The organism is Paramagnetospirillum sp., from assembly GCF_058402745.1.
In genome coordinates, this window is sequence record NZ_JBZVFI010000017.1 from 217,858 (window position 1) to 273,829 (window position 55,972).

55 protein-coding genes (2 of these 55 running past the window's edge) are annotated in these 55,972 nt (G+C 68.2%); 31 read left to right on the forward strand and 24 right to left on the reverse strand.

Features of this window, described 5'->3' with window-relative positions; genetic code table 11:
• Nucleotides 1-243 carry the start of an ABC transporter permease gene (locus tag ACV4UZ_RS15295; RefSeq protein ID WP_491601651.1) on the reverse strand. Its footprint begins 570 nt before the window's first position, so 243 of the gene's 813 nt are visible here — the first part of the coding sequence; its start codon is at nt 241-243; its stop codon lies off the left edge, out of view.
• Between the two features lie 126 nt (nt 244-369).
• On the opposite strand from ACV4UZ_RS15295, the gene ACV4UZ_RS15300 reads away from it, so the two are divergent.
• On the forward strand, nt 370-789 hold the full coding sequence (locus ACV4UZ_RS15300) for a regulatory protein RecX (RefSeq protein ID WP_491601652.1): 420 nt from the start codon (nt 370-372) through the stop codon (nt 787-789).
• Here the strand turns inward: ACV4UZ_RS15300 and ACV4UZ_RS15305 are convergent.
• Nucleotides 781-2,037, reverse strand: a complete 1,257-nt coding sequence (locus tag ACV4UZ_RS15305; RefSeq protein WP_491601653.1) for a mechanosensitive ion channel family protein — start codon at nt 2,035-2,037, stop codon at nt 781-783. The two genes, ACV4UZ_RS15300 and ACV4UZ_RS15305, sit on opposite strands and share 9 nt — an antisense overlap.
• A 29-nt stretch (nt 2,038-2,066) precedes the next feature.
• Between ACV4UZ_RS15305 and arsC the strand changes: the two genes are divergently transcribed.
• A complete protein-coding gene (gene arsC / locus ACV4UZ_RS15310; RefSeq protein WP_491601654.1) occupies nt 2,067-2,414 on the forward strand; it encodes an arsenate reductase (glutaredoxin) in 348 nt (115 codons plus the stop codon).
• A gap of 325 nt (nt 2,415-2,739) precedes the next feature.
• On the opposite strand, the gene ACV4UZ_RS15315 is transcribed toward arsC, so the two are convergent.
• On the reverse strand, nt 2,740-4,830 hold the full coding sequence (locus ACV4UZ_RS15315) for a bacteriohemerythrin (protein ID WP_491601655.1): 2,091 nt from the start codon (nt 4,828-4,830) through the stop codon (nt 2,740-2,742).
• 167 nt (nt 4,831-4,997) lie between these two features.
• Here ACV4UZ_RS15315 and magA point away from each other — a divergent pair, with 167 nt between their 5' ends.
• The 4 genes from magA (at nt 4,998) to ACV4UZ_RS15335 (ending at nt 8,386) form a co-directional block, all read left to right on the forward strand.
• Entirely contained in the window at nt 4,998-6,302 is a 1,305-nt protein-coding gene (magA, locus tag ACV4UZ_RS15320; RefSeq protein WP_491601656.1) for an iron transporter MagA, read from the forward strand.
• Nucleotides 6,277-6,882 carry a ribonuclease HII gene (gene rnhB / locus ACV4UZ_RS15325; protein ID WP_491601657.1) on the forward strand — a complete coding sequence of 202 codons (606 nt, stop codon included), beginning with the start codon at nt 6,277-6,279 and terminating at the stop codon, nt 6,880-6,882. Before magA ends, rnhB begins: the two co-directional genes overlap by 26 nt.
• Nucleotides 6,883-6,995: 113 nt before the next feature.
• Nucleotides 6,996-8,072 (forward strand): site-specific DNA-methyltransferase, encoded by a 1,077-nt coding sequence (locus ACV4UZ_RS15330; protein WP_491601658.1) that lies wholly within the window; start codon nt 6,996-6,998, stop codon nt 8,070-8,072.
• Nucleotides 8,069-8,386: a hypothetical protein gene (locus ACV4UZ_RS15335; RefSeq protein WP_491601659.1), complete on the forward strand. Its 318-nt coding sequence runs from the start codon at nt 8,069-8,071 to the stop codon at nt 8,384-8,386. The genes ACV4UZ_RS15330 and ACV4UZ_RS15335 overlap by 4 nt, the downstream gene beginning before the upstream one ends.
• 114 nt (nt 8,387-8,500) lie before the next feature.
• Here ACV4UZ_RS15335 and ACV4UZ_RS15340 read toward each other — a convergent pair whose 3' ends face one another.
• A complete protein-coding gene (locus ACV4UZ_RS15340; RefSeq protein WP_491601660.1) occupies nt 8,501-9,124 on the reverse strand; it encodes a hypothetical protein in 624 nt (207 codons plus the stop codon).
• 2 nt (nt 9,125-9,126) lie between these two features.
• Entirely contained in the window at nt 9,127-10,197 is a 1,071-nt protein-coding gene (mutY, locus tag ACV4UZ_RS15345; RefSeq protein ID WP_491601661.1) for an A/G-specific adenine glycosylase, read from the reverse strand.
• Nucleotides 10,198-10,242: 45 nt separating this feature from the next.
• On the opposite strand from mutY, the gene ACV4UZ_RS15350 reads away from it, so the two are divergent.
• The 4 genes from ACV4UZ_RS15350 (at nt 10,243) to smc (ending at nt 15,303) form a co-directional block, all read left to right on the forward strand.
• A complete protein-coding gene (locus ACV4UZ_RS15350) occupies nt 10,243-10,746 on the forward strand; it encodes a DUF721 domain-containing protein (RefSeq protein ID WP_491601662.1) in 504 nt (167 codons plus the stop codon).
• Nucleotides 10,747-10,809: 63 nt separating this feature from the next.
• Nucleotides 10,810-10,992, forward strand: coding sequence for a hypothetical protein (locus ACV4UZ_RS15355; RefSeq protein WP_491601663.1), 183 nt, complete (start codon nt 10,810-10,812; stop codon nt 10,990-10,992).
• Between the two features lie 83 nt (nt 10,993-11,075).
• Entirely contained in the window at nt 11,076-11,678 is a 603-nt protein-coding gene (locus ACV4UZ_RS15360) for a DsbA family protein (RefSeq protein ID WP_491601664.1), read from the forward strand.
• 163 nt (nt 11,679-11,841) lie between these two features.
• Nucleotides 11,842-15,303: a chromosome segregation protein SMC gene (smc, locus tag ACV4UZ_RS15365; protein ID WP_491601665.1), complete on the forward strand. Its 3,462-nt coding sequence runs from the start codon at nt 11,842-11,844 to the stop codon at nt 15,301-15,303.
• 3 nt (nt 15,304-15,306) lie between these two features.
• Here smc and ACV4UZ_RS15370 read toward each other — a convergent pair whose 3' ends face one another.
• Nucleotides 15,307-16,002, reverse strand: a complete 696-nt coding sequence (locus ACV4UZ_RS15370) for a substrate-binding periplasmic protein (RefSeq protein ID WP_491601666.1) — start codon at nt 16,000-16,002, stop codon at nt 15,307-15,309.
• Nucleotides 16,003-16,352: 350 nt separating this feature from the next.
• On the opposite strand from ACV4UZ_RS15370, the gene ACV4UZ_RS15375 reads away from it, so the two are divergent.
• From ACV4UZ_RS15375 to ACV4UZ_RS15395, 5 genes are all read left to right on the forward strand, one after another.
• Complete coding sequence (locus ACV4UZ_RS15375) at nt 16,353-16,721, forward strand: AtpZ/AtpI family protein (protein WP_491601667.1); 369 nt, start codon at nt 16,353-16,355, stop codon at nt 16,719-16,721.
• Nucleotides 16,722-16,734: 13 nt separating this feature from the next.
• Nucleotides 16,735-17,478 carry a F0F1 ATP synthase subunit A gene (locus tag ACV4UZ_RS15380; RefSeq protein WP_491601668.1) on the forward strand — a complete coding sequence of 248 codons (744 nt, stop codon included), beginning with the start codon at nt 16,735-16,737 and terminating at the stop codon, nt 17,476-17,478.
• 80 nt (nt 17,479-17,558) lie between these two features.
• Nucleotides 17,559-17,783: a F0F1 ATP synthase subunit C gene (locus ACV4UZ_RS15385; RefSeq protein WP_008614862.1), complete on the forward strand. Its 225-nt coding sequence runs from the start codon at nt 17,559-17,561 to the stop codon at nt 17,781-17,783.
• A gap of 123 nt (nt 17,784-17,906) precedes the next feature.
• Nucleotides 17,907-18,401: a F0F1 ATP synthase subunit B family protein gene (locus ACV4UZ_RS15390; protein ID WP_491601669.1), complete on the forward strand. Its 495-nt coding sequence runs from the start codon at nt 17,907-17,909 to the stop codon at nt 18,399-18,401.
• The gene (locus tag ACV4UZ_RS15395; RefSeq protein ID WP_491601670.1) at nt 18,398-18,931 is read left to right on the forward strand and encodes a F0F1 ATP synthase subunit B family protein; all 534 of its coding nucleotides are present in this window, start codon (nt 18,398-18,400) and stop codon (nt 18,929-18,931) included. Before ACV4UZ_RS15390 ends, ACV4UZ_RS15395 begins: the two co-directional genes overlap by 4 nt.
• Nucleotides 18,932-19,064: 133 nt before the next feature.
• On the opposite strand, the gene ACV4UZ_RS15400 is transcribed toward ACV4UZ_RS15395, so the two are convergent.
• From ACV4UZ_RS15400 to ACV4UZ_RS15415, 4 genes are all read right to left on the reverse strand, one after another.
• Complete coding sequence (locus ACV4UZ_RS15400) at nt 19,065-19,766, reverse strand: pirin family protein (protein WP_491601671.1); 702 nt, start codon at nt 19,764-19,766, stop codon at nt 19,065-19,067.
• A gap of 105 nt (nt 19,767-19,871) precedes the next feature.
• Nucleotides 19,872-20,459, reverse strand: coding sequence for an exopolysaccharide biosynthesis protein (locus ACV4UZ_RS15405; protein WP_491601672.1), 588 nt, complete (start codon nt 20,457-20,459; stop codon nt 19,872-19,874).
• A complete protein-coding gene (locus tag ACV4UZ_RS15410; RefSeq protein WP_491601673.1) occupies nt 20,456-21,463 on the reverse strand; it encodes a TerC family protein in 1,008 nt (335 codons plus the stop codon). The genes ACV4UZ_RS15405 and ACV4UZ_RS15410 overlap by 4 nt, the downstream gene beginning before the upstream one ends.
• Before the next feature lie 76 nt (nt 21,464-21,539).
• On the reverse strand, nt 21,540-21,839 hold the full coding sequence (locus tag ACV4UZ_RS15415) for a DUF1476 domain-containing protein (protein WP_491601674.1): 300 nt from the start codon (nt 21,837-21,839) through the stop codon (nt 21,540-21,542).
• A 209-nt stretch (nt 21,840-22,048) separates the two neighbouring features.
• On the opposite strand from ACV4UZ_RS15415, the gene ACV4UZ_RS15420 reads away from it, so the two are divergent.
• The 3 genes from ACV4UZ_RS15420 (at nt 22,049) to ACV4UZ_RS15430 (ending at nt 25,782) form a co-directional block, all read left to right on the forward strand.
• The gene (locus tag ACV4UZ_RS15420; RefSeq protein ID WP_491601675.1) at nt 22,049-23,077 is read left to right on the forward strand and encodes an HlyD family secretion protein; all 1,029 of its coding nucleotides are present in this window, start codon (nt 22,049-22,051) and stop codon (nt 23,075-23,077) included.
• Nucleotides 23,077-24,663: a DHA2 family efflux MFS transporter permease subunit gene (locus ACV4UZ_RS15425; RefSeq protein WP_491601676.1), complete on the forward strand. Its 1,587-nt coding sequence runs from the start codon at nt 23,077-23,079 to the stop codon at nt 24,661-24,663. The genes ACV4UZ_RS15420 and ACV4UZ_RS15425 overlap by 1 nt, the downstream gene beginning before the upstream one ends.
• Before the next feature lie 132 nt (nt 24,664-24,795).
• Nucleotides 24,796-25,782, forward strand: a complete 987-nt coding sequence (locus tag ACV4UZ_RS15430) for a sensor domain-containing diguanylate cyclase (RefSeq protein ID WP_491601677.1) — start codon at nt 24,796-24,798, stop codon at nt 25,780-25,782.
• Nucleotides 25,783-25,860: 78 nt separating this feature from the next.
• On the opposite strand, the gene ACV4UZ_RS15435 is transcribed toward ACV4UZ_RS15430, so the two are convergent.
• The 8 genes from ACV4UZ_RS15435 to ACV4UZ_RS15470 form a co-directional block, all read right to left on the reverse strand.
• Nucleotides 25,861-26,505 carry a phosphoribosylanthranilate isomerase gene (locus ACV4UZ_RS15435; protein WP_491601678.1) on the reverse strand — a complete coding sequence of 215 codons (645 nt, stop codon included), beginning with the start codon at nt 26,503-26,505 and terminating at the stop codon, nt 25,861-25,863.
• 3 nt (nt 26,506-26,508) lie between these two features.
• Complete coding sequence (pyrF, locus tag ACV4UZ_RS15440; protein ID WP_491601679.1) at nt 26,509-27,216, reverse strand: orotidine-5'-phosphate decarboxylase; 708 nt, start codon at nt 27,214-27,216, stop codon at nt 26,509-26,511.
• 13 nt (nt 27,217-27,229) lie between these two features.
• Nucleotides 27,230-27,499 (reverse strand): lipopolysaccharide assembly protein LapA domain-containing protein, encoded by a 270-nt coding sequence (locus tag ACV4UZ_RS15445; RefSeq protein ID WP_491601680.1) that lies wholly within the window; start codon nt 27,497-27,499, stop codon nt 27,230-27,232.
• On the reverse strand, nt 27,496-27,786 hold the full coding sequence (gene ihfB / locus ACV4UZ_RS15450; protein ID WP_008614847.1) for an integration host factor subunit beta: 291 nt from the start codon (nt 27,784-27,786) through the stop codon (nt 27,496-27,498). Before ihfB ends, ACV4UZ_RS15445 begins: the two co-directional genes overlap by 4 nt.
• A gap of 93 nt (nt 27,787-27,879) precedes the next feature.
• The gene (locus ACV4UZ_RS15455) at nt 27,880-28,374 is read right to left on the reverse strand and encodes a YMGG-like glycine zipper-containing protein (protein ID WP_491601681.1); all 495 of its coding nucleotides are present in this window, start codon (nt 28,372-28,374) and stop codon (nt 27,880-27,882) included.
• Nucleotides 28,375-28,376: 2 nt separating this feature from the next.
• Nucleotides 28,377-29,369 carry an NAD(P)H-dependent glycerol-3-phosphate dehydrogenase gene (locus tag ACV4UZ_RS15460; protein ID WP_491601682.1) on the reverse strand — a complete coding sequence of 331 codons (993 nt, stop codon included), beginning with the start codon at nt 29,367-29,369 and terminating at the stop codon, nt 28,377-28,379.
• An 85-nt stretch (nt 29,370-29,454) separates the two neighbouring features.
• Entirely contained in the window at nt 29,455-30,753 is a 1,299-nt protein-coding gene (locus ACV4UZ_RS15465; RefSeq protein WP_491601683.1) for a methyl-accepting chemotaxis protein, read from the reverse strand.
• On the reverse strand, nt 30,728-31,252 hold the full coding sequence (locus tag ACV4UZ_RS15470; protein WP_491601684.1) for a PAS domain-containing protein: 525 nt from the start codon (nt 31,250-31,252) through the stop codon (nt 30,728-30,730). Before ACV4UZ_RS15470 ends, ACV4UZ_RS15465 begins: the two co-directional genes overlap by 26 nt.
• A gap of 253 nt (nt 31,253-31,505) precedes the next feature.
• Between ACV4UZ_RS15470 and ACV4UZ_RS15475 the strand changes: the two genes are divergently transcribed.
• The 8 genes from ACV4UZ_RS15475 (at nt 31,506) to ACV4UZ_RS15510 (ending at nt 40,811) form a co-directional block, all read left to right on the forward strand.
• On the forward strand, nt 31,506-33,251 hold the full coding sequence (locus tag ACV4UZ_RS15475) for a GGDEF domain-containing protein (RefSeq protein WP_491601685.1): 1,746 nt from the start codon (nt 31,506-31,508) through the stop codon (nt 33,249-33,251).
• A gap of 87 nt (nt 33,252-33,338) precedes the next feature.
• Nucleotides 33,339-34,562 carry a tryptophan synthase subunit beta gene (gene trpB / locus ACV4UZ_RS15480; RefSeq protein WP_491601686.1) on the forward strand — a complete coding sequence of 408 codons (1,224 nt, stop codon included), beginning with the start codon at nt 33,339-33,341 and terminating at the stop codon, nt 34,560-34,562.
• On the forward strand, nt 34,562-35,371 hold the full coding sequence (trpA, locus tag ACV4UZ_RS15485; RefSeq protein WP_491601687.1) for a tryptophan synthase subunit alpha: 810 nt from the start codon (nt 34,562-34,564) through the stop codon (nt 35,369-35,371). Before trpB ends, trpA begins: the two co-directional genes overlap by 1 nt.
• Before the next feature lie 11 nt (nt 35,372-35,382).
• Complete coding sequence (accD, locus tag ACV4UZ_RS15490) at nt 35,383-36,309, forward strand: acetyl-CoA carboxylase, carboxyltransferase subunit beta (protein WP_491601688.1); 927 nt, start codon at nt 35,383-35,385, stop codon at nt 36,307-36,309.
• 119 nt (nt 36,310-36,428) lie between these two features.
• Nucleotides 36,429-38,315, forward strand: a complete 1,887-nt coding sequence (locus tag ACV4UZ_RS15495) for a sensor histidine kinase (RefSeq protein WP_491601689.1) — start codon at nt 36,429-36,431, stop codon at nt 38,313-38,315.
• A 16-nt stretch (nt 38,316-38,331) separates the two neighbouring features.
• Entirely contained in the window at nt 38,332-39,648 is a 1,317-nt protein-coding gene (locus ACV4UZ_RS15500) for a bifunctional folylpolyglutamate synthase/dihydrofolate synthase (protein WP_491601690.1), read from the forward strand.
• Between the two features lie 336 nt (nt 39,649-39,984).
• Nucleotides 39,985-40,242 carry a hypothetical protein gene (locus ACV4UZ_RS15505; protein ID WP_491601691.1) on the forward strand — a complete coding sequence of 86 codons (258 nt, stop codon included), beginning with the start codon at nt 39,985-39,987 and terminating at the stop codon, nt 40,240-40,242.
• Nucleotides 40,242-40,811: a hypothetical protein gene (locus ACV4UZ_RS15510; protein ID WP_491601692.1), complete on the forward strand. Its 570-nt coding sequence runs from the start codon at nt 40,242-40,244 to the stop codon at nt 40,809-40,811. Before ACV4UZ_RS15505 ends, ACV4UZ_RS15510 begins: the two co-directional genes overlap by 1 nt.
• A gap of 9 nt (nt 40,812-40,820) precedes the next feature.
• On the opposite strand, the gene ACV4UZ_RS15515 is transcribed toward ACV4UZ_RS15510, so the two are convergent.
• Nucleotides 40,821-41,384 carry a flavodoxin family protein gene (locus ACV4UZ_RS15515; protein WP_491601693.1) on the reverse strand — a complete coding sequence of 188 codons (564 nt, stop codon included), beginning with the start codon at nt 41,382-41,384 and terminating at the stop codon, nt 40,821-40,823.
• Between the two features lie 61 nt (nt 41,385-41,445).
• The gene (locus tag ACV4UZ_RS15520) at nt 41,446-41,871 is read right to left on the reverse strand and encodes an Rrf2 family transcriptional regulator (RefSeq protein WP_491601694.1); all 426 of its coding nucleotides are present in this window, start codon (nt 41,869-41,871) and stop codon (nt 41,446-41,448) included.
• A gap of 113 nt (nt 41,872-41,984) precedes the next feature.
• Between ACV4UZ_RS15520 and ACV4UZ_RS15525 the strand changes: the two genes are divergently transcribed.
• A complete protein-coding gene (locus tag ACV4UZ_RS15525; RefSeq protein WP_491601695.1) occupies nt 41,985-43,604 on the forward strand; it encodes a class I SAM-dependent methyltransferase in 1,620 nt (539 codons plus the stop codon).
• Nucleotides 43,605-43,636: 32 nt separating this feature from the next.
• Nucleotides 43,637-45,553 (forward strand): asparagine synthase (glutamine-hydrolyzing), encoded by a 1,917-nt coding sequence (gene asnB, locus ACV4UZ_RS15530; RefSeq protein ID WP_491601696.1) that lies wholly within the window; start codon nt 43,637-43,639, stop codon nt 45,551-45,553.
• On the opposite strand, the gene ACV4UZ_RS15535 is transcribed toward asnB, so the two are convergent.
• Genes ACV4UZ_RS15535 through ACV4UZ_RS15545 form a run of 3 tightly spaced genes read right to left on the reverse strand, consistent with a single transcriptional unit; the run spans nt 45,543 to nt 47,502 of the window.
• Nucleotides 45,543-46,277, reverse strand: coding sequence for a substrate-binding periplasmic protein (locus ACV4UZ_RS15535; RefSeq protein ID WP_491601697.1), 735 nt, complete (start codon nt 46,275-46,277; stop codon nt 45,543-45,545). The two genes, asnB and ACV4UZ_RS15535, sit on opposite strands and share 11 nt — an antisense overlap.
• A complete protein-coding gene (queC, locus tag ACV4UZ_RS15540) occupies nt 46,274-46,957 on the reverse strand; it encodes a 7-cyano-7-deazaguanine synthase QueC (RefSeq protein WP_491601698.1) in 684 nt (227 codons plus the stop codon). Before queC ends, ACV4UZ_RS15535 begins: the two co-directional genes overlap by 4 nt.
• A 2-nt stretch (nt 46,958-46,959) precedes the next feature.
• Nucleotides 46,960-47,502: an aspartate 1-decarboxylase gene (locus ACV4UZ_RS15545; protein WP_491601699.1), complete on the reverse strand. Its 543-nt coding sequence runs from the start codon at nt 47,500-47,502 to the stop codon at nt 46,960-46,962.
• Nucleotides 47,503-47,665: 163 nt separating this feature from the next.
• Between ACV4UZ_RS15545 and ACV4UZ_RS15550 the strand changes: the two genes are divergently transcribed.
• Nucleotides 47,666-49,033: a glutamate--cysteine ligase gene (locus ACV4UZ_RS15550; RefSeq protein ID WP_491601700.1), complete on the forward strand. Its 1,368-nt coding sequence runs from the start codon at nt 47,666-47,668 to the stop codon at nt 49,031-49,033.
• 1 nt (nt 49,034) lies between these two features.
• Here ACV4UZ_RS15550 and ACV4UZ_RS15555 read toward each other — a convergent pair whose 3' ends face one another.
• Entirely contained in the window at nt 49,035-49,832 is a 798-nt protein-coding gene (locus ACV4UZ_RS15555) for an undecaprenyl-diphosphate phosphatase (protein WP_491601701.1), read from the reverse strand.
• Between the two features lie 246 nt (nt 49,833-50,078).
• Between ACV4UZ_RS15555 and ACV4UZ_RS15560 the strand changes: the two genes are divergently transcribed.
• Nucleotides 50,079-51,494, forward strand: a complete 1,416-nt coding sequence (locus ACV4UZ_RS15560; RefSeq protein WP_491601702.1) for an NAD(P)-dependent oxidoreductase — start codon at nt 50,079-50,081, stop codon at nt 51,492-51,494.
• A gap of 146 nt (nt 51,495-51,640) precedes the next feature.
• Nucleotides 51,641-55,972, forward strand: partial view of a glutamate synthase large subunit gene (gene gltB / locus ACV4UZ_RS15565; RefSeq protein ID WP_491601703.1) — the 5' portion only. Its footprint extends 186 nt past the window's final position; the window shows 4,332 of its 4,518 coding nt (coding positions 1-4,332); it begins with the start codon at nt 51,641-51,643; its stop codon lies off the right edge, out of view.

Genomic DNA, 55,972 nt, shown 5'->3' on the forward strand with positions numbered 1-55,972 from the left:
GATCAGGCCGGGGCTGAGGAACTGCACGAAGGGCACGCCCCGGACCTCGGCCGCCACCGGCCCCAGCGCCAGGGCGAACACCGACAGGAACAGCAAGGTGGTGACCACGGGGGCGACGATGGTCTGGAAATAGACCTTGAGGAAGCGCCGCACCTCCTTGCACAGCAGGGTCCAGGCGCCCAGCCAGTTGACCGCCCCATAGGAGCGGGGCGCGGGCGGAAGGATGTTCACGTCGTCTCTCATGCTACACTCGCTTCCATGACCAGCAGGCGCCCGCCATCCAAGATCACGCCATCATACCTCGAGAATGCAGCGCTGCATTATCTCGAACGCTATTCCTCGTCCAGGGCCAACTTGCGCAGGGTGCTCATGCGCAAGGCGGACCGCTCGCTGGCCCATTGGGGCGGCGAGCGCGACGAGGCCGTCCGCATGGTGGAAGCGGTGATCGCCAAGCTGGCGGCTCTCGGCTATCTCGACGACGGCGCCTATGCCGGCGTCAAGGTGCGGGGCTTGCGGCGCAAGGGGGCCAGCACCCGGCTGATCCAGGCCGCGCTGGCCGCCAAGGGGGTCGAGGCCGAAACCGTCGCCGCCGCCCTGTCCGAACAGGAGCCGGAGTCCGAGCTGGCCGCCGCCTTCACCCTGGCGCGGCGGCGCCGGATCGGCCCCTACCGTCCGGCCGACCGGCGGGCCGAGTTCCGGAGCAAGGACATGGCCGCCTTGGGCCGCGCCGGCTTTTCGTGGGAGATCGTCCGCGCCGTGATCGAGGCCGACGAGCCCCCCTCAGTCTGACACCATCTTCTGGGCCTGGGGCGAGCTCATGCTGATGCCGGCGGCGTCGAAGCGCTGCTTCAGGCGGCGGTTGAACTCGCGGATCAGGGTCATGCGGTCGCCCGGCGTGGTCTTGATGCGCACCCTGAGGATCACCGAGGCCGCGTCGAAGCGCTCGACACCCAGGACCTCGGCGGGATCGATCATCATGGCGCCCCAATTGGCCTCGCCCCGCATCTCGGTGCCAAGAGCCAGGATGACCTCCGTCGCCCGGTCGGTGTCCACCTCATAGGCCACCGGCACGTCGATGCCGGCGTAATTGAAGCCCCGGCTGGAATTGATCACGGTGGAGACCGCGCCGAACGGCACGGTGTGCAGCGAGCCGTTGCCGTCCCTGATCTTCAGGGCCCGGATGGACAGGGATTCCACCGTGCCCACATGCTCGCCCACCTTGACGGAATCGCCCACCGCCACGGTGTCCTCGAACAGGATGAAGGCGCCGGTGATGATGTCCTGGACCAGCTTCTGCGAGCCGAAGCCGATGGCGATGCCCAGCACGCCGGCGCCGGCCAGGAGCGGCGCGATGTTGACGCCGATCTCGGACAGCACGATCAGCCCCACCGTCACCACCAGCAGGATGAAGGCGGCATTGCGCACCAGGGGCAGCAGGGTGCGGGCGCGGCCCGAGCGCGGCAGCTGGTTGCCCTCGGCGTCGGTGGCGGAGAGATAGCGCTCGATGACGGCCCGCAGCACTTCCCAGAACACCACCGCCAGGGCCAGGACCAGGATGATGTTGATCACCCCGGACAGAATCCGCCGCCCCCACTCCGAGCCCACCACCGCCATGACGTCGTAGACGCCCAGCGACTGGATGGTCATCAGGCCCACCGCGCCGCCCAGCCCGACCAGCAGGACGCGGCGCAGCCAGCCCAGGCGCCGGCGGATGCGCAGGCGCTGCTCGTCGGACAGCCGCCGCCCGGCGAAGCGGTGCCAGGCGCCGCGCGACAGCCGGTCGGCGCCGAAGGCCACCGCCAGGGTGAGGACGACGATCACCGCCGTATGCTGCCAACGGTCGCGGCCCGAATGGTCGGCCAGCTTCTGCACCATGACGTCGGCGGCCTTGTCGCCGATGACGTTGATCTGAGCGGGAAGTTCGGGGCCGGGCGCGGCCGGCGGCGTCTGGGCCCGGGCGGGGCCGCACAGCGCGCCCAGCAACAACAGGGTGGCGAGCAGGCGCCCCAAGACGCCATTATGGGCAACAACACTCATGGTCTCAAACCGCTCCGAGGATCGAAGGCATGTCGGCTGGTGTCACCATCTATCACAACCCGCGCTGCGGCAAGTCGCGCGATACGCTGAAGCTGATCGAGGACAGGGGCATCAGCCCCACCATCGTGGAATACCTGAAGGAGCCGCCCTCGGCCGCCGAGCTCTCCCGCATCCTCTCCCTGCTGGGCAAGCGCCCCGCCGAGATCCTGCGCAAGAAGGAAGCCGCCGAGGCGGGCATCGACCCCGCGAAACTGGACGACGCCGCCCTGGTCCAGGCCATGGTCGCCAATCCCATCGTCATCGAGCGCCCCATCGTGGTGACGGCCACCAAGGCCGCCCTGGGCCGCCCGCCGGAAAGCGTGCTGGCGATTCTGTAAGGGCGGCCTTCACCGAAACGCAACGCTCCGGCGCTTGGCGTGAGAGTTGGAATTGGCATAGATTGCCGGAAGGGCCGTCTCCTCCTCGTCAGGGAAGACAGGCTTCTGGCGAGGGGGCCGGCCATTTTTCCCCGGATGGCCCCCTCGCCGCTTATTTCGATGCATCGCCGTCCCGACGCGTCTCGCGAACAGAGGCGGATTGTCACCCTGAGCAAAGCGAAGGGCCTTTCAGGCACTTGCGGCAACCGCCCCGGACTGAAAGATGCTTCGCTGCACTCAGCATGACAGCGCGTTTCGTATTTAACGCTCGCCGCTTTAGCGCGGGTCACCCCACCTTGCGGGAGATGGCCTGGACCCCCGTCTTGTCGGCGGTGAAGACGTGGTCCACCAGCCAGTCGCGCAGGAAGACCATGACCTCGGCCGACAATTCGGCACGACCGGCATCGAAGTCCTTTTGGAAGGCGATCACCTTGGCGGCCAGGGCGGCGTGGATCTCCTTGTGGCGGTCCAGGCTGTGCAGTTCGCCCTGGGCCCAGATTTCCTCCTCGCGGGCGAAATGCTCCCTGGTATAGGAGACCAGCTTGCCCAGGATGGCCGAGGCGCTGGCGCGCGGCGCCCCGCTCAGGGCCGCCTGGTTCAGTTCGTTGACGTATTGGACCAGCTTCTCGTGGTCGGAATCGATCACCGGGTGGCCGGTCAGCCAGGTGTCGCCCCACTGGATGGACGACGAGCTTTCCCGCACCCCGGCCAGGAACGATTCCACCGCGCCGCGCAGGGTGTCGGTCTGGCGATGCAGGTCGCCGGCGGCTTCGAGCACGTGGCGGGCGGCGGCGCTGCTTTCGCGCGCCCCGTCGCTGACTCCGGCGATATTGCCCGCCACCTCGCTGGTTCCCGCATGGGCCTGCTGGATATTGCGCGAGATCTCCTGGGTGGCGGCGCCCTGCTCCTCCACCGCCACGGCGATGGCCCCGGAAATCTCGTTCATGCGCTCGATGGTGCGGCCGATATTGGCGATGGCCGCCACCGCCTGATCGGTGCGGCTTTGCACCCCGGCGATCTGGGCGGTGATCTCCTCGGTGGCCCTGGCGGTCTGGTTGGCCAGGGTCTTGACCTCGTTGGCGACGACAGCGAAACCTTTTCCCGCCTCGCCGGCCCGGGCGGCCTCGATGGTGGCGTTCAGGGCCAGCAGGTTGGTCTGGCTGGCGATATCGTTGATCAGGCTGACCACGTCGCCGATCCGCCCCGCCGCCTCGGCCAGGCCGCGCACCAGTTCGTTGGTGGCGGCCGCCTCGGCGGCGGCGTCGTGGGCGATGGAACTGGCCAGGCCGACCTGGGAACCGATCTCGCGCGACGAGGCGGACAATTCCTCCGAGGCCGCCGCCACGGTGGAGACGTTGGCGGCCGCCTGCTCGCTGGCCGCCGCCACGGCGCTGGCCTGGCGCACGGTCTGTTCCGAGACCGAGGACATGCCCTGGGCGCTGGATTGCAGCCGGGTCGCCGCCGAGGCGACGATGCCGATCACCTCTCCGACCCGGCCTTCCAGGTCGTCGGCCATGCGGCGCAGGGATTGCTGCCGCTCGATCATGGCGCGGGCCTCGGCGTCGCCCTGGTCGTGGCGCAGTTTCTGGATGTTGCGGGCGTTCTCCTTGAACACCTCGACGGCGCGGGCCATGGCGCCGATCTCGTCGCTGCGCCGCTGCGACGGCACCTCGGCATCCAGGTCGCCCTCGGCCAGGGCGGTCATGGCCCGGGTCATGGCATTGACGGGACGCACCATGCCGAGGATCACCCCTGCCACCCCGGCCAGGGCGACGGCCAGCACCGCCGCCGCCACGCTCCACAGGACGATCATGAACCAGCGTTCGCGCTGGGCGGCGTGGGCCTCGGTCTCGGCGGTCAGCCGCTCGGCCCCCTTGACCACCTCGTCGATTTCGGCGCGGTGAGCGGCATAGGCCTCGGAAATGGCGGCGAAGGCGGCCCGCGCCGCATCCATCTCGCCCCGCTCCAGCGCCGGCAGGAAGCCCTGGTCGATCACCGTCCACAACCGCATGGCCGGAGCATGAGCCCCCTTGACCAGCCGGTCGCGCAGGACCGGATCCATGTCCTGGCCGACCCAATAGGCGTGGCGGTCGTCATACTCCTTGCGCAGCTTGGCCAGCGCCGCCTTGCGGCCGGGCAGGCTCGCGGGGTCGGCCAGGGCCAGGTTGGTCTCCAGATAGGCCTCGATGACGTATTCCGGCGGCGGCAGGATGTCGGCCACCAGATCCTTGCCCTGAATGATGCGCTGATAGACCGGACCGCCCACCTTCAACTCGCCGATGGCCAGATATCCGGCCACCCCCACCGCCAGCAGCCCCCCCACGACGGCGAATGCGAAGAGATTGGTCAGCCGGGCGATGGTCAATCCGTTGCGCATGGAACCCCCTTTGCCGCGCCACCCCAACGGCGCCTTGGAACGACTCTAGCATTGCACGCGAATTAAGCACTACATGACTATGGTATAAATTATGTGCAGCCCCCTGCCTCACTCTTGCCACAACCTGCCTTTAGACCCGGACGGCCGGACGTGATAAGACCGCCGCCATGGATCTGCACCATCCCGAACTGACCTCTGCCGCCATCGTCGCCCTGGCCGCCGTGCTGTGCGGCGGGCTGATGACGCGGCTCAGGCAGCCGGCCATCGTCGGCTACATCCTGGCCGGCGTGGTGCTGGGGCCTTCCGGCTTCGGGCTGGTGAGCAACCGCGACGCCGTGGCGGTCCTGGCCGAGTTCGGCGTGCTGATGCTGCTGTTCGTCGTCGGCATGAAGCTGGATATCTCGCGCTTCCTCGGCGTGTGGAAGGTGGCCGTGTTCACCACCCTGCTGCAGATCATGGGCAGCGTCGGCACCGCCCTGGCGCTCCGCCACGTGCTGGGCTGGAGTCTCGGACTGTCGGTGGTGCTGGGCTGCGCCGTGGCCATCTCGTCCACGGCGGTGGTGATCAAGGTGCTGGAGGCCTCGGACGAGCTGGACACCCCGGTGGGGCGGACCACGCTGGGCATCCTCATCGCCCAGGACATGGCGGTGGTGCCCATGATGCTGGTGCTGGAATCCATGCAGGCCAAGGCTCTGCTTCCCGCCGACGTCGCCCGGGTGGTGCTTTCGGTGCTGTTCCTGGCGCTGCTGTTCTGGTGGCTGTCCAAGCGCCGCATCGACCTGCCGCTCACCGCGCGGCTTTCCCGGGATTCCGACCTGGCCACCCTGTCCACCCTGGCCTGGTGCTTCGGCACGGCGGCCATCTCCGGCGTGCTGGACCTGTCGCCGGCCTACGGCGCCTTCCTGGGGGGCGTGGTGCTGGGCAATTCCGCCCAGCGCGACATGCTCCTGAAGCGCGCCCAGCCCATCGGCAGCGTGCTGCTGATGGTGTTCTTCCTGTCCATCGGGCTGTTGCTGGATTTCAAGTTCATCTGGAAGAACCTGGGGACCGTGCTGACCCTGCTGGCCATGGTCACCCTGTTCAAGACGGCGCTGAACGTCGCGGCGCTGCGCCTGGTCCGCCAGGACTGGCCCAGCGCCTTCCTGGCCGGGGTGGCGCTGGCCCAGATCGGCGAGTTCTCGTTCCTGCTGGCCGAGACCGGCAAGGCGGTGCGGCTGATCAGCGCCCAGGAGACCAAGCTGGTGGTCGCCGTCACCGTGCTGTCGCTGGTGCTCAGTCCCTTCTGGCTGTTCACCATGCGGCGCATGCACCGGGTGGCGGCGATCCACGTTCATTCGTTCCGCGAACTGGTGTCGCGGCTCTATGGCGACGAGGCCCGCGCCGTGGCCCGCACCGCCAGGCGGGCGCGGCTGCTGGCCCATCGCGGTTCCTGGAGGGATGATCCCCATGCCGGACCTGGCTCTGGAATCTGAAATCGGCGGCGCGGTCTGCGGCATCGACGAAGTGGGCCGCGGGCCTTTGGCCGGGCCGGTGGTGACCGCCGCGGTGATCCTCGACCCCTCCCGCCTGCCCAGGACCCTGCTGAACCGCCTCGACGATTCCAAGAAGCTGTCCAAGCGGTTGCGCGAGGAACTGGCCGAACTGGTCCCCGCCACGGCGATCATCGGCTTCGGCGAGGCCTCGGTCGACGAGATCGACCGTCTCAACATCCTGCAGGCCACCTTCCTGGCCATGCGCCGCGCCTACGACGCCCTGGGCCGGGACTGCGCCCTCGCCCTGGTGGACGGCAACCGACCGCCGAGACTGCCCTGTCCGGTGCGCTGCGTGGTGGGCGGCGACGGCATCTCGCTGTCCATCGCCGCCGCCTCGGTGGTGGCCAAGGTTCGGCGCGACGCCCTGATGGCCCAACTGGCCCTGTCCCACCCCGAATTCGGCTGGGAGAGGAACGCCGGATACGGCACCGCCGAGCATCTGGAAGCGCTGAAACGCCTCGGCCCCACCCCCCATCATCGCCGCTCCTTCGCCCCCGTGGCCCAACATATGCTGTTCTAACCTGTGGATAACCCACTACCTGTGGCAATGAATCATTAGATTCCAACAGGTTCTTGACGGACTCTCACGTTTGACTCAAATTGAGTCCTCCAACTCATTTGAATCGGTCCGCCATGACCCTGCCGCTCAACACCATTCTCTCCGGCGACTGCATCGCCATGATGAACTCCCTGCCCGCCGGTTCGGTGGATCTGGTCTTCGCCGATCCGCCCTATAACCTGCAGCTGGGCGGCGAATTGCTGCGCCCCAACAATTCCAAGGTGGACGGGGTGGATGAGGATTGGGACCGCTTCTCCGACTTCGCCGCCTATGACGCCTTCACGCGGGACTGGCTGAAGGCGGCGCGCCGGGTGCTGAAGGACGACGGCGGCCTGTGGGTGATCGGCAGCTACCACAACATCTTCCGCGTCGGCGCCATCCTGCAGGACCTGGGCTTCTGGATGCTGAACGACATCGTCTGGCGCAAGACCAACCCCATGCCCAATTTCAAGGGCACCCGCTTCACCAACGCCCACGAGACCATGATCTGGTGCGCCAAGTCGGCGGAGTCGCGCTACACCTTCAACTATGATTCCATGAAGTCGCTGAACGACGATCTGCAGATGCGCAGCGACTGGACCCTGCCGCTGTGCACCGGGGCCGAGCGCCTGCGCAAGGCCGGACGCAAGACCCACCCGACCCAGAAGCCGGAATCCCTGCTGTACCGGGTGATCATGGCATCGACCAAGCCGGGCGACGTGGTGCTGGACCCCTTCTTCGGCACCGGCACCACCGGCGCGGTGGCCAAGAAGCTGGGCCGTTCCTTCATCGGCTGCGAGCGCGACCCCGACTACATCGCCGCCGCCAGGGAACGCATCGCCAAGGTGATTCCGGTGGCCGATCCCTCCCTGCTGATGACTCCGTCCAAGCGGGCCGAGCCGCGCATTCCCTTCGGCACCGTGCTGGAACGCGGCCTGCTCACCCCCGGCGACCTGCTGTTCGGTGGCACCCGCCGGGACAAGATCGCCAAGGTGCGCGCCGACGGCACCCTGATCACCGACGACCATCGCGGCTCCATCCACAAGGTGGGCGCGCTGGTCCAAGGGGCGCCGGCCTGCAACGGCTGGACCTACTGGCACTTCCAGGCCTCGGGCGATGACTACCTGCCCATCGACGTGCTGCGCCAGAAGATCCGGGCGGAGCTGCATTGATCCGGGGCACCGCCGCCCTGGTCCTGCTGCTGGCGGCTCCGGCCCAGGCGGGGGTCTGCATCACCCAGGGCGAAACCCTGTCGTGCACCGATGCCGGCCAGACGGTGATTCTCAAGGGCGGGGAAGGCGTGGCCTATTCCAGGCTGGCCGGGCGGTCCATGACCGTGGCCAGGGATGCCCAGGGAAATCTGGTCGGCCTGATCGGCGAGCAGAAGCTGATCATCCAGAAGATCGACGGCCTGTCGGTGGCCCGCTTCGGCAACCGCAAGCTGATCTGCGCCGAGGCGGGGCCGGGCATCACCATCTGCAAGTGACATGGCGGGTGTCTCGCCCATGTCATCCTGAGGCAGCGCCGAAGGATCTTTCAGATCCCGACGGCCTCGGGCTGAAAGATGCTTCGCCTTCGGCTCAGCATGACAAGCCCAGAATCACTTCGGGCAGGGATGCCGTTGCGGGTCGGCCTCGTCGCAGACCGCGACGCCGCGCAGGAATTCGGACCATTCCTTGAGCATGTCGGGCGGCACCGGCGCGGTGGAATTGCGCTCGAAGGGCTGGCCGCGCCAGATGCGCTGGACCACGTAGAGCGCCTGGGCGCCCCGGATGGCCTTGACCGCCACCAATCCACCCAGGCCGGTCTGGCGGCCCTTGGTGCAGGTCACCGTGATCGTCGAGACGGGATAGCCGTTGATCATCCCCTCGGTCACCGGGCTGGGACCGGAAGCCTCGCAATTGCTGCGGCTGGCCTCGACGATCCGCTGGATGTGCTGTCGCGCGTCGGCCCGCGCGTCGCCCATCACCTGGATGGACAGCATCTCGCTCCATTTCTCGGCGTTCTGGCCCGGCGGAAACAGATGGGTCGTCATGGCGTTCTGGCCGCGGACCGTCCCCGCCTCCTGCCAGCCGGCGGGGGGCAACAGCAGCAGGCGCTCGGTCAGTTCGCTCCCCCTGGGCGCCTCGGGCGTCTGGGCCGGGCGGCCCTGCTGGCGCATCTGGGCGGCGGCGGGAAGGGCGGCGGCCAGCGACAGGGCGCAGAGCAGGGCAAGCGTTCGCATGGTCATTCCCGGTTCCTCGAATAAGCCTTGGCCAAAGCGTGGCGCGCCACCTTGCGCATCAGGGTGGGCAGCGCCTGATCCTCCAGCCGGTCCAGCGGGCACCATACACCACGAACCGCCGCCTGGGCAGGGGTGCGGCCGGCGGCGACGGCCAGTTCCAGATGAAAGTGGGTGAAGGTGTGGGTCACCAGCCCGGGCAGCAGCGTCCAGGCGCGGGGGACCAGCGGCGCGGCCGGGATCGCCTCGTCCAGGCTCCACCCCGCCTCGCGCCACTCGGTGGAGGGGAACTCCATCATGCCGCCCAGCAAGCCCTGGGGCGGACGGCGGCGCAGCAGCACCGAACCGTCGGGCGCCGTCAGCCAGAAGGCGATTCCCCTGCGTGTCGGGCGCTCGGGCTTGGCCGCCTTGGCCGGCAGGGTCTCGGCCAGCCCCAGACCTTGGGCCCTGCAGGCGGGTCGCCAGGGGCAAAGGCCGCAGGCCGGGCTTTTCGGCGTGCAGATGGTGGCGCCCAGGTCCATCACCGCCTGGGCGTAATCGCCCGGGCGGGTCTCGGGGGTCAGCGAGGCGGCCAGTTCCCTGAGACGCGTCTTGGATGCCGGCAGCGGCTCGGAAACCGCGAACAGCCGGGCCATCACCCGCTCCACGTTGCCGTCCACCACCACCGCCCGCTTGCCGAAGGCGATGGCGGCGATGGCGGCGGCGGTGTACTCGCCGATGCCGGGCAGCTGGCGCAGGGCCGCCTCGTCGTCGGGAAAGCGTCCGCCCCGCCATTCGGCCACCAGCCTGGCGCAGGCGTGCAGGTTGCGGGCCCGGGCGTAATAGCCCAGGCCGGCCCAGGCGGCCATCACGTCGTCCACCGGCGCGGCGGCCAGATCCTCGACACGGGGCCAGCGGCGGGTGAAGTCGAGAAAGTAGGGAATCACCGCCGCCACCGTGGTCTGCTGCAGCATCACCTCGGACAGCCAGACGTGATAGGGGTCGGCGGCGGCGCCCGGCGCGTAGCGCCAAGGCAGGACGCGGCGGTCGCGGTCGTACCAGGCGAGCAGGACGGAGGCGGGGTCGGCGGAATGCATGCCCCGACCATAGTGCAAAACCGGGGTCTGGGGTATGCTTAGCCCATGGCCGACAGCACGCAAAAGCCTTCCGACGAACGCCGCACCCATGGACTGGTATCCATCGCCGTGCCCAGCGACCGGGTGACGCGGCCCGTGTTCGGCCGCCACGGCTTCGCCGGCGGCGCCCTGGTGGTGGACTGGCCGGCCATCGTCGGCAGCGCCGTGGCCAGCCACACCCTGCCGCTGGGCATCCGCTTCCCGCCCAAGGAGCGCACCGAGGGCACCCTGACGGTCAAGGTGGATTCGGGGGCCTTCGCGCTGGAGATGCAGCACCTGGAACCGCTGATCCTCGAGCGCATCAACGGCTATTTCGGCTGGAAGGCGGTGGCGCGCCTGAAGCTGCGCCAGGGCCCGCTGCCGGAGGCGGCCGCCAGACCGCCGCCCGCCAGGCCCGCCGCCCCCTCCGCGTCGCCGCCCGCGCTGGACCGCCTGTCCCAGGTGGAGGACCCCGACCTGCGCGAGGTTCTCGAGCGCCTGGGCCGCCGGCTGGCCCAAGGTCAGGGCTAACCAAATGCTAACCTCATCCCATATACTGTCCGGATACAGCCAGAGCCGCACGAAGGTGGCCGGATGAACGCGTTTCAGGATCTCGCCGAGATGACCCGTGATTACGGGCTGATCCGCTATTTCATCATGATCACGGCGGTGATCGCGGTGCTGGTGGTGATCCTGTTCCTGTGGGGCCACGTTCCCGAGGAAGCGGCCCAGCCCGCCCCCCCGCCCTCCGTCCCGGCGCCCTCCGCCTCCTATTGACGATTGAATCCCTACGCCTTGTGCGCGGGCGGTTCACCTCCTAATATCCCGCCCGGATTTCCGTTTCCCGGAGGGACCTCAAGGTGAAGCCGTTCATTCGTCTGCTCGGTGCCGTCGCGGCGCTGTTCCTGGTGACCCAGACCGCCGCCGCCGCCGATCTCAGCTATCCCATCGACCAGGTCCTGGGCAAGCCCGACGCGCCCATCACGGTGATCGAGTACGCCTCCACCACCTGCTCGCACTGCGCCACCTTCCACAAGAACACCCTGCCCAAGTTCAAGTCGGAATGGATCGAGACCGGCAAGGCCAGGCTGATCTACCGCGACTTCCCCACGGGGCCGCGCGGCCTGTCGGTGGGCGCCTCCATGATCGCCCATTGCGCCGGTCCCGACCGCTATTTCGGCCTGCTGGCCCTGATCATGGAGCAGCAGGAAAAGTGGATGGGCTCCCAGAACCCCCTGGTCGAGCTGAAGAAGCTGGCCAAGCTGGCGGGCATGGGCGAGGACAAGGTGGACGACTGCCTGAAGCGCCAGGACCTGGCCAACGCCATCAACGAGCGCGCCAAGGACGGTCACGAGAAGCTGGGCGTGGAAAGCACCCCCACCCTGATCGTCGCCGGCAAGGTCATTCCCGGCGCCATCCCCTACGACCAGTTGGACAAGGCGCTGAAGGCCGCGTCCAAGTAGCAACCGCGCCATGGCGGGCCTGGCCCGTCATGGCTAGGCGCAAGGCGCCGCGCGGCCTATGCCGCGGAAAGCCAAGGGGCGCCAGGGGCGCCCCGCCCGGCGTCTGAGGGGCATATACCAAAACGCCGCACGTGCTGCTGTCGGCCCAAGGGGATTTTCGCCGGTGATCCAGTTCACCAAGCTGCGTCTGTCGGGCTTCAAGTCCTTCGTCGATCCGGCGGAGCTCCTGATCGAGCCCGGCATGACCGGCGTGGTCGGCCCCAACGGCTGCGGCAAGTCCAACCTCATCGAGGCGCTGCGCTGGGTCATGGGCGAGACCTCGGCGCGGCAGATGCGCGGCGGCGAGATGGACGACGTCATCTTCGGCGGCACCTCGGGCCGGCCCGCCCGCAACGTGGCCGAGGTGATGCTGGGCCTGGACAACACGGCACGCACCGCGCCGCCCCAGTTCGACCGCGACGAGATCGAGGTCATGCGCCGCATCGAGCGCGGCAACGGCTCCAACTACCGCATCAACGGCATCGACACCCGCGCCCGCGACGTGCAGCTGCTGTTCGCCGACGCGGCGACGGGGGCGCGCTCCTCCGGGCTGGTCAGCCAGGGCCGGGTGGGCGCCCTGATCAACGCCAAGCCCGCCGACCGCCGCTCGCTGCTGGAAGAGGCGGCGGGCATCTCCGGGCTCTATTCCCGCCGGCACGAGGCCGAGCTGCGCCTCAAGAACGCCGAGCTCAACCTGTCGCGCCTGGACGACGTGCTCGCCACCCTGGACGAGCAGCTGAAATCGCTGCAGAAGCAGGCGAAGCAGGCCAACCGCTACCGCACGCTGTCCGAGCAGATCCGCCGCATCGAGGCCCAGGTGCTGTATCTCGGCTGGCTGGAGGCCCTGGTCGCCGTGGACGCCGCCCGCAGCGCCTTCCGCGACTCCGAGATGAAGGTGGAGGAGGCCACCGGCCACGCCGCCGCCGCCTCGGCCCAACAGGCGGAGACCGCCGCCGGCCTGCCCGACCTGCGCCGCGCCGATGCCGATTCCGCCACCGCCTTGCAGAAGCTGATGGCCGAGCGCGAGCAGCTGGAGGCCGAGGAAGGCCGCCTCGCCGAGCTTAGGCGCGACCTGGAGCGCCGCCTGGAACAGGCCGGGGCCGATCTGCAGCGCGAGCACGCCCGCGCCGCCGACGCCTCAGGGGCCCTGGCCCGCCTCGAGGAGGAGCGCGCCCTGCTGGCCGAAGCCGGCGAGGGCGAGGCCGAGGCCAAACTGCGCGCCGAGGAAGCCGTCGATCTGGCCGCCGAGGCGGTGGTGGCGGTGGAACAGGAGCTGTCCGCCCTGATGGAGGAGGTGGCCGCCGCCGACGCCGAGCGCGCGAGCGCGCTGCGCCGCCTGTCGGAATGCGAGACCCGGCTTGCCCGTCTGGCCGAGCGTCTGGCCCAGGCCGAGCGCCAGAAGGCCGAGGTGGAGGGGGAGAGCATCGACCGCTCCGACCTCACCGCCCTGGAGATGGAGCTGGAGGAGACCCTGGAATTCCTGGAGGAATCCCGGGAACAGGCCGAATCCGCCGACCGCCGCCGGGTGGAGGCCCTGGCGGCGCGCGAATCGGCCCGCGACGCCTTCCAGGCCGCCAGCGCCGCCCGGTCCCGCCTGCAGGCCGAGGCCGACGGGCTGCGGCAGGTGCTGGCGCAAGGCAAGGGCGGCGACCACCGCCCGGTGCTGGACGACGTCTCGGCCCGCACCGGGTTCGAGCCCGCCCTGGCCGCCGCCCTGGGCGAGGACCTGTCCGCCCCCCTCGACGCCGCCGCGCCGCTGCATTGGGAAGACCTGGGGCCGCTGGACCATCCCCCCGCCTTGCCCGATGGCGCCGAGCCCCTGTCCCGCTTCGTCGCCGCCCCGCCGCAACTGGCCCGCCGCCTGTCCCAGGTGGGCGTGGTCAAGGATGCCTCCGCCGGCGAGCGCCTGCGCCCGCTTTTGGCCGTCGGCCAGCGTCTGGTGACGCCCGAGGGCGATCTGTGGCGCTGGGACGGCTATGTGGCCCGTTCGGGGGCGCCGTCACCCATGGCTCTGCGCCTAGCCCAGCGCAACCGGCTGCGCGAGCTGGACGCCGCCCTGGACGACGCGTCCATCGGCGTCGAGGAGGCCGAGGAGAAGGTGGAAGCCGCCACCCGCGAAGTGGATTCCGCCGCCGAGGCCGAGCGCCGCGCCAAGGAGTCCGTCAAGCAGGCCGAGGCCGAAGCCGCCAAGGCCCGCGACGCCCACGCCAAACTGTCCCAGCGCTTCGCCGCCTTCGAGACCCGTCTGGCCGCCGCCACCCAGGCCTGGACCGACGCCAATTCCGACCACGTCCAGGCCGGGGCGGAACTGGCCGAGGCCCGCGATTCCGTCGCCGCCTTTCCCGAATCCAGCGACGGCCGCGACAAGGTCAACATGCTGCGCGCCACCCTGGCCGAGCGCCGCTCGGTGCTGGTGGAGGCCCGCTCCGCCCTGGACGGCGTCGCCCGCGAAGGGGCCGAGCGCCGCCGCCGCCTGGATGCGCTGGACGGCGACGCCAAGTCCTGGCGGGCCCGCGCCGAGGCCGCCAAAGCCCATGTGGAGGAACTGGCCGAGCGCCGCGAGGAGATCGCCCTGGAGATGGAGCGCCTCGCCAGCCTGCCCGACACCATCGCCCGGCGCCGGGACGAGCTGTTCAATCGCCTGGAGGCGGCGGAAGCGGCCCGCAAGGCCGCCGCCGATTCCCTGGTCGCCGCCGAACAGCGTCTGGCCGAGGCCGACCGCCGCATGCGCGAGGCCGAGGCCCTGCTGGCCAATGCCCGCGAGGAGCGCATCCGCCGCGAGGCCGCCGTCTCCGCCGCCGATCAGGCCTGCCGCGCCGTGGCGGTGCGCATCGGCGAGCGCCTGGACATGACGCCGGAACAGCTGCGCGAGGTGGCCGGTCTGGTGGAGGAGGAGCGCCCCGACCCCGAGGAGCTGCAACGCAAGCTCGACCGGTTGCAGCGCGAGCGCGACAACATGGGGCCGGTCAACCTGCGCGCCGAGCAGGAGGTGGAGGAGTTGGAGGCCCGCATCGCCGGCATGGTGGCGGAAAAGGACGACCTGGTCTCGGCCATCGCCAAGCTGCGCCACGCCATCGGCGACCTCAACCGCGAGGGCCGCGAGAAGCTGCTGGCCAGCTTCCAGGCGGTGGACCAGCATTTCCGCGACCTGTTCGTGAAACTGTTCGGCGGCGGCCGCGCCCATCTGGCGCTGACCGAATCCGCCGATCCCCTGGAGGCCGGCCTGGAAATCATGGCCAGCCCGCCGGGCAAGCGGCTGCAGCAGCTCTCCCTGCTGTCGGGCGGCGAGCAGGCGCTGACCGCGCTGGCCCTGCTGTTCGCGGTGTTCATGACCAACCCGGCGCCCATCTGCGTGCTGGACGAGGTGGACGCGCCGCTGGACGACGCCAACGTCGACCGCTTCTGCTCGCTGGTGGAAGGCATCGCGCGCGCCACCCGCACCCGCTTCCTGATCGTCACCCACCACCGCATGACCATGGCCCGCATGGACCGCCTCTACGGCGTCACCATGGCCGAGCGCGGCGTGTCGCAACTGGTCTCGGTCGACCTCGCCCAGGCGGAGCTGCTGAGGGACAAGGTGGTGTAGGGCCTATCCCCCGATGGCGCGGTTGATGCGCTCGATGAGCTCGCCGGGCACCGTCTTGCTGCACATCAGGTAGCGCTTGTTGCCCTCGGGCAGGTCCGGAAAGGACAGGACGTCGAGCCGGCTGGCGGAAACGTTGACGGAACGCGCCAGTTCCTCCCATTCCTCGTGATCGGCCAGCATGTAGTCGAAGCGCCCGGCGACGAGCATGCTGATCATGCCCGCCTGGGAGCTGCCCACCGGAACCTTGGCCCCGCTCATCCGGTCGATGACGGCGTCCATGCCGGCACCGTAGGAAAAGCCGTCCACCAATCCCAGCCGCAGGTCGGGCGAGGCGGTCAACTCCGCCAGGGTCTTGTGGCGGGCGAAGGCCGCAGCCCGCTCCTTGAGGATCACAACGCCGATCGGCCGGTTCTGGAAGATCGGCCTGGTGAAGACTGCATATGCTTCGCGCTCCGGCGTCTTGAAATTGCCGAGCAGGCAGATGGAGCCGCCCTCCTTGACGCTTTTCAGCATCCGTTTGGGCGGCAAGGCCTCGAAGCGGTAGTCAATGGCCGCGCGGGCCAGGATGTCGCGGGCGATGTCCACGAACAGCCCTTTGGCCTTCCCGTCTTCGCTCCAGGCATAGGCCGGACGTTCGATATAGCCTACGACCAGGGGCTCGGCCCAAGCCGCCTCGCCTACCGAGACCAATGCCGCCACAGCGGCAATGATCGGGATCAGATGCCGACACCGCATTTCAACCCACCCCTTTCGTCGCCTCTCACGATACAACCAGATGGATCGGGCTAGAAGATCGTTCTCGGAATTCGATGCGGCTCCCCCCCATGGGAGTGAGCCCCCCTCGCCCGACGCCACCCCCTCGGGTGGGAAGATTCTTTTCGCATCGCAGCATCCTTGGCGCGGCAATTCGCCAAATCCCCTGATTTCACAATGCAAATCAGCATATTGCCCCCGCCGGTTTGAGTCCTTGACACGGGTGGGTCCAGACCTTATGGTGCCCGCGCTTTTGGCACCAAGGGGCCAGAAGGGGGAATTTCGAGGACCGACCGATGGCTGACCGCGAGACTCCCCCGTCTTTCGATGACCTCGACGCCCGTCTGCGCGCCGCGCGCGCCAGGGAGGAAGAGGACTCGGGTCGCGGACCGGAGGCGCGTGGGCGCCCTTCCGGAATGGGTCTGGGGATGCGCATCGGCGTCGAATTGGTGACGAGCGTGCTGGTGGGGACCGGCATCGGCTGGGCGTTGGACGCCTGGCTGAGGACCGCCCCCTGGCTGATGGTGGTTTTCCTGCTCCTGGGCGGAGCGGCCGGCGTCATGAACGTGTACCGCCTTATGCGCGGCATGGACGAGACGGTGGGCCTGGGCCAGGCGCAGCGGAGAGCCGAAGGTGCCGGAGTTGATCCGGCGAAGGACCATTGAGAGAGGCAAAGCGGTGGCTAATCCGATCGAGCAGTTCAAGATCCAGCCGTTGGTTCCGCTCAAGGTAGGGAGCGTGGACATTTCGTTCACCAACTCCGCTGCCATGATGGTGCTGTCCATCTGCCTGATCACCCTGTTCCTGACCCTGTCGGTCCGGTCCCGCGCCCTGGTGCCCGGCCGCTGGCAGTCCATGGCCGAGGTGTTCTACGAATTCATCGCCGGGATGCTGCGCGACAACGTGGGGTCCGAAGGCCGGAAGTACTTCCCCTTCATCTTCACCCTGTTCATGTTCGTGCTGTTCGGCAACCTGCTGGGCATGATTCCGATCCCGGTGATCGGCTTCACCTACACCAGCCACGTAATCGTCACCTTCGCCATGGCGCTGGTGGTGTTCGTGGGCGTCACGGTGATCGGCTTCGCCCGCCACGGCACCCATTACCTCCGCATGTTCTTCCCGCACGGCGCGCCCATCGCGACGGCGGTCATCCTGATCCCCATCGAGCTGATCTCGTACTTCTCGCGCCCCTTCAGCCTCGCCGTCCGTCTCTTCGCCAACATGACCGTGGGTCACATCATCCTCAAGGTCATGGGCGGGTTCGTGGTGTCGCTGGGCGCGTTCTACGTGATCCCCGGTGTGGTTCCCTTTGCCTTCCTGTCGGCTATCACGGTGCTGGAATTCGGTATCGCGCTGCTGCAGGCCTATGTGTTCACCATCCTCTCCTGCATCTATCTGCACGACGCCATCCACATGCACTAAGTGGCTGGCCGGGCGGTTCGCCGGCTGAGGACGTTTCAAGTTTCACCCCTGTTCCGTTTTGTCCTGAAGGAGTTGAGTAAATGGAAGCGAGCGCTGCTAAGTTCATCGGTGCCGGTCTGGCTGCCATCGGCATGATCGGTTCGGGTATCGGCGTGGGCAACATCTGGGCCAACCTGATCTCCACCGTGGGCCGCAACCCCTCCGCCAAGGCCAATGTCGAGCTGTACGGCTGGATCGGCTTCGCGGTGACCGAGGCGATCGCGCTGTTCGCCCTGGTCGTTGCTCTGATGGTCCTCTTCGCCTAATCGCGAAGAGTCTCTCCTTACGGAACGGTAGGGTCCGCGGCAGGACGCCCCAAGGGCGCCCCGCCGCGGTTCACCGGCCGCTCCGCACAGTTTTTCGGGCCTTCCCCGTTTGGGAGCTTTGGGATGCCTCAATTCGATCCCACCTTCTTCGCGCCGCAGCTGTTCTGGCTGGTGCTCACCTTCGTCACGCTCTATTTCGTGATGTCCACGGTGGCGCTGCCCAAGATCGGCGCCGTCCTCGACGAGCGTCAGCGCAAGATCGACGACAACCTCGACAAGGCCGCCCAGCTGAAGGCCGAGGCCGAGGCCGCCGTGGCCGCCTATGAAAAGGCCCTGGCCGAATCCCGCGCCCACGCCCAGTCGGTGATCAAGGAAGCCTCGGACCGCCTGTCGGCCGAAGCCGAGACCCGCAACCGCGAGCTTGCCGCCCGTCTGGCCGATCAGGTCAAGGCCGGCGAGGCCCGCATCGCCGAAGCCAAGGACAAGGCCCTGGCCAACGTCCGTGACGTCGCCCTCGACGTCGCCGGCGCGACCATCGCCCGCCTGGTGGGCAGCCCGGCCGACGATGCCCGGCTCGAGGCCGCGATCGCCAGCGCCCTCAAGGAGCACGGCAAATGATTTCCGTCGCTTACGCCGCCGATGTCGCCGGCGCCGCCCACGGCGCCTTCTACCAGCAGCCCCATTTCTGGGTGAACGTCGCGTTCATCCTGGTGGTGGCCCTGGCCTTCAAGCCGGTCAGCCGCGCCATCGCCGCCGCGCTGGACGCCCGTTCGGCCAAGATCAAGGCCCGCCTGGACGAAGCCCACAAGCTGCGCGAGGAGGCCCAGGAAATGCTGGCCACCTATCAGCGCAAGCAGCGCGACGCCATGAAGGAAGCCGAGGAGATCATCGCCCACGCCAAGGCCGAGGCCGAGCGCCTCGCCAAGCAGGCGGCCAAGGATCTCGAGGTCTCCATGAAGCGCCGCGAGCAGATGGCCATGGACCGCATCGCCCAGGCCGAGGCCCAGGCGCTGCGCGAAGTGCAGAACCTGGCCGTGGACGTCGCCATCGGCGCCGCCCAGAAGGTCATCGGCGAAAGCCTGTCGGCCGCCCAGACCGGCGCCCTGGTCGACAACGCCATCAAGGACCTGCCGGGCAAGCTGCACTAAGCCAGCCCGATCGGACCCAAGAAAAACCCCCGCCGGGCGACCGGCGGGGGTTTTGCTTTGCATGTCCACGGGGGCTGGGTGCCCGCGCTCCGTGACGCCATCCATTCCGGGAGCGCGGCCGTCCCGGCCGCATTCAGCCCAGATCGAACAGCACGATCTCCGCCCCGTTCTCCGACGACAGATCAACCGCCGCCGCGTTCTCGATGGCGGCGCCGTCCCCCGCCGACAGAACCTGACCGTTGACCGCCAGGGCGCCGGCCACCACCTGCACCCAGGCGCCACGGCCCGCCCCCAGCTCATGGGACAGGCCGTGGCCGGGGCTGAGGATGCTGGCATACACCGAGACATCCTGATGAATGACCAGCGAACCGTCGCTTCCGTCGCGGGACGCGATCAGCCGCAGACGGTCGCGCTTGGACTCGTCGTCGAACTCCGCCTGGACATACCGCGGGGGCAGGTGCCGCGTCTCGGGCAGAATCCAGATCTGCAGCAGGTGCAGCGTCTCGTCCGACAGCGGATTCATCTCGGAATGGCGGATGCCGGTGCCGGCGCTCATCACCTGGATCTCGCCCCGGCGGATGATGCCCTCGCCGCCGGTGCTGTCCTTGTGGGCCACCGCCCCGGCGATGACGTAGGTGAGAATCTCCATGTCGCGGTGGGGATGAGTGCCGAAGCCGGTCTTGGGGGCCACCCAATCCTCGTTGATCACCCGGAGCGCGCGAAAGCCCATCTGGGCCGGGTCGAAATAATCGGCGAAGGAAAAGGTGTGGCGGCTGCTGAGCCAGCCGTGCTCGGCATGGCCGCGGGCGGCGGCGGGGCGGAGGGAGAGAGTCATGTCCGGTCCTTTCACGAGGAATTGGTCCTGACACGACATCTAAGGCGCCGGCCACATCTCAACAATCATCCCATTTCTCACAATACTGTTGCGCCATAGGGAACGCTATGTCGCCAGGGCCAGCGCCGACCACCCCAGCCCGAGAATCACGCCCACCGACACCACCCCGAGCGCGTGGCCGACCAGCACCCCCAGCCCGTCCTGCCACAGCAGCCCGGCGGCCAGCATCAGAATGGCCGAGGCGGGCGCGATGTTGCCGAACGGCAGCGGCACCGCCAGCACCAGCCCCTGCAGGACGATGGCGGCCAGCGCCACCCCTGCCCCCCGCCCCTGCGCCAGCAGCGCCAGCCTGGGCCGTGTGCGCCGCTCGACGCGCCGCATCAGGGGCACCAACCGGCGCAGCGCCGCTTCGAGGATCGGGCGGGGCAGGGTGCGGCGCGACAGACTCTCCGGCAGGCCGCCCTGACGGCCCCACAGGGCGGTTGCGCCCATCCAGGCGATGGCCAGACCGGTGATCAGACCGAGAGGCAGGCCGGGCGAGGGCACCATGGCCAGCCCCGCCATCAGGATGACGGCCAGGGGGGTCGAGCGCTCGGCCAGGTGATCCACCACCTGGGCCATGGTCGGGCCGGAGCCGCCGCCGAGATGGCGCAGACCGGCAAGTGCGCGGGCCGGAGAGCGGTGGCGGGTCACCCGCCGGCCCTCCCGTCCTCGGGCACCGGCGGAGCGTCGTTGCGCGACCGCCACAGGGAAACCAGCACACCGCCGCCGATCAGGCTGACCGTAACCGCCAGGGCGATGGCGGGATCGGGCTTGCCGTAGAACTGGGCCCAGAAGATCTTGCCGCCGATGAACACCAGCACCAGCGCCAGGGCGTATTTGAGATAGACGAAGCGGTGGATCATGGCGGCCAGGGCGAAGTACAGCGCCCTGAGCCCCAGGATGGCGAAGATGTTCGAGGTATAGACGATGTAGGGATCGGTGGTGATGGCGAAGATGGCGGGAACGCTGTCCACCGCGAAGACGATGTCCGCCAGTTCCACCAGGATCAGACACAGGAACAGCGGCGTCGCCCACCACACCATGCGGCCGCCGGCGTCGGCCTCGCGCACGAAGAAGTGGTTGCCGCGAAGCTCGGGCGTCACCCGCATCCGCCGGCGCAGGAAACCGAGCACGGGATTGTCGGCCAGATCGGAAGGCGGCTTGTCGGCCATCACCAGCATCTTGATGCCGGTAATCGCCAGGAAGGCGCCGAACAGCCACAGAACCCAATCGAACCGCTCCACCAGGGCGGCGCCCAGGGCGATCATGATGCCGCGCAGCACGATCACCCCCAGAACGCCCCAGAACAGCACCCGGTGCTGATGAATCCGGGGAACGGCGAAATAGGAGAAGATCATGGAGATGACGAAGATGTTGTCCAGCGCCAGGCTTTTCTCCACCGCGAAGCCGGTCAGGTAGTTGAGGCCGGATTCGGCCCCCATGGTGGACCAGATCCAGGCGCCGAAGGCCAGGCCGACCATGATGTAGCCCAGGCTGAGGACGAGGCTTTCACTGACCCCGATCTCCCGCTCCTTGCGGTGCAGCACACCCAGATCGAGCACCAGCAGAAGCACCACCAGACCCAGGAAGACCAGCCACAGCCACGCCGCCTTGCCCAGAAACGAAACGGCCAGCCCGCCGAGAAGAATTTCCATGACCCTCGCCCTCTCCTGTCATGCCTGGAGGCCGCGCTGCCAAGGCAGGCGGCCCCGCGTCATCGATTCATGCCGTTTATGGTGTTGCCGCCTCCGCCTCGGTCAGGCAGCGGGTGAGCGTAGCACGGATATCGGCCTCCGACACGCCGGCTGCGGCCAGTTCCACCCGCAGACGGCCGATGACGTCCTCGTCCCCCGGCTCGTCGAAATCGGTGGCGACCACGCTGCGGGCGAATTCCTCGGCGGCGGTGCCGGAAAGGCCGAGCCTTTCCGCCGCCCAAAGCCCGGCCATCTTGACCCCCTTGGCCCGGGCCCGGAACGCCCGGTCATGGTCGTGGGCCAGTTTGCTGTCGTGAAGCGCCTTGTCGATCGCCATCGCTTTCTCCCTTGCGAACATGATGGCTCCGCCGCATGGCGGGGCCAGTAGCTATGAGTTAAGGCGCATTTCGGCAAGGCGGAAGTCCGGCATCGGCTTAAACTTTGGTAAGTTCCGCCCGCTTGCGCCGCGCGGGCCGGGATCGGTTGACTCGCCGGGACCGGCAAGGCTATAAACTGAACTGAACGGTTTAGTTTTTGGATGCCGCCATGAAGAAGCCCATCGCGCTTGCCGCCCTTCTGACCCTCGTCGCCGCCGGAGGGTGGAGCGCCCATCGCTGGAACCAGGAATGGCGCTGGATGGAATCCACCGACGACGCCTATGTGGATGGCGACATCACCATCATCTCGCCCAAGGTGGCGGGCCACGTGGTGGAACTGATGACGCGCGACAACCAGCCGGTGGCCAAGGGCGACGTGCTGCTGCGCATCGACCCCCGCGACTACCGCGCCCGGGTGGACGAGGCCACCGGCCAGGTCAAGGCCCGCCTGGCCCAGCTGATGCAGATCGATGACAGGGTGGCGGTGCAAGAGGCGGTGATCACCCAGTCGGGGGCCTCCATCTCCGCCGCCCGGGCCGAGATGGTCCGCGCCAAGGCCGATTACGAGCGGTCCCGCCGGCTGGTGCGCGAGGATTACGTCAGCCGCCAGCGCTTCGACATCTCCCAGGCCGACGCGGCCCGCGCCGAGGCCAGCCTGACCGGATCGGGAGCGGGATTGCAGGCGGCGCGGCGCCAGCTGGCGGTGCTGAGCTCGGAGCGCCATGTCGCCCTGGCCCAGATGGAACAGGCCCGCGCCAATCTGGCCATCGCCGAGACCGAGCTGGACGCCGCCACCATCCGCGCGCCCCTGGACGGCGTGGTCGGCAACCGGGCGGTGCGCGAGGGCCAGTATGTGCGCCCCGGCCAGCAATTGCTGGCGGTGGTGCCGCTGTCCGACGTCTGGATCGACGCCAACTTCAAGGAGACCCAGATCGGTCGCATGAAGCCCGGCAACCGGGTGGAGATCAAGGTCGACGCCTTCCCCGGGGCGGTGATCGGCGGGACGGTGGACAGCTTCGCCCCGGCCTCCGGCGCCAAGTTCAGCCTGCTGCCGCCCGAGAACGCCACCGGCAACTTCACCAAGGTGGTGCAGCGCATTCCGGTGCGCATCCGCGTGGACCACGGCAACCCGCTGGCCGGGCGGCTGCGTCCCGGCCTGTCGGTGGTGGTCAAGGTGGACACCCGGGACGCCGGCTGATGAGCGCCGCTCCTCCGTCCGCCAATCCCCCCATCAACCCCAATGACCGCGTGGTCAGCGTCCGCGACTGGGTGGGCTTCATGGCCATGGTGGTGGGCATGTTCATGGCGATTCTGGACATCCAGATCGTCGCCAGCTCCATCGCCCAGATTCAGGCGGGCATCTCGGCCTCGGCCGAGGAGGTCAGCTGGGTGCAGACCGCCTACCTGATCGCCGAGGTGGTGATGATCCCCCTGTCGGGCTGGCTGGCCCGGGTGGTCTCGACCCGCTATCTGTTCTTCGCCTCCTGCGTCACCTTCACCCTGGCCAGCGCCGCCTGCGCCGTGTCGTGGAGCATCGAATCCATGATCGCCTTCCGCGCCATCCAGGGTTTCCTGGGCGGCGCCATGATTCCCACGGTGTTCGCCTCCACCTACATCATCTTTCCGCCCCGCATGCAGGCCAGCATGTCGGTGGTCATCGGCCTGACCGCCACCATGGCGCCCACCATCGGACCGACGCTGGGCGGCTGGCTGACCGAGACCTGGAGCTGGCACTGGCTGTTCCTGGTCAACGTCGTGCCGGGAGCGGCGGTCGCCACCCTGGTCTGGCTGTTCGGCCGCCGGGACAAGCCGCAGCTGCACATGCTGAAGGGCTTCGACCTGAGCGGCATCGTTCTGGTGGCGGTGTTCCTGGGAGCGCTGCAATACGTGCTCGAGGAAGGCCCCGGCGACGACTGGTTCGAAAGCGGCCACATCACCCTGGCCGCCCTGGTCTCGGCGCTGGCGGGGCTGGGCTTCGTCTGGCGCGAGCTTTCGGCGAGAAATCCGGTGGTGGACCTGCGGGCCTTCTCCGACAGCAATTTCACGGTGGGCTGCCTCTATTCCTTCATCATCGGCATCGGGCTCTACGGCTCGGTCTACGTCATCCCCCTCTATCTCGGGCGGGTCAGGGGCTATTCCGCCCTGGAGATCGGGCTGACCATGATGGTGACCGGCGCCTTCCAGGCCCTGTCGGCGCCGCTGGCCGGCAATCTGGCCCGCCACATGGATCTGCGCCACATGCTGGGCCTGGGGCTCGCCCTGTTCGGCGGCGGGCTGTGGCTGAACAGCCATCTCACCTCGGAATGGGGCTATTGGGAGATGTTCCTGCCCCAGGCGGTGCGCGGCCTGTCCTTGATGTTCTGCTTCGTGCCCATCAACGCCGTGGCGCTCGGCCACCTGCCCGCCGACAAGGTGCAGAACGCGTCGGGGCTCTACAACCTGATGCGCAATCTGGGGGGCGCCATCGGGCTGGCCGCCATCAACACGGTACTGACCCACCGCCTCGACCTTCACCTGAACCGCCTGTCCGAGACCCTGACCGCGGCCCGTGGCGCGGCCGTCGGCATGCTGGAAGGCCTGACCACCCGCCTCGCCCCCCTGCTGGACGGCGGCGCCGAGCGGGCGGCGTTGAAGCTGTTGTCGCAACTGGCCCGGCGCGAGGCCATGACCATGGCCTTCGGCGACGCCCTGCTGCTGATGGGAGCGGTGTTCGCCCTGGGCCTGCTGCTGTTGCCCCTGCTGCAACCGGTCCGCCACCCCAGCGCGGGTGGAGGAGGGCATTGAAATCGTTCTGATTGGGAAGGAATTTGACCGAAGCGGTGGAATCAGATGCCGGTTCCATGCATGATTGCCCGCAAGGGAGTCGCCAGGACCGCCACAGAAGCGGCCGGCCGTGAACGTCACATGGGGGAAGCGGTGCCCACCTCACGCAATACCGAATCCGCGCACGTCTTCGCCGTGCGGCTGATGCAGCATCTCGTCGTCCCCACCTTCGTGCTCAACGCCGAGCGCCGGGTGATCATCTGGAACAAGGCCTGCGAGCGCCTGACCGGCGTTCCGGCCCATGAAGTGATCGGCACCACCGACCACTGGCGGGCCTTCTACGACGAGGAGCGCTATTGCCTGGCCGATCTGGTGGTGCTGGGCCGCCCCGATTCCATGGACGAGCTTTACGTCACCCACACCGAGCCCAGCGACTGCAGCCACGGCCTGCGCGCCGAGAACTGGTGCGTGATGCCCCAGGTGAGGAAACGCCTGTACCTGGCGGTGGATGCCGGCCCCATCTACGACGAGGACGGCCACCTGCTGGCCGTGGTGGAGACACTGCGCGACCAGACCGAACAGAAGCTGGCCCAGATGGCGCTGCAAAGCCTGGCGGTCAAGGACGGGCTGACCGGACTGGCCAACCGCCGCTCCTTCGACGAGAAGCTGGAGGCCGAGTGGCTGCACAACCGGCGCGAGGCCACCCCCATGGCCGTCCTGCTGGTGGATGTGGACCATTTCAAGCTCTACAACGACACCTACGGCCATCAGAAGGGCGATTCCTGCCTGAAGGCGGTGGCCAGCGCCCTGGGCGAGCAGGTGTTCCGCCCCTCGGACCTGGCGGCGCGCTACGGCGGCGAGGAATTCGCGGTGATCATGCCCAACACCGACCTGGAAGGCGCGCTCCACGTGGCCGAACGCATCCGCGACGCCGTCCACGCCCTCAACCTGCCCCACGGGGCCAGCCAGACCGCCGAATGCGTCACCCTGTCCATCGGCGCCGCCGCCTTCGTTCCCACCGAGGAATGCCGGGCCGAGGATCTGGTGGCCGCCGCCGACGCGGCGCTCTACCGCGCCAAGCGCCAGGGCCGCAACCGGGTGGTCGGCACCGATCGGGTGGAGGAACTGGCGGAGGCTTGAATGCGGGCGGGACGCCCGCGCTCCAAATCGAGCGCGTCCCGGAGCGCGGCCGTCCCGGCCGCTTTCACCCGCCAGGGCCTATCCGGCTGAACGGGCCGCCCGGATGAAGGCCTGGATCCTTGCCGCGTCCTTGACGCCGGGCGCGCTTTCCACTCCGGAGGAGACGTCCACGGCCGGAGCGCCGCTGATGCGTACCGCCTCGGCCACGTTGGCGGGCGTCAGGCCGCCGGCCAGCATCCAGGGCAGGCCCCACTTGCGCCCGGTCAGGATGGTCCAGTCGAAGCTGACCGCGTTGCCGCCGGGCAGGACGGCCCCCTTGGGCGGCTTGGCGTCGAACAGCAGGCGGTCGGCCACCGCCAGATAGGGCTCGGCGGCGGCAAGGTCCTCGGCCACCGACACCGACAGCACCTTCATCACCGGCAGGCCGTATTCCAGGCGGATGGCTTCCACCCGCTCGGGCGTCTCGTGCCCGTGCAACTGCAGCAGGTCGAGCCGCACCCGGGTCAGCACGGCATCCAGGGTGGCGTCGTCGGGATCGACGAACAGGCCGACCTTGGTCACCTCGCCCGGCGTGAACTCCACCAGCTCGGCGGCGCGGTCGGGAGTGACGTTGCGGGGCGAGGGGGGGAAGAACACCAGCCCGACGTAATCGGCTCCGGCCTCGATGGCGGCATCCATGGCCTCTTCGTCGGTGATGCCGCAGATCTTGACCTCGACCGGCATGATCTAGAGTCCCAGTTCGGCCTTGATCCGGCCGGCGGCTTCGGCGGGGTCGGCGGCGCCGGTGATGGGCCGGCCGATCACCAGCACGTCGGCCCCCTTGGCGCGGGCCTCGGCGGGGGTGAGGAAGCGCTTCTGGTCGCCGGCCTCGCTCCAGGCGGGACGGATGCCGGGAATCACCAGCTTGAAATCGGGACCGCAGAGGGCGCGCACCGCCTCCACCTCCAGCGGCGAGCAGACGATGCCGGCGGCGCCGCTTTCCTGGGCCAGGGCGGCCAGGCGCTTGACCTGGTCCAGCACCGGACGCTCGAAGCCCACCTGCTCGGCCCCGGCCTGGTCCAGGCTGGTCAGGATGGTCACCGCCACCACGGCGGGGGGCGTGACGCCCAGGCGGGCGGCCTCGTCATGGGCGGAGTCCACGGCGGCGCGGATCATGGCGGCGCCGCCCGAGGCGTGAATGGTGGTGATGGCGGCGCCCAGGCGCACCACCCCCTTCATGGCGGCGGCCACGGTGTTGGGAATGTCGTGCAGCTTGAGATCGACGAACAGTGGCATGCCGAGGCCGGACACCGCTTCCATGCCGGCCGGGCCGTTGGCGGTGAAGTATTCCAGGCCCAGCTTGAAGCCGCCGACCAGCCCCTTCAGGCGTTGGGCGAGGGCCACGGCGCGGGCGGAATCGGTGGTGTCGATGGCGACATAAACGGGATTGGTCACGGGAACGTCTACCTCAAGCTTGGGACTGGGTCTTCCGGGTGGCATCCAGCTGGCGTCGCAGGGAACCGGCGCGCAGCCGGGCCTTCAGCCCCGACGCCCAGCCCAGCAGGAAACCGGCGGCGAGGCCCAAGGCCAGCGGCACCAGCACCGCCAGATAGGCGGGCAGGTCGACGCCGAAGGGCAGGGGCCACAGGTCGAAGCGAATCTCCGCCCGGTTGGCGACGGCGAACACCGTCACCAGCACGGCCAGGGGCAGGCCGACTATCCAGGCGAGCAGCCTCACGAGCCGCCGCCGACGTTGAGCTTCTCGCGCAGCTGCTTGCCGGTCTTGAAGAAGGGCACCGCCTTGCCCTCCACCGACACCGTCTCGCCGGTGCGGGGATTGCGGCCGGTGCGCGGGTCGCGCTTTTTCACCGAGAAGGCGCCGAAGCCGCGCAGCTCCACCCGGTCGCCCCGGGCCAGGGCCGAGGCGATCTCGTCGAAGATGGTGGTGACGATGCGCTCGACGTCCCGCTGGTAGAGATGGGGGTTGGCCTCGGCCAGACGGGCGATCAGCTCCGACTTGGTCATGGATTTCAAGTCCTTGGTTGTGCTTTCAGGTTAGGGCCAGCATGCCGAAGCCCCCCGCCCCCGTCAAGCCAAGTCTCTGAGGAGGAAGGGTTTTTAGCTTTTCGGCTCATCCTCGGCAGGAGTGACCACCTCCCAGGTGGCTTCCTGCAGCCGGCAGGCCACGACCTCGCGGGAATAGGAATCCGCCGCCTCGCCCGTGCGCCGCGCCGTCTGGGCCAGTCGCCGGCACCAGCGTCCGCCGCCATCGGTCCAGTCCTTGCCCAGCGGGATGACGGAGCCTTCCAGGCCGCGCTCGGCCCAGCGGACATCCTTGCCGCTCTCCGCCGCCTCGACGGTGGCCGAACTCCACAGCCGGTAGGCATGGGGATCGACCCAGCCGCCGACCATGTATCCCGCCGCCGCTCCGGCGACGGCGCCCACCGGCGTGAAGGTGGAAGCCAGGTGGGGTGCGCCCAGGGCCGCCGCCCGGCCGATTCCGCCGCCGACCACGGCACCGGCGCCGGTGCCCCACACCTGACCCTCGGTGGGATTTTCGGCGCAGGCCGCGAGCAGGGCGAGGGCGGCAAGGGCGAAGGCGATCTTGCGCATGGCTATAATCCTTCGTTGCGGAACGGGCGCGACAGCAGGGCGCGGATGGCCTCGTCCAGACTTTGCCCCTTGTTGATGACCGCGTCCACCGCCGCCGAGATGGGCATCTCGACGCCCATGCGCCCGGCCATGTCCACCACGGCCCCGGCGCTGTAGACGCCCTCGGTCACCGAATGGCGCTCGCCCAGGATGTCGGCCAGGGCGCGGCCCTCGCCCAGCGCGAAGCCCAGCGAGTAGTTGCGCGACTGGGTGGAGGAGGCGGTAAGAATCAGGTCGCCCAGTCCCGACAGGCCCATCAGGGTCTCGGGACGCCCGCCCTTGGCCATGGCGAGGCGGGTCAGTTCGGCCAGCCCGCGGGTGATCAGGGCGGCGCGGGCATTGTCGCCCAGGCCGCGCCCCTCGACGATGCCGCAGGCGATGGCCAGCACGTTCTTCACCGCGCCGCCGATCTGGGCGCCCACCAGATCATCGGACAGGTAGGGACGGAAGGTGGCGGTTCCCAGCGCCTCCACCAGCTTGCGGCCCAGTTCCGGGTCGGCGCAGGCCAGCGTGATGGCGGTGGGCAGGCCCCTGGCCACCTCGATGGCGAAGGTGGGGCCCGACAGCACGGCGATGGGAGCATTGGGCAGCTCGGCGGCGACGGCATCCTGCATCAGGGCGCAGGTGGCGAGTTCGATGCCCTTGGCGCAGATGACGGCGGGCACGCCGGCGCGCCAATGGGGCGCCAGGGCGCGGGCCGCGGCGCGCAGGTGCTGGGCGGGCGAAACCAGCAGCACCGCGTCGCAATCCGCCGCCTCGGCCAGATCGCCGGTGGCGCGCAAGCCGGGGTCGAGATCGACGCCCGGCAGGAAGTCGGGATTGGCGTGGCGGGAGTTGATGGCCTCGACCACCTCGGGCTCGCGGGCCCACAGCACAACGTCGCGCCCCGCCCGCCGGGCGGTCAGCGCCAACGCCGTCCCCCAGGCCCCTCCGCCGATCACACCGATTCTGTTCATGTAGACCCCGCGATTGCCGTCACCCGGTTTACCGCGTCAGGCGTGCGGGGGCAAGCGGGAGGGCCGATAGCCCTCCCCGCCGACGTCAGGCCGCCTCGCCCCTGATCTTGGCGATGAAGCCGTTGATCTGGGCTTCCAGGTCGTCGGCGCGCCGGGCCAGGCTGGCGGCGGCGGCCGAGATGTCCTTGGCCTCCTGGTCGGTGGTCTCGGCGGTGTCCTTCACGTAGGCCACCGCTTCCGACACCGAGGCGGTGCCGGTGGCGGCTTCCTGGACGTTGCGCGAGATCTCCATGGTCACCGCGTTCTGCTCCTCGACGGCACCGGCCACGGCGGTGGAGGTCTCCTGGATGGTGCCGACGATCTGGGCGATCTCGCGGATGGCGGCGGCGGCTCCTTCCGAGGCCTGCTGGATCTGGCTGACATGGGTGGAAATCTCTTCCGTGGCCCGCGCCGTCTGGTTGGCCAGCGTCTTGACCTCGTTGGCGACCACGGCGAAGCCCTTGCCCGCCTCGCCGGCCCGGGCCGCCTCGATGGTGGCGTTCAGCGCCAGAAGGTTGGTCTGGGACGCGATGTCCTGAATGAGCGACAGCACGCTGCCGATCTGGGCGGCGGCGTTGCCGAGATCGCGGACGGTCTCGTCGGTACGCTGGGCGGTCATCATGGCCTCGGACGAGATGGCGGTCGCCCGGGTGGTCTGCATGTTGATCTCGCCGAACGACGCGGCCAGTTCCTCGGCGGCGCCGGCCACCGACTGGACGTTGACCGAGGCTTCCTCGGCGGCGGCGGCCGAGGTCATGGCCTGGCTCACCGTCTGGGTGGCGTTGTTCATCAGGCGGTCCGAGCTTTGCCGCAGCTGGGTCGAGGCCGACGACACCTCCTGCACCAGGACGCGCACCTTCCGCTCGGCGAAGTCCAGCGCCTCGGCGTCGCGGCTCTTCATCAGGTCCAGCGAGTCGTTGATGATGCCGGCATAGCGCGCGAAATCGCCCCGCAGGCCGGTCTGGATGATCTTGCGGAAGTACTGGCGCTGGTTGGCGTGCTCCATGGCCGCCTGGGATTCGCGGCAATAGGCCTCGGTCAGGTCCAGCAGGCGATTGATGGAGCGCAGCATGATGGCCAGATTGCCGCTGCCCCGGATATCCATGATGCGCACGCCGAGATTGCCGTTGGCGGCGGCCTGACAGACCTTCACCGCCTTCTCGACGCTGGCGTTGGTGCGGCCCAGGAACTTGACGGGCAGCCAGGCGGCGACCGCCAGGATGGCGGCCACGCCGGCGGCCAGCCAGTTCTGCAGGATCAGGGCGAGAATGGCGAGGGCGGCGGCGATGCCAACGGCAGCCCAGGCCGCCCGGATGGCCTTAGAGACCGAGGACAAATTCTGCATAGGGCTTTCCTTCGCGCTTCAACTGATCACCCAGGGCGGCGAACGCCGCCTCCATGCCCTGCTTGCGGTCGGCGGCGGCCTCCTCGATCTTCAGCAGGGTCTGGTACAGGGGCTGAACCTTGGCCAGCGCGTCGCGGCGCGGCACCCGGCGGTTGGAGTGGTAGCCGACGATCTGCCCATCGGGGCCGAAATCCGGGGTGACATGGGCCAGCACCCAGTAGTGCTCGCCGGTCTTGGCCAGATTGACCACATAGGCGAACAGCTCCTTGCCGGACGCGATGGTGTCCCACAGCAGCTTGAACACGCAACGCGGCATCTCGGGGTGGCGGATCAGGCTGTGCGGCTGGCCGATCAGCTCGGCCTCGGTGAAGCCCGACACCGACAGGAAGACGTCGTTCACATAGGTGAGACGCCCCTTGGTGTCGGTCTTGCTGACGATGATCTCGTCCTCCGCGAAGGTCCGCTCCCGCCCCGAGGGTTGAATACCCTTGCCTGCCATTCCACTCCCCCACCCTTTTGACGTAGCCAATCCGGATCGTGCTGAAAATTGATATCAATAGGATAAGAACATTTCAACATACTCCGTGTAATTTCGTATGTCGTTCGTTTAAATCCATTTAAGCGGCGCGGTTATGACAGGGCCGTGAATTTCGCCGCGGCATTTCATCCCCGCATTGACCCAGGCCCCGCCTTCGGCGGATGAATCCGCACCGGGATGGCCGGCCGGAGCGATCGGGATGACCCGTCAAATCATGGACCCACACATCTTGGACGGCCTGACCATGGCGCTTCAGCCGGTGGTCGGGATTCATTCCGGAGACTGCCACGGCTACGAGGCCCTGTTGCGGGGCACCGAGGCGGCCGGCTTCGAATCGATCCAGGCCTTCTTCGACCATGCCCACGCCACCGGCTGCCTGGCCGAGGTGGAACTGGCGCTGCGCGACAAGGCGGTGGCCGCCTTCGCCAGCCTGCCCCACCATCCCCGGGCCAAGCTGTTCCTCAACATCGACAACCGGGTCCTGGGCATCGAGGGCGATTCGGCGCGCCGCACCCGGGCCATCCTGGACCGGCACGGCATTCCCGATTCGGCGGTGGTGTTCGAGATTTCCGAGCGCCACCCGCTGGAAGACGGCCTGGATGCCGTCGCCACCTTCCGCCATTTCAAGCGCCAGGGCTTCCGGCTGGCCATCGATGATTTCGGCACCGGCTTCTCGGGGCTGCAGCTGCTTTACTATTCCGAGCCCGACTACCTGAAGATCGACCGCTTCTTCGTGGCCGACATCGCCACCGATTCCAAGAAGAAGGTGTTCCTGGCCCACATCGTCACCATCGCCCACCTGCTGGGCGCCGTGGTGGTGGCCGAGGGGGTCGAGACCGAGCGGGAATTCCGCGTCTGCAAGGAGATCGGCTGCGACATGGTCCAGGGCTGGCTGGTGCAAAGGCCGACCACCCAGTGGAACGGCTTGCTGGCCCACTATCCCGAGATCGAACGCCTGGCCCGCCTGGACCGCCGGGCCGGAGCGTCGGACCAGCGCATCATCGCCGACCAGATCGCCCGGCCCGAGCCTCTGGGCCTCCACACCTCCATGGAGAAGGTCTTCGAACGCTTCCGCGCCGACAAGTCGGCCACCTTCTTTCCGGTGGTGGACGGCTCGGGCGTGCCGGTGGGCATCGTGCGCGACCAGGAACTGAAGGACTACACCTACTCCCCCTTCGGCAAGGAACTGATCGCCAACAAGAGTTACGGCCGCTCGCTCAAGGACTTCACCGTGCGCTGCCCGGTGGCCGACATCGCCGCCAGGGCCGAGCAGATCCTGGAGGCCTATTCCGCGGTGGAACGCACGGAAGGAATCCTGATCGTCGAGGACATGCGCTATGTGGGCTTCCTGTCGGCGGATTCACTGCTGCGCGTCATCAACGAGAAGAACCTGGCCACGGCGCGCGACCAGAATCCGCTGACCCGGCTGCCCGGCAACGCCCGCATCCTGTCCTGGGTGTGCGAGGCCCTGGAGAACCGCGCCGAGGCCTGCCTGCTGGCCTATTTCGACTTCGACAACTTCAAGCCGTTCAACGACAAGTACGGCTTCCGACTGGGCGACCGCGCCATCCTGCTGTTCGGGGAACTGCTGACCAAGGCCATGAATGCGGCGGGCGGCTTCGCCGGCCATATCGGCGGCGACGACTTCTTCGCCGGCTTCCAGGGGGAGGCGGTGGCGGACGCCGCCGACATCTGCCGTCGGCTGATCGCCGATTTCGCCCATGACGTGGAAAGCTTCTACGACGACGAGACGAGGGGAAGGGGGCACATCATCGGCCAGGACCGCCTGGGCAACACAGTGCGCTTTCCCCTGATGACGGTGAGCTGCGTCGCCGTCCACCTGACGCCGGGCTGCGGAACCTGCTCGTCCGACGACATTTCCCGCCTGCTGGCCGATCACAAGAAGGCCGCCAAGCAGGCCGCCGGCCATCTGGTCATCGTGCATCCCTGCCCGGCCTAAGCCCCGCCCCTTTACAAAATCTCTCCTCAGGGGCGGCGCTTTCTGCTTTATTGGCGCCTTTCCGCCGCCCAAGGTCCCGAACAGAAGATGCAAAGCCTGAACACCTATCGCGCTGGTCCCGACGAACGCGGCCATTTCGGCATTTTCGGCGGCCGCTACGTGGCCGAGACGCTGATGCCCCTCATTCTCGAGGTGGAGAAGGCCTACGCGGCGGCCAAGGCCGATCCCGCCTTCCAGGCCGAGTTCCGCTCGCTGCTGGCCCAGTATGTCGGCCGCCCCAACCCGCTGTACTTCGCCCGCCGCCTGACCGAGGCCTTCGGCGGCGCCAAGGTGTTCCTGAAGCGGGAAGACCTCAACCACACCGGCGCCCACAAGATCAACAACTGCATCGGCCAGATCCTGCTGGCCCGGCGCATGGGCAAGCAGCGCATCATCGCCGAGACCGGAGCCGGCCAGCACGGCGTGGCCACCGCCACCGTCTGCGCCCTGTTCGGCATGCAATGCGTCATCTACATGGGCGCCACCGACATCGAGCGGCAGATGCCCAACGTCTACCGCATGAAGCTGCTGGGCGCCGAGGTCAAGCCGGTCACCGCCGGCGCGGCGACCTTGAAGGACGCCATGAACGACGCGCTGAGGGACTGGGTCTCCAACGTCGCCGACACCTATTACCTGATCGGCACGGTGGCCGGGCCGCATCCCTACCCCGCCATGGTCCGCGACTTCCAGTCGGTGATCGGCGAGGAAGTCCGCGCCCAGATCATGGCCGCCGAGGGGCGCCTGCCCGATTCCCTGGTGGCCTGCATCGGCGGCGGCTCCAACGCCATGGGGCTGTTCCATCCCTTCCTCGACGACAAATCCGTGCGCATCATCGGCGTCGAGGCGGCCGGCCACGGCCTGGACAAGCTGCACGCCGCCAGCCTCACCGGCGGCAAGCCCGGCGTGCTGCACGGCAACCGCACCTACCTGCTTCAGGACGCGGACGGCCAGATCGCCGAGGCCCATTCCATCTCGGCCGGCCTGGACTATCCCGGCATCGGGCCCGAGCATTCCTGGCTGCACGAGACGGGCCGCGTCGAATACGTCTCGGTCACCGACGACGAGGCGGTGGCCGCCTTCCAGCAATGCACCCGCCTGGAGGGCATCATCCCGGCGCTGGAATCCAGCCACGCCATCGCCCATGCCTCCAAGCTGGCCCCCACCCTGCCCACGGATCACCTGATGGTGGTCAACCTGTCGGGACGCGGCGACAAGGACGTCAACACCATCGCCAAGGCGCTCGGCGACGTGCATCTGGGGGGATTGGTCTGATGTCGCGCATTGCCAAGCGTTTCGAACGGCTCAAGGCCGAGAACCGCGCCGCCCTGGTGACCTTCATCACCGCCGGCGATCCCGACCGCGCCACCAGCCAGACCCTGCTCGACGGCATGCCCCAGGCCGGCGCCGACATCATCGAGCTGGGCATGCCCTTCACCGATCCCATGGCCGATGGTCCGGTGATCGAGCTGGCGGCCGGCCGGGCGCTGAAGGCCGGCGGCTCGCTGAGGCAGACCCTGGAAATGGTGGCGGCCTTCCGCACGACCGACGCGGAAACGCCGATCATCCTGATGGGCTACTACAACCCCGTCTACGCCTGGGGACCGGAAAAGTTCGCCAGGGACGCCGCCGCCGCCGGGGTGGACGGGCTGATCATCGTCGACCTGCCGCCCGAGGAGGCCGACGAACTGGTCCCCCACCTCAAGGCCAACCGCATCGACTTCATCGTGCTGACCACGCCGACCAGCGACGACAAGCGTCTGCCGGTGGTGCTGGCCAACGCGTCGGGCTTCGTCTACTACGTGTCCATCGCCGGCATCACCGGCACCGCGTCGGCGGCCCAGTCGGCCATCGACGAGGCGGTTTCCCGCATCCGCCGCCACACCGACCTTCCGGTCTGCGTCGGCTTCGGCATCAAGGCCCCGGCCCAGGCGGCCGAGGTGGCCCGCATCGCCGACGGCGCCGTGGTGGGCTCGGCCATCGTTTCGGTTCTGGCCGACAATATCGGCAAGCCTTCCGCCGTCTCCGCCCCCCTGGCCCTGGTCAAGGACCTGGCCCTGGGCGTGCGGGCCGCGCGCAAGTAGGAGCACTTTTCATGAATTGGCTGACCAACCTCAACGAGACCCGCCGTTCGCTCAAGGAGCGCCTGGTCGGACTGGTGGCGCCCAAGGAGGTGCCGGACAACCTGTGGCTCAAGTGCCCGGGCTGCGGCCACATGATCTTCCACCGCGACCTGGAGAAGGCGCTGCACGTCTGCCAGCATTGCGGCCACCACCTGCGCCTGTCGGTCAAGAAGCGCCTCGGCATGCTGTTCGATGACGGCCAGTTCCAGCGCATCGAGCTGCCCAAGGTTCCCGACGATCCGCTGAAGTTCAAGGACCAGAAGCGCTATACCGACCGCCTCAAGGACACCCGTTCCAAGACCGGCGAGACCGACGCCATCGTGGTGGCCCATGGCCGCATGGGCGGCATGAACGTGGTGGCGGCCTGCTTCAATTTCGACTTCCAGGGCGGCTCCATGGGCATCGCCGTGGGCGAGGGCATCGTGGCGGCGGCGGAACTGGCCGTGCTGCAGGACGCACCGCTGATCGTCATTCCGGCCTCGGGCGGCGCCCGCATGCAGGAAGGCATCCTGTCGCTGATGCAGATGGCCCGGACCACCGTGGCGGTGGACAAGGTCAAGGAGAAGCGGCTGCCCTACATCGTGCTGCTGACCGATCCCACCACCGGCGGCGTGTCGGCCAGCTTCGCCATGCTGGGCGACATCGCCATCGCCGAGCCCGGCGCGGTGATCGGCTTCGCCGGCGCCCGCGTCATCGAAAGCACCATCCGCGAGAAGCTGCCCGAAGGCTTCCAGAAGGCGGAATACCTGCTGGAGCACGGCATGGTGGACATGGTGGTGCCGCGCCGCGACCTGCGCGCCACCCTGATCCGCGTCCTGTCGCTGCTGCGCAATCGCGGCGCGGCCGGTGACCTGGTGGCGCTGCCCATCGACACCCCCGACAGCGTCGAGCAGGACTGATCGGGAAAGAACGCAACGCTTCGGGACTGGAAATTCCGTTCCCGATTCCCTATGTTACGAAAATGGTAATACCGGGGCCCCTGGCCTCGGTATTATTTTTTGAGCATAGGGAAACGGACGTGCGGAATCCGATCTCGAGGTTCGAGACGCTTTCATCGCTGGCACTGGCCCCGCTGCTGCTGCTGGCGGCCGCGCTGCTGTGCGGCCTGGTGGTACGGATCTTCCCGCCGGAACCGCTGTTCGCCGATTCCAGGGATTACCTGCCGGTCCACGCCATCCTGGAACTGCTGAGTATCGCCGTCTCGCTGATGGTCTTCTCGCTGGGCTGGGCGGTGCGCCGCGCCGACAAGAGACATCGCAACCTGATCCTGGGGCTGGCAGCCCTGTCGGCGGCCCTGTTCGACATGGCTCACACCCTGTCCTTTCCGGGCATGGCCGACTTCCTCTCCCCCAGCGGCACCGAGAAAGGCATCAACCTCTGGCTGCTGGGCCGGCTGGCCATGGCGGTCGGCCTGATCCTGGCGGTGACCTGCGCCGAACGGCACTGGAGCGACGGCAGGCGGCGGCTGTGGCTCGGCGCCGTCGGGTTGCTGAGCTCGGCGCTGGCCCTGGCCGGCCTGCTTCATCCCGAATGGTTCCCCCGGACCTTCGTTCCCGGCAGCGGCCTGACCGATTTCAAGATCGGCGCCGAATACACCCTGTCGGCCGTCTATGTGACCGCGGCCAGCCTGCTCTGCCTGCAATTCCGCCGCTCCGGCGACCGCAACGACCTGAAGCTGGCCGCCGCCGCCTGGATTCTGGGGCTCGCCGGCGTGCTGCTCACCCTCTACGCCGATGCCGCCGACTGGTTCAATCTGGCGGGCCACGTGGGCAAGACCTGCGCCTACGCGCTCATCTACGACGCCCTGTTCGTCTCGGGCGTCCAGGCCCCCTACGACGCCCTGGCCAAGGAGCGGGCCCTGCTGCGCACCCTGATGGATTCGGTGCCCGACCTGATCTTCTTCAAGGACCCGCAATCGCGCTATCTCGGCTACAACCGGGCTTTCGCCGCCTATTGCGGCCGCCCCGAATCCGAAATGGCCGGCAAGACCGACGACGAGTTCGCGCCCCCCGATGTCGCCGCCTTCTACCGCGCCAAGGACCGCGAGGCCATGGCCGCCGGGCATCCCACCACCAACGAGGAGTGGATCGACTATCCCGACGGACGGCGGGTGATGCTGGAAACCGTCAAGGTGCCGGTCCACGACGATGACGGGACGCTGCTGGGCATGGTCGGCATCAGCCGCGACATCACCGGCCGCAAATCGGCGGAGGAGAGGCTGCGCCGGGCCCATTACGACCTGGAAATGGTCACCGCCGTGGCCGCCCACGACCTGCAGGAGCCGGCCCGGACCATCGCCAGCTTCCTGCAACTGCTGCAGATGCGCTACGGCGGCAATCTGGGAGAGGATGCCGACCAGTACATCAACTACGCCGTCGAGGGGGCCCACCGCATGCGCGCCCAGTTGAGCGGCCTGCTGGACTACACCCTGATCGACCGGGGCGACCCGGTCTTTCCCGCGGTGGATTCCGGAGCCATCCTGGCCGAGGCGCTGGAGAACCTGAAGCCCCGGCTGGACGAAGCCAAGGCGGTGGTGGTCCGGGACTCCCTGCCGACCGTCAACGCCGATTCGGCCCAGTTGCGGGCCTTGTTCCAGCATCTGGTGGGCAATGCCGTGAAGTTCCGCCATCCGGAGCGCGTGCCGGAAATCAGGATCACGGCCAGTCGCCGCGACGAGTCCTGGGAATTCTCGGTCACCGACAACGGCATCGGCATCGATCGGGAATACTGGGAGAAGATCTTCGTGGTCTTTCAGCGCCTGCACCCCCTGAACCGCTACGAGGGAACGGGGATTGGCCTTGCCATCTGCCGCAAGATCGTGGAACGTCACGGCGGCCACATCAGCCTGGTGTCGGTCCCCGGCGAGGGCAGCACCTTCACCTTCACCCTGCCGGATCGCGCCTGACACTTTTCGGCCCGCAATGATCGACAGCATCCTCGACCGCCTGACCCGGCTGCATCCCAAGGTCATCGACCTGTCGCTGGAGCGCGTGGTTCGCCTGCTCGACGCGCTGGGCAATCCCCAGGACCGGCTGCCGCCGGTGATCCACGTGGCGGGCACCAACGGCAAGGGCTCGACCGTCGCCACCTTGCGCGCCCTGTTCGAGGCGGCGGGCATGCGCGCCCACGTCTACACCTCGCCCCACCTGGTGCGCTTCGCCGAGCGCATCCGCATCGCCGGAACCCTGCCCACCGACCCGGAGCTGCTGGCCCTGCTGGAAGAGGTGGAGGCGGCCAACGCCGGCAACCCCGTCACCTTCTTCGAGATCACCACGGCGGCCGCCTTCCTGGCCTTCGCCCGCGCTCCCGCCGAGGTGTGCATCCTGGAGACCGGGCTGGGCGGGCGGCTCGACGCCACCAATGTGGTCGAGCGCCCGGCGCTCACCATCATCACCCCCATCGCCATGGACCACGAAAGCTTCCTGGGCGGACGCATCGAGGCCATCGCCGCCGAGAAGGCCGGCATCATGAAGCGTGGCGTGGCCTGCGTCATGGCCAAGCAGGGACGCAAGGCGGCCAAGGTGCTGGACGCCCGTTCCACCGAACTGGGCGTGCCGCTGATCAAGGAGGGCGAGCACTTCTTCGCCCGCACCGCCTCGGACGGCGGCCTGATCTATCGCGGCCCGTCGGTGGAGTGGAGCCTGCCCGCCCCCGCCTTGGCCGGAGCCTTCCAGTACCGCAACGCCGCCCTGGCCCTGGCGGCCATCGAGCGGCTGTCGCGCACCGCGCCGGTCCCGGTCTTTCCCGATTTTCCCCAAGGCGCCCTGGGGCTCGGCATCCGCTCGGTGGAGTGGCCGGCCCGGCTGCAGCGCCTGACCAAGGGGCCGCTGGTGGACATGCTGCCAGGGGGCGCGGATGGGGGGTGGGAACTGTGGCTGGACGGCGGCCACAATCCCCACGCCGCCGAGGCCATCGCCCAGCACGCCCGCTCGTGGCGCGACAGGCCGCTGATGGCGGTGTTCGGCATCCTGTCCACCAAGGACGTGGACGGCTATCTCGGCCCGTTGGCGGCCCGCTTCCATTCCTTGCGCGCCGTTTCCATCCCCGGCGAGGCGGCCGCCCTTTCGGCCGAGGACGGAGCGGCGGCGGCCACCCGGCACTTCTGCCTGGACGCCAGGCCCTCGCCATCGGTGGCGGCGGCCATCGCCGAGCTGACCGCCTCGGCCCCCGCCCCCGCCCGCATCCTGATCTGCGGCAGCCTCTACCTGGCGGGAACCGTGCTGGCGGAGAACGGGTGAGGCGGCACACCACACGCCCGTCAATCAATAGCCGGCAGTAACATTATTGGTTCCGGCGCCAAATTACATTTGGGTGAACTGTGGACAACACGTATTTCTCAATATGCTCCGAGCCGGCGACTTGCCGGCCCAATTCCGGTAAAAATCCGATTCCTGACGTGAATCCAAGCCCGTGCATCACGGTATCAGGATACCAGAGGCTTGCTGCATGGATTCGTTGGTGAGAATCCCCGCGCCAATAATAGCCTTGCCAGGCTTGCGTCATTCGATGGATAATGATCTATATTAGGTTGCAGTTCCGCACCAAGAGTCAGCCCACAGTTTGGATGTCACTTCATGAACAGCATCGCGCTACCTCAGGGCGAGCCGACAACAAAAGGCAAGGCCAGCGCCAGGAGAAATTCCGCGCAGAGAAATAGTGACGCCCAAAATTCCGCAGGCCTGGATAAGGAGCTAGCCTACTCCATCGGCCTCGGCGATGCATTTTCCCTTGCCCAGGGGGAAGCAGGTCTCCCGAATAACAAGAAAGAGCTTCACAAGTTCTTTGACAAGACCAACGCCATCGAAAACGGCCGGCTGAATAAGAGTAAATAATGCCCGATCGAAAATGGGTGGCGGCCAAGCTGAGCGAAGTTCGGCGCGCCCTGCACTCAATCGGAGACATTAGCCGCAATCTCGGCATCACCCTCGATCAGAGGCTTGTCCCGATCATCGCAACAGACATGCAAGCCGCCTCACCACGCAACGATTCGGAGCGGTGGGCGACGCTGGCCGGATCGATCGTGCTGCGGCGCCCTTACTCGTCCCCCCATTTCGATCTCTTCTGGCTCAATTACTTTGCCGGCCATTGTGCCGCAGCCCTTTCCCCCCGCCGACGCGATCCCCGATGCGACAATTGCAAGGAGTCCCGGGGCTGCAGCAAGCGGGATAAGTGCATTCTGCGATACTTCCGCAACATCAAGGCCCGCGATCTCAAGACGCAAGACAGCGTCATCATCAAGGCGGAGCCGCGACTGCGGGCTCTTACCATCTATCAATGGGCGTCCCTCTTCTACACTGCCGCCGTCGATTACCGGAACAAGGGAAGAGACTACCGCCGCCGTCCTGGCCCCATGACGCTCAAGGCATGGCTGACCCGGACGGTGCAGCAGTTCATCCCCTGAGACTCCGAACTACTTCTTCCACCGCGCCGCCGCCTCGGCGACCCTTTTGCCCAAGTGGGCGGCGGTCTTGCGGTCGGCTTCGGTCACGCCTTCCGGCCCCTGGTCGGCATTGGCCTGGGCCATGGCGCCGAGGAAGCTGCCCAGGCGGTTCAGGTCATCGACGCTGCCCTTGGAATTGTTGTTGCCCGGCAGCAGGTCCAGCCCCACCCAGACCATGCCGTGCTGGGCGGCGAAGATGGACAGCTGGATCAGCGCGTTCAGCTTGTCGCCGCTCTGGCTGGCCGAGACGGTGAAGCCCGCCGCCACCTTGTCGGCCCAGCCGCGGCCGTACCAGGTCTTGGAGCTCCACTCCATGAACTCTTTGAACTTGGCCGACACCGAGCCCATGTAGGTGGGCGAGCCGAAGACGATGGCGTCGGCGCCGTCCAGCAGGGCGGCATTGGCCTCGGCCTCCTCGGCCGCGATCAGGTGGACCTTCGCCCCGGCAACCCGGGCCGCCCCTTCGGCGACCGCCTCGGCAAGCACCTTGGTGTGGCCGTAGCCGGAATGAAACACGATGGCAATGGACGTCATGATGCTCTCCTTGCTGTAATGGTATCTGTTACCGTTACGTTTAACCCTAAAAAAAACCGCCCTAACCCGCCTCCACCTTCAGCGCCCCCACTACCTCGGACAGCATGGTGGTGGAGAGCACCGCGTCGCGGGCGGCATCGGCGCGCTCGATCACCCGCAGCAGCACCGACTGGATGTTGCGCCCCACCGGACAGGCCGGGTTGGGCGGCTGGTTGTGCAGCGCCGGCTCGTCGTCCTCGTCCACCGCCCGGTGGATGTCGAGCAGCGAGATGCGGTCGGCGGGCCGGGCCAGGACCGATCCGCCGGTGCTGCCCCGCGTCGAGCTGACCAGCCCGGCCTTGGCCAGGGCGGACAGCAGGCGGCGCACCACCACCGGATTGGTGTTGACCGAACCAGCGATCCATTCCGACGTGCAGGCCTGCCCCTCCATGGTGGCGAGCAGCGACGTGATGTGGACGGCGACGGCGAAGCGGCAGTTTCTGGCCATGGAAAATATGTAACAAATATCGTTCCTATTCGCAAGAGGAAAAGCCGCCACCGCTTTCCCGCGTTGCTCCGCTCCGGGCTGACGGCCTATTCTGTAATGAGGAGTTGATCAGCATGAAACCCGATAAGCCGTTGAATATCGGCGAGGCCTTCGGCCGCGCCATGCAGGCCTGGGACGACGGCAACGCCGCCGAGGCCCGCCGGCTGGCGCGCGCCATCGTCGAGGCCCGCCCGGATTTCGGCGGCGCCCATTACCTGCTGGGCCTCGTCGCCCTGAACCAGGGGCAGGCCAAGCGGGCGGCCGAGCATCTGACCCGGGCGGTGGCCGCCGACCCCGGCCAGACGGTGCCGCGTCTGGCGCTGGGCCGCGCCCTGGAGGCCCAGGACAATTTCAACAGCGCCATCCTGCATTACCGCGCCATCCTGTCCCAGGAGCCCAACCACGCCGAGGCCAACGCCCGGCTGGCCGATCTGCTGGGCCGATTGGGCCGCAACAAGGCCGAGGCGCTGGCGCACGCCCGTCGGGCGGTGGAGATGGCGCCGCGCCACGCCGAGGCCCTGTGTACCCTGGGCACCCTGCTGCATCAGGAGGGCCAGCACGCCGAGGCGGCCCGGATGCTGGAGCGCGCCCTGGAACTTCGCCCCGACTGGGCGGTGGCCCTGAACAATTACGGACTGGTGCTGGGCGCGCTGGGTCAGCACGAGCGCGCCGTGGCCGTCCTGTCGGGCGCCGCGGATTTGCGCCGCGACCATGCCGGCACCCGGGCCAACCTTGCCGCCGCGCTGCGCGCCCAGGGCCGCCTGGACGACGCCCGCGTCCATGCCGAGCGCGCCACCAAGCTGAATTCCCGCGATGCCTCGGGCTGGCTGGAACTGGGGCTGATCCGCCGCGCCATGGGCATGCCCGAGGCCGCCGCCGCCGCCTTCGAGCGGGCGGTCACCGCCGCCCCCGATTCGGTGCATGCCCAGTACTGCCTGGCCGAGGAGCGCCTGGCGCTCGGCCAGAAGGATCGCGCCGCCCAGCATTTCCGCCGCTGCCTGGACCTGGACCCCGAGGACCGCCACGGCGCCGCCCTGGGCCTGGCCCAGGCCGGGGCCGTCGACGCCCCCGCCCGCGCTCCCGACGCCTATGTCCGCCAGCTGTTCGACGATTACGCCGAGAAGTTCGATTCCGCCCTGGTGGACAAGCTGGCCTATCGCGCCCCCGCCCTTCTGGCCCTGGCCCTGGACAGGGTCCTGGACGGGCGAAAGGGCCTGGACGTGCTCGACGCCGGCTGCGGCACCGGGCTGGCCGCGCCGGTGCTGCGCCCCCTGGCCGCCCGCCTGGACGGCATCGACCTGTCGGGCGCCATGGTGGACAAGGCCCGCGCCCGCGGCCTCTATGACGGCCTGGAGGTGGGAGAGCTGGTCGCCGGCCTCAAACGCCGGCCCGAGGCCTACGATCTGGTGGTGGCCGCCGACGTGCTGGTCTATTTCGGCGATTTGAACGACATCATGGCCGCCACGGTGCGCGCCCTGCGGCCGGGCGGCATCTTCGCCTTCACGGTGGAGCGGGCCGAGGATTGCGCCTCCTACGTCCTGGGCGCCAAGAACCGCTACGCCCATGCCCCCGATTACGTCGAAACGGTCGCGGCCGAGAACGGATTCGCCGTGGCCTCCATGGAGCGCGCCTCCACCCGCCAGGAGGCTGGCGACGACGTGCCCGGTCTTGTGGTGGTGCTGCGCAAGGGATAAGGTCCCGGCGGCTCCACCTGGATTGACACCGCATGTGCGGCTTCGCCGGCTTTCTCGACCTGACCCAGCCCACCCCCGACCGGGAAAGGGTGGTGCGCGCCATGGCCGCCACCCTGGTCCATCGCGGTCCCGACGACGATGGCGCCTGGGTGGATGACGAAGCCGGCGTGGCGCTGGGCTTCCGCCGCCTCGCCATCCTCGACCTCTCGCCCCAGGGCCACCAGCCCATGATCTCCCACGACGGGCGCTGGGTGATCAGCTTCAACGGCGAGATCTACAACCACGCCGCCTTGCGGACCCGGCTGGGCGACGGCATCGCCTGGCGCGGCCATTCCGACACCGAGGTATTGCTGGAGGCGGTTTCCGCCTGGGGGGTGGAGGCGGCGCTGGCCGAATTCGACGGCATGTTCGCTTTCGCCCTGTGGGACCGCCGGGAGCGCACCCTCACCCTGGCCCGCGACCGTTTCGGCGAGAAGCCGCTCTATTGGACTCGGACGGGCGGCGGCCTGCTGTTCGGCTCCGAACTGAAGGCGCTGGCCGCCCATCCCGGCTGGCGGGGCGGCATCGACCGCGACGCCCTGGCGCTGTTCATGCGCCTGGGCTGGATTCCGGCGCCCCACACCATCCATCCCGGCGTGTTCAAGCTGTCGCCCGGCCATGTGATGCGGGTGAAGGACGGCGAACTCTCGGCCAAGCCCTACTGGTCCGCCGCCCAATGCGCGGCCCGCCAGGAAGGGCGCTTCACCGGTACCGCCGGACAGGCCGCCGACCGGCTGGAGGAACTGCTGCGGGACTCGGTCGCCCTGCGCATGCAGGCCGACGTACCGGTGGGCGTCTTCCTGTCGGGCGGCATCGATTCCTCCATCACCGCCGCCCTGATGCGGCAATTGTCGGGCGGGCCGGTTCACTCCTTCACCATCGGCTTCGACCAGTCGGGCCTGGACGAAAGCCCCCACGCCCGCGCCGTCGCCGACCACCTGGGCACCATCCACACCGAAGTCAGAATCAGCGATGCCGAGGCGCTGGCCCAGGTGGCGCGCCTGCCCCGCCTCTACGACGAGCCCTTCGCCGACGCCGCCGCGCTTCCCACCGCGCTGCTGGCCCAGGTGACCCGCCGAAGCGTCACGGTGGCCCTGTCGGGCGACGGCGCCGACGAGCTGTTCGGCGGCTATGGCATCTACCGCTCCATCCCGAGGGACTGGCAACGGCTGAACAGCCTGCCTGGCGGAATGCGCAGCCTCGGCGCGGGACTGGCCCGCGGCCTGAGCGGCCCGGCGGAAGGCCTGGCCGCCCTGGCCGGTGGATTGCGCAAACGCCGCAGCCATCCTGGCCATCGCCTGGGACGCGAGGCCGAGCGGCTGGAAGCCGGATCACTGGCCGAGTTGCTGGGCCTGCACTATTCCCGCTGGCGCGGCATGGCCGGCGTGGTCCCGGGCGCGGGCCGGGCGGAAAGCCTGTTCACCGCCCCCATGCCGGGCGTGCGGGACGATGCCCTGGCCACCATGGTGCTGGATTGCATGGGCTATCTTCCCGACGACCTGTGCGTCAAGACCGACCGCGCCACCATGGGCGCCTCGCTGGAGGCGCGCCTTCCCTTCCTGGCCCTTCCCGTCGCCCAATTCGCCTGGAGCCTGCCCTCCGCGCTGAAGATCGAGGGAGACGTGGGCAAGGCGGTGCTGCGCAATGTCCTTTACCGCCATGTGCCGCGCCCCCTGGTGGACCGCCCCAAGATGGGCTTCGAGGTGCCGCTGCGCCGCTGGCTGAACGGCGAATTGCGGGGGTGGGCCGACGATCTGCTGGCGGAGGACAGGCTGCGCCGCCAGGGCTTCCTCGACGCCCCCCTGGTCGCCCGCTGCTGGCGGGAGCACCGCTCGGGCGCCAAGAACTGGCAGAACGAGATCTGGCACGCCCTGATGTTCCAGGCCTGGCTGGAAACCGTCAGTCCTTGAGCGAATTGCGCGCCCGTGCCGCCTGGACGGTCGCGCGGTCGGCGGCCAGGATGGCATCGATGGTGCCGTCCCGGCGCATGGCCTTCAGGGTCTCGGCCAGCGCCGGAGCCAGATGGGCATGGCGGGAATTGACGTAGTGATAGAGGGGGGTGACCGCCACCGGCTGGCGCAGCGCCCGAAACGGCCCCAGCCTCATCTCGTCGATCAGCAACCACACCGCCTCGCCCAGCAGGGCCACCTGGCAATGGCCGGCGTGGAGCATGCGCAACGCCGCGTCGTTGGTGGAGACCAGCTCGCGGCTCATGCCCTCGGTACCCGCCTCGCCCAGCTTGAAGCCCCGCACCACGCAGATGGTATAGGGCCGCAGGCTCTCCCAACCATTCACCGTGAAGCTCAGCCCGGCGGTGAAGGCGATGGTGTCGAAACTCAGCACCGGCTCGGGCACCCGCACCAGGTTGGGATAGCGGGCTTCCAGCCCGGCCATGCGCATGGTGTCGCCGTCGGTGTCGCCCGTATCGGCCGAGATGATCGCCCGCTCGTTGGGGCGGATGTCGGCGACCGCACGCAGGCCGATGCGGCCATAGGCCTCGCGCACCACCTCGAATCCGCGCACGCTGAGATGGTCGCCCTGAATCTGCGAGATGACGTGAAAATCGGCGGCGACAACCCGCCCCGTCGCCAGCCAGACGGCCAGGACGAGAAGGGAAAGCGCCGCCCGCCTCACGGCGCGTATTCCGCCGGATCGGCCAGCCCGGCCTCGGCGAAGCCCTTGAGGCGGAGCCGGCAGGAATCGCAATGGCCGCAGGCGCGGCCCTGCGGGTCGGGGTCGTAGCAGGTGGAGGTGATGGAATAATCCACGCCGAGATTCAGCCCGCGCCGGATGATGTCGGCCTTGGTGAGGTCGATCAGCGGCGTGTGCAGCCGAAGCGGCGTGCCTTCCACCGCCGCCTTGGTGGCGAGGTTGGCCATGGCCTCGAAGGCCCGGATGTAGTCGGGGCGGCAATCGGGATAGCCGGAATAGTCCACGGCGTTGACGCCGACAAAGATGTCGGAGGCGCCGATCACCTCGGCGAAGGCCAGCGCGAAGGACAGCATGATGGTGTTGCGGGCCGGCACGTAGGTGACCGGAATGCCGGCGGGGATCGCCTCGTCCAGGCCGCCCTTGGGCACCGCGATGTCGGATGTCAGCGCCGAGCCGCCGAATACCCTGAGATCGATGTCGGCGATGCGGTGGTCCGTCACCCCCATGGCCGCCGCCACCCGCCGGGCGGCGCCGATCTCCACGGCGTGGCGCTGGCCGTAGCGGAAGGTCAGCGCGGCAGGCTGGAAGCCCTCGGCCTTGGCGATGGCCAGCACCGTGGCGGAATCGAGGCCGCCGGAGAGCAGGACGACCGCCGGCTTCATGGTCACAGGGAGAAGTGGGACTTGATGAAGGAATCGATCTCCGCCTCGTTCCAGCCCTTGGCGGCCAGATCGGCGCGGACCTTGAAGACGTCCACGTTGGGCCAGGTGTGGCAGCTCTCGATGGTGTGCTTGTCGGCGTCGACGATGCGGAAGTCGTAGGGCCGCTTCTCGCTCTGGAAGACGTCGTAGTACAGCACCTGGTCCACGTGGTTGTCGGGCAGGAAGGTCAGGATGCGCGGCTTGATCTCGTAGAGCTTCTCCGGCCCGGAAATATCGGCCGACGCCGCGATGATCAGTTCGTCGCCCTTCTGGCAGGTCCGCGCGGCGGCGCCGTTCAGCACGCAGCAGCGCGAGCCCGGCTCGCCGAAGATGACGTAGGTGGAGATGCGCGCCGCCGAGTTCTTGTTCCAGATGTCGACGAATTCCATGGGATAGATGCCGGCCATCTCGCACTGCTCGGGATCAAGGGTGATCGAGCCGTGGTAGTTGAGGTCGGCATTGGTGACGCGAATGCCATGCAGCTTCGCGCGGATGATCTTCATCATGGGGCACCGGAACAAACTTGCAGCATAGTGCAGTGACGTAAACGTACCGGGCCCCCTTCCGCAACATCTTATTGAAGGCAGAGGCGCGGATTCGGTGCTTGACGCCCTCATGCGCGCTGTCGTTTGCTGGGGCTCCGAGTTGCTCAGTAGGATAATTCCTCCCATGTCCGCACCCGCCAAGCCCAGCGGCGAGCCCATCGCCGGCAAGCACCAGCTGGTCGAGTACCTGGAATCCGGCTGCAAGCCGAAGGATGCGTGGCGCATCGGAACCGAGCACGAGAAGTTCGGCTTTTCCACCACCGACCTCAAGCCGCTGCCCTACGAGGGCGAGAACGGCGTCAGCGCCATGCTGGACGGGCTGGCGGGGCTGGGCTGGGAGCCGGTGTTAGAGGGCGACAACGTCATCGCCCTGTTCGACCATTGCGGCGCCGCCATCAGCCTGGAACCGGGCGGCCAGCTGGAACTGTCGGGCGGATTGCTGGACAACGTCCACCAGACCGCCGCCGAGGTCACCCACCATCTGGCCCAGGTCAAGCACGTGGCGAACCGCCTGGGGATCGGTTTCCTGGGCGTGGGCTTCCAGCCCAAATGGGGACGGGGCGACATTCCCTGGATGCCCAAGGGCCGCTACGCGATCATGCGCCGCTACATGCCCGAGGTGGGGACCAAGGGCCTGGACATGATGCTGCGCACCTGCACGGTGCAGGTGAACCTGGACTTCGCCTCGGAAGCCGACATGGTGAGGAAGCTGCGCGTCTCGCTGGCGCTGCAGCCCGTCGCCACCGCCCTGTTCGCCGCCTCGCCCTTCGTGGACGGCAAGCCCTCGGGATTCGTCTCGGCCAGGGGCGACGTGTGGACCGACACCGACCCGCACCGGACCGGCGGCCTGCCCTTCGCCTTCGAGGACGGCATGGGCTTCGAGCGCTATGTGGACTGGATGCTGGACGTACCCATGTACTTCGTCTACCGCGACGGCAAGTACATCGACGCGGCGGGCCAGAGCTTCCGCGACTTCATGGCGGGCAAGCTTCCCGCCCTGCCGGGCGAACTGCCCACCATGGGCGACTGGGCCGACCACCTGACCACCGCTTTCCCCGACGTGCGCCTGAAGAAGTTCCTGGAGATGCGCGGCGCCGACGCCGGCCCGTGGCGGCGGCTGTGCGCCCTGCCCGCCCTGTGGACCGGGCTGCTCTACGACGACGCGGCCCTGGACGGCGCCTGGGAGCTGGTCAAGGGCTGGACGGCCGGGGAACGGGACGCGCTGCGTGCCGCCGTGCCCGCCCAGGGGCTGGCCGCCACCATCGGCGGGCGGACGGTGCGCGAGGTGGCGCTGGACGTGCTGGCCCTGGCCTCGAAGGGCTTGAAGGCCCGCAACCGCTTGAATGATTCGGGGCGCGACGAAAGCATCTATCTCGACCCCATCGAAGCGGTGGCGCGAAGCGGCCGGACCGCCGCCGAGGAGATGCTCGAGGCCTATGCCACCCGCTGGCAGGGCTCGGTGGATCCCATCTTCCGCGAATACGCCTACTGAATCAGCCCCAGAAGGCCAGCCCGAGGATCGCGGCGCCGAACAGGATGCGGACGAGGGCGAAAGGCGCGAAGGTATTGCGCCCCACCCAGGCCATCATGCCGGCCAGACCGAGCAGCGCTGCCAATCCCGCCGTGGCCGCCGCCATGAACAGGTCGGTGGAGAACACCAGTTGCGTCTGATGGGCCAGGCCCCAGAAGGTCTTGACGCCGTGCCCCAGGATCAGGGGCATGGCCAGCAGCATGGAGAACCGGATGGCCGCCTGCCGCTCCCAGCCCAGCAGGCGGGCGGCGGTGATGGTGATGCCGGTGCGCGACACGCCGGGCACCATGGCGAATATCTGCAGGGCGCCCAGGCCGGCGGCGCTGATCCAGCTCATGTGCTCGACCCGGCGCACGGTGACGCCCAGCTTGTCGCAGACCCACAGCAGCACGCCGCCGACGATCAGGATGACCGCCGCGCCGGTCGGCCCCACCAGGCCGCGGGCCTGCTCCAGCAGCAGCCAGCCGGCGATCGCGGCGGGAACGGTGCCGACCAGGACATGCAGCAGCAGATGGGAGCCGTAATCGGGCTTGCCCTTGGCAAGCCGCCACAGGCCGACGCTCATGGCCCAAACGTCGCGCCAGAAATAGGCCATCAGGGCCAGCAGGATTCCGGCATGGGCCGCCACCGACAGGGCGGCCCGCCCCTCGACCGTCCCGGCCAGATGGGGCAACGCCGCCAGAAAACCGGCAGCGCCAAGAGGCAACACCTCTCCCAGCCCTTGAATCAGGGCCACGACCAGGACTTCCAGGAACGTCACTCGGGTGCCCCCCGTATGCGGCTGCTTCCTTATAGCACCGAGGCCCGCGACTCGGAAGGGAGACGGAAAGGTCCGATGTGAGACCAATAATTCCTACCGCCGCCCCGCCAAACCCCCACCACCTCAGGTGACGCAGGGGTGCCTTTTTATTTAGGTCACTAATACTGACCAATTTGTCCAATTCCCATTGATTGGTCACCGTTTCTGTCGTATTTTCACCCCGACCCCAGGGCCCGAGGATTCGCCATGCCCCGCAAGATGCTGCAGTTCACCCACCTCCATCAGCGCCAGCCCGACAAGCGCGGCGCCGCCGAGCGCCGCAAGGATTTCGGCGAGATCAGTACCGCCTTCGCTCCCGAACGGGCCGGCGAGCAGGCGTCGCGCTGCGAGCAATGCGGCATCCCCTTCTGCTCCATCCACTGTCCGCTGGGCAACAACGTGCCCGACTGGCTGATGCTGGTGGCCCAGGACCGGATGGAGGAGGCCTACGCCGTCTCGTCTTCCACCAACACCTTCCCCGAGATCTGCGGCCGCATCTGCCCCCAGGACCGCCTGTGCGAGGGCAATTGCGTGCTGGAGCAATCCACCCACGGCAACGTCACCATCGGGGCGGTGGAGAAGCACATCACCGAGACCGCCTTCGCCCAAGGCTGGGTCAAGCCCGTGCTGCCCGGCGCCGAAACGGGGCGCTCGGTGGGCATCGTCGGCGGCGGCCCCGCCGGGCTGGCGGCGGCGGAATCCCTGCGCCGCAAGGGCCACGCCGTCACCGTCTACGACCGCCACGACCGCATGGGCGGGCTTTTGATCTACGGCATTCCCGGCTTCAAGCTGGAGAAGGACGTGGTGGAACGCCGCATCCGCCTGCTGGCCGAAGCCGGCGTCACGTTCGAGACCGGAATCGAGATCGGCAAGACCGTCTCCTTCGCCGAATTGCGTTCGCGCCATGACGCGGTGCTGATCGCCACCGGCGTCTACAAGGCCAAGCCGCTGGGGATCAGCGGCGCGGATTTGCCGGGCGTGCATGCCGCGCTGGACTACCTGATCGCCCAGAACCGCCGCGACCTTGGCGACACGGTCGAAGGCTTCGACGCCAAGGGCCGGAACGTGGTGGTCATCGGCGGCGGCGACACCGCCATGGATTGCGTGCGCACCGCCATCCGCCAGGGCGCCAAATCGGTGAAGTGTCTCTATCGCCGCGACCGGGCCAACATGCCCGGCTCCAAGCGCGAGGTGGCCCATGCCGAGGAGGAGGGCGTCGAATTCGTCTGGATGGCCGCCCCCGAGGCCGTCACCGGCAAGGGCAAGGCCGAGGGCGTCAAGGCCGTCCGCATGCATCTGGGCATGCCCGATGCCTCGGGCCGCCAGAGCCCGGTGGCCATCGAAGGCTCGGGCTTCCAGCTTCCCGCCGACATGGTCATCGCCGCCCTGGGCTTCGACCCCGAGGACGTGCCCGCCCTGTTCGGCGCCGCCGACCTCGAGGTCTCCAAATGGGGCACCATCGAGACCGACGCGGCGCTGATGACCAGCCTGCCGGGCGTCTTCGCCGCCGGCGACATCGTGCGCGGCGCCTCGCTGGTGGTCTGGGCCATCAAGGACGGCCGCGACGCGGCGGACGCCATTCATCGCTACGTCTCGGGCGTAGCGGCGAAGGCGGCCGAATAGACGGCAAGGGTGAGATCACCACAGAGACACAGAGACACAGAGAAGGCACAGAGAAAATAGCCTTCTTCTCCTCTGTGCCCCCTCTGTGTCTCTGTGTCTCTGTGGTTATTCCCCTGCGGGGGAGAGAAAATCCTGTGGAGAGTGCCATGAGCAACACCTTCGTTGCCGAGTATCTGGAGAACGCCGCCAAGCTGGAATCCGCCGGCATCGACACCAGCCCGCACGATGCCTGCGGCGTCGGCATGGTGGCGGCCCTGGACGGCAAGCCCCGGCGCGACGTGGTGGAGGCCGGCATTCAGGCCCTGTCCGTGCTGTTCCACAGGGGCGCGGTGGACGCCGACGGCAAGACCGGCGACGGCGCCGGCATCCACGTCGAGATCCCCCAGGACTTCTTCAAGGACCACGTGGCCCGCACCGGGCACGCGGTGGCGGCCGGCCGGCTGGCGGTGGGCATGGTGTTCCTGCCCAAGACCGACCTCGGTGCGCAGGAAAGCTGCCGCTGCATCGTCGAGACCGAGATCCTCAACTTCGGCTATTCCATCTACGGCTGGCGTCAGGTTCCCGTCGACGTCTCCATCATCGGCGAGAAGGCCAACGCGACCCGGCCCGAGATCGAGCAGATCATGATCGCCAACACCCTGGGCACGCCCGAGGAGCGCTTCGAGGCCGATCTGTTCGTCATCCGCCGGCGCATCGAGAAGCGGGTGCTGGCCAGCCACATCACCGATTTCTACATCTGCTCGCTGTCGTGCCGCTCCATCATCTACAAGGGCATGTTCCTGGCCGAGCAGCTGACCAGCTTCTATCCCGACCTCTTGGACGAGCGCTTCGTGTCGCGCTTCGCCATCTATCACCAGCGCTATTCCACCAACACCTTCCCCACCTGGCGTCTGGCCCAGCCCTTCCGCATGCTGGCCCATAACGGCGAGATCAACACGCTGACGGGCAACATCAACTGGATGAAGGCCCACGAGCCGCGCATGGAGCACGAGGTGTTCGGCGCCTCCATGGACGACCTGAAGCCCATCGTCCAGCCGGGCGGTTCCGATTCCGCCGCGCTCGACAACGTCTTCGAGGTGATGTGCCGCGCCGGGCGTCCCGCGCCGCTGGTCAAGCAGATGCTGATCCCGGAGAGCTTGGGCTCCAACGCCCTGATGCCGGAAGCCCACCGCACCTTCTTCGGCTATTGCAACTCGGTGATCGAGCCCTGGGACGGCCCGGCCGCCATCTGCGCCACCGACGGTTCCTGGGCGGTGGCGGGCGTCGATCGCAACGGCCTTCGCCCCATGCGCTTCACCATCACCAAGGGCGGACTGCTGATCCTCGGCTCCGAGACCGGCATGGTGAAGGTCAAGGATTGCGACGTGGTGGAGAAGGGCCGGGTCGGCCCGGGCCAATCCATCGCCATCGATCTCGACGCCGGCAAGTTCTACCGTGACGGCGAGATCAAGGACCTGCTGTCGTCGCGCCGCAACTACTCGGCCTGGGTCAAGCGCATCACCGAATTGGACTCACTGGTCAAGACCGGCGCGCCCGAACCCGCCGAATTGTCCTCGGACGAGCTGAAGCGCCGTCAGGCCGCCTACGGCATGACCATGGAGGACATGGAACTGATCCTCCACCCCATGGTCGAGGACGCCAAGGAGGCGGTGGGAAGCATGGGCGACGACACGCCGCTGGCGGTGCTCTCGGCGGGCTATCGCGGCCTGCACCACTTCTTCAAGCAGAACTTCAGCCAGGTGACCAATCCGCCCATCGACTCGCTTCGTGAGTCCCGCGTGATGAGCCTGCGCACCCGGCTGGGCAACCTGGGCAACATCCTCGACGAGGATGAAAGCCAGTGCGACCTGCTGCAGCTGGAAAGCCCGGTGCTGTCCAACGCCGAGTTCGCCGCCATGCGCAAGTACATGGGCGAGGCGGCGGCCTCCATCGACTGCACCTTCGATCCCAAGGGCGGCATCGAGGCGCTCAAGGACGCCCTGGCCCGCGTGCGCCGCGAATCGGAAGAGGCGGTCAGGGGCGGCTGCACCCATCTGATCCTCACCGACGAGGGCGTGAGCGAGGCCAAGGCCGCCATCCCCATGATCCTGGCGGCCGGCGGCGTGCACTCCCATCTGGTGCGCCTTAGCTTGCGCACCTGGACCTCGCTCAACGTGCGCTCGGGCGAGTGCCTGGACGTGCATTACTTCGCCGTGCTGATCGGCGTCGGCGCCACCACGGTCAACGCCTATCTGGCCCAGGAAGCCATCGCCGACCGCCAGCGCCGCGGCCTGTTCGGCTCCATGCCGCTGGAGGAATGCGTCCGGCGCTACAAGTACGCCCTGGACCAGGGCCTGTTGAAGATCATGGCCAAGATGGGCATCTCCATCGTCAGTTCCTATCGCGGCGGCTACAATTTCGAGGCGGTGGGCCTGTCGCGCACCCTGGTGGCCGAGTTCTTCCCCGGCATGACCAGCCGCATCTCCGGCATCGGCCTCTCCGGCATCCAGAAGAAGACGGTGGAGCAACACGCCACCGGCTTCGGCGGCCCGGTCCCCGCCCTGCCCATCGGCGGCTTCTACCGCTATCGCCGGGGGGCGGAGGCCCATTCCTTCGACGGCAGCCTGATCCATCTGCTGCAGATGGCGGTGGCGACCGATTCCTACGCCACCTACAAGAAGTACTCCGACGGCATGCGCAGGCTGCCGCCCATCACCATCCGCGACCTCCTGGACCTGAAGCCCGCCGGCACGCCCATCAGCCTGGACGAGGTGGAAAGCATCACCGAGATCAGGAAGCGCTTCCTCACGCCGGGCATGAGTCTCGGCGCCCTGTCGCCCGAGGCCCACGGCACCCTCAACATCGCCATGAACCGCATCGGCGCCAAGTCGGTGTCGGGCGAGGGCGGCGAGGACCGCGAGCGCTATCGCCCGCGCCCCAACGGCGACAACGCCAATTCGGCGGTCAAGCAGATCGCCTCGGGCCGCTTCGGCGTCACCGCCGAGTACCTCAACATGTGCCGCGAGATCGAGATCAAGGTGGCGCAAGGAGCCAAGCCCGGCGAGGGCGGCCAGCTGCCCGGCTTCAAGGTGACGGTGGAGATCGCCAAGCTGCGCCACGCCACCCCCGGCGTCATGCTGATCAGCCCGCCGCCGCATCACGACATCTATTCCATCGAGGATCTGGCCCAGCTGATCTACGATCTGAAGCAGATCAACCCCCAGGCCCGCGTCACGGTGAAGCTGGTCAGCCGCTCCGGTATCGGCACGGTGGCGGCCGGCGTGGCCAAGGCCAAGGCCGACACCATCCTGGTCTCCGGCCATGTGGGCGGCACCGGCGCCTCGCCCCAGACCTCCATCAAGTTCGCCGGCCTGCCCTGGGAGCTGGGCCTGTCCGAGGCCCATCAGGTGCTGACGCTGAACCGCCTGCGCCACCGGGTGAAGCTGCGCACCGACGGCGGCCTCAAGACCGGCCGCGACATCGTCATCGCCGCCATGCTGGGCGCCGAGGAATTCGGCATCGGCACCTCCTCCCTGGTGGCCATGGGCTGCATCATGGTGCGCCAGTGCCATTCCAACACCTGCCCGGTGGGGGTGTGCACCCAGGACTTGAGCTTGCGCGAGAAGTTCACCGGCAGCCCTGAGAAGGTGGTCAACCTGTTCAGCTTCATCGCCGAGGAAGTGCGCGAAATCCTCGCCTCCCTGGGCGTGCGGAGTCTGGCCGAAATCATCGGCCGCGCCGACCTGCTGCACCAGGTCAGCCGCGGCGCCAGCCACCTGGACGACCTCGACCTCAACCCGCTGCTGGCCCAGGCCGACACCGGCGGCTTCCCGCGCTATTGCGTCGAGGACAAGACCCAGGAAGTGCCCGACACCCTGGACGCCCAGATGATCATCGACGCCAGGCCGGCGCTCGAAGACGGCGAGAAGATGCAGCTGGACTACAACGTCAGGAACGTCCAGCGCGCCATCGGCACCAAGCTTTCCCACAAGATCTTCAAACGCCACGGCATGACCGGACTGGCGCCGGGCCACGTCACCGTGCGCCTCAGGGGCTCGGCGGGCCAAAGCCTCGGCGCCTTCGCGGTGCAGGGGCTGACGCTGGAAGTGTTCGGCGATTCCAACGATTACGTGGGCAAGGGCCTGTCGGGCGGCACCATCATCGTGCGCCCGCCGGTGGCCTCGAATCTCAAGAGCAACCTCAACACCATCATCGGCAACACGGTGCTGTACGGCGCCACCGCCGGCAAGCTGTTCGCCGCCGGCCAGGCGGGCGAGCGCTTCGCCGTCCGCAACTCGGGCGCCGAAACGGTGATCGAGGGCTGCGGCTCCAACGGCTGCGAGTACATGACCGGCGGCACCGCCGTGATCCTGGGGCCCGTGGGCGCCAATTTCGCCGCCGGCATGACCGGGGGCATGGCCTTCGTCTACGATGCCGACGAAAGCTTCGCGCGTCGGGTCAACCCGGAAAGCGTCATCTGGCAGCGCCTCGAGACGCCC

Bases quoted from the DNA above. Each gene is read 5' to 3' on its own strand.
- ACV4UZ_RS15300 (WP_491601652.1), top strand. From the start codon at position 370: ATGCGCAAGGCGGACCGCTCGCTGGCCCATTGGGGCGGCGAGCGCGAC.
- ACV4UZ_RS15305 (WP_491601653.1), bottom strand. From the start codon at position 2,037: ATGAGTGTTGTTGCCCATAATGGCGTCTTGGGGCGCCTGCTCGCCACC.
- arsC (WP_491601654.1), top strand. From the start codon at position 2,067: ATGTCGGCTGGTGTCACCATCTATCACAACCCGCGCTGCGGCAAGTCG.
- ACV4UZ_RS15315 (WP_491601655.1), bottom strand. From the start codon at position 4,830: ATGCGCAACGGATTGACCATCGCCCGGCTGACCAATCTCTTCGCATTC.
- magA (WP_491601656.1), top strand. From the start codon at position 4,998: ATGGATCTGCACCATCCCGAACTGACCTCTGCCGCCATCGTCGCCCTG.
- rnhB (WP_491601657.1), top strand. From the start codon at position 6,277: ATGCCGGACCTGGCTCTGGAATCTGAAATCGGCGGCGCGGTCTGCGGC.
- ACV4UZ_RS15330 (WP_491601658.1), top strand. From the start codon at position 6,996: ATGACCCTGCCGCTCAACACCATTCTCTCCGGCGACTGCATCGCCATG.
- ACV4UZ_RS15340 (WP_491601660.1), bottom strand. From the start codon at position 9,124: ATGCGAACGCTTGCCCTGCTCTGCGCCCTGTCGCTGGCCGCCGCCCTT.
- mutY (WP_491601661.1), bottom strand. From the start codon at position 10,197: ATGCATTCCGCCGACCCCGCCTCCGTCCTGCTCGCCTGGTACGACCGC.
- ACV4UZ_RS15350 (WP_491601662.1), top strand. From the start codon at position 10,243: ATGGCCGACAGCACGCAAAAGCCTTCCGACGAACGCCGCACCCATGGA.
- ACV4UZ_RS15355 (WP_491601663.1), top strand. From the start codon at position 10,810: ATGAACGCGTTTCAGGATCTCGCCGAGATGACCCGTGATTACGGGCTG.
- ACV4UZ_RS15375 (WP_491601667.1), top strand. From the start codon at position 16,353: ATGGCTGACCGCGAGACTCCCCCGTCTTTCGATGACCTCGACGCCCGT.
- ACV4UZ_RS15385 (WP_008614862.1), top strand. From the start codon at position 17,559: ATGGAAGCGAGCGCTGCTAAGTTCATCGGTGCCGGTCTGGCTGCCATC.
- ACV4UZ_RS15390 (WP_491601669.1), top strand. From the start codon at position 17,907: ATGCCTCAATTCGATCCCACCTTCTTCGCGCCGCAGCTGTTCTGGCTG.
- ACV4UZ_RS15395 (WP_491601670.1), top strand. From the start codon at position 18,398: ATGATTTCCGTCGCTTACGCCGCCGATGTCGCCGGCGCCGCCCACGGC.
- ACV4UZ_RS15400 (WP_491601671.1), bottom strand. From the start codon at position 19,766: ATGACTCTCTCCCTCCGCCCCGCCGCCGCCCGCGGCCATGCCGAGCAC.
- ACV4UZ_RS15410 (WP_491601673.1), bottom strand. From the start codon at position 21,463: ATGGAAATTCTTCTCGGCGGGCTGGCCGTTTCGTTTCTGGGCAAGGCG.
- ACV4UZ_RS15415 (WP_491601674.1), bottom strand. From the start codon at position 21,839: ATGGCGATCGACAAGGCGCTTCACGACAGCAAACTGGCCCACGACCAT.
- ACV4UZ_RS15420 (WP_491601675.1), top strand. From the start codon at position 22,049: ATGAAGAAGCCCATCGCGCTTGCCGCCCTTCTGACCCTCGTCGCCGCC.
- ACV4UZ_RS15425 (WP_491601676.1), top strand. From the start codon at position 23,077: ATGAGCGCCGCTCCTCCGTCCGCCAATCCCCCCATCAACCCCAATGAC.
- ACV4UZ_RS15435 (WP_491601678.1), bottom strand. From the start codon at position 26,505: ATGCCGGTCGAGGTCAAGATCTGCGGCATCACCGACGAAGAGGCCATG.
- ihfB (WP_008614847.1), bottom strand. From the start codon at position 27,786: ATGACCAAGTCGGAGCTGATCGCCCGTCTGGCCGAGGCCAACCCCCAT.
- ACV4UZ_RS15455 (WP_491601681.1), bottom strand. From the start codon at position 28,374: ATGCGCAAGATCGCCTTCGCCCTTGCCGCCCTCGCCCTGCTCGCGGCC.
- ACV4UZ_RS15460 (WP_491601682.1), bottom strand. From the start codon at position 29,369: ATGAACAGAATCGGTGTGATCGGCGGAGGGGCCTGGGGGACGGCGTTG.
- ACV4UZ_RS15465 (WP_491601683.1), bottom strand. From the start codon at position 30,753: ATGCAGAATTTGTCCTCGGTCTCTAAGGCCATCCGGGCGGCCTGGGCT.
- ACV4UZ_RS15470 (WP_491601684.1), bottom strand. From the start codon at position 31,252: ATGGCAGGCAAGGGTATTCAACCCTCGGGGCGGGAGCGGACCTTCGCG.
- ACV4UZ_RS15475 (WP_491601685.1), top strand. From the start codon at position 31,506: ATGGACCCACACATCTTGGACGGCCTGACCATGGCGCTTCAGCCGGTG.
- trpB (WP_491601686.1), top strand. From the start codon at position 33,339: ATGCAAAGCCTGAACACCTATCGCGCTGGTCCCGACGAACGCGGCCAT.
- trpA (WP_491601687.1), top strand. From the start codon at position 34,562: ATGTCGCGCATTGCCAAGCGTTTCGAACGGCTCAAGGCCGAGAACCGC.
- accD (WP_491601688.1), top strand. From the start codon at position 35,383: ATGAATTGGCTGACCAACCTCAACGAGACCCGCCGTTCGCTCAAGGAG.
- ACV4UZ_RS15500 (WP_491601690.1), top strand. From the start codon at position 38,332: ATGATCGACAGCATCCTCGACCGCCTGACCCGGCTGCATCCCAAGGTC.
- ACV4UZ_RS15505 (WP_491601691.1), top strand. From the start codon at position 39,985: ATGAACAGCATCGCGCTACCTCAGGGCGAGCCGACAACAAAAGGCAAG.
- ACV4UZ_RS15510 (WP_491601692.1), top strand. From the start codon at position 40,242: ATGCCCGATCGAAAATGGGTGGCGGCCAAGCTGAGCGAAGTTCGGCGC.
- ACV4UZ_RS15515 (WP_491601693.1), bottom strand. From the start codon at position 41,384: ATGACGTCCATTGCCATCGTGTTTCATTCCGGCTACGGCCACACCAAG.
- ACV4UZ_RS15520 (WP_491601694.1), bottom strand. From the start codon at position 41,871: ATGGCCAGAAACTGCCGCTTCGCCGTCGCCGTCCACATCACGTCGCTG.
- ACV4UZ_RS15525 (WP_491601695.1), top strand. From the start codon at position 41,985: ATGAAACCCGATAAGCCGTTGAATATCGGCGAGGCCTTCGGCCGCGCC.
- asnB (WP_491601696.1), top strand. From the start codon at position 43,637: ATGTGCGGCTTCGCCGGCTTTCTCGACCTGACCCAGCCCACCCCCGAC.
- queC (WP_491601698.1), bottom strand. From the start codon at position 46,957: ATGAAGCCGGCGGTCGTCCTGCTCTCCGGCGGCCTCGATTCCGCCACG.
- ACV4UZ_RS15545 (WP_491601699.1), bottom strand. From the start codon at position 47,502: ATGATGAAGATCATCCGCGCGAAGCTGCATGGCATTCGCGTCACCAAT.
- ACV4UZ_RS15550 (WP_491601700.1), top strand. From the start codon at position 47,666: ATGTCCGCACCCGCCAAGCCCAGCGGCGAGCCCATCGCCGGCAAGCAC.
- ACV4UZ_RS15560 (WP_491601702.1), top strand. From the start codon at position 50,079: ATGCCCCGCAAGATGCTGCAGTTCACCCACCTCCATCAGCGCCAGCCC.